The sequence below is a fragment of the Wandonia sp. genome (genome assembly GCF_984588085.1).
Map to the genome: position 1 here is coordinate 72,106 of NZ_CFIGVI010000009.1, position 40,857 is coordinate 112,962.

33 protein-coding genes (1 of these 33 only partly in view) are annotated in these 40,857 nt (G+C 39.0%); 13 read left to right on the forward strand and 20 right to left on the reverse strand.

The window, feature by feature from the left end:
- Positions 1-1,501, forward strand: the 3' portion of a protein-coding gene (locus AC4PL9_RS05495; protein WP_491603769.1) for a T9SS type A sorting domain-containing protein. Its footprint begins 35 nt before the window's first position; the window shows 1,501 of its 1,536 coding nt (coding positions 36-1,536); its start codon lies beyond the left edge, outside the window; the stop codon is at positions 1,499-1,501.
- A gap of 80 nt (positions 1,502-1,581) precedes the next feature.
- Here AC4PL9_RS05495 and AC4PL9_RS05500 read toward each other — a convergent pair whose 3' ends face one another.
- The 9 genes from AC4PL9_RS05500 to AC4PL9_RS05540 all read right to left on the reverse strand — a co-directional run bounded on the left by AC4PL9_RS05500 (position 1,582) and on the right by AC4PL9_RS05540 (position 16,522).
- Positions 1,582-1,911 (reverse strand): thioredoxin family protein, encoded by a 330-nt coding sequence (locus AC4PL9_RS05500; protein ID WP_491603770.1) that lies wholly within the window; start codon positions 1,909-1,911, stop codon positions 1,582-1,584.
- A gap of 25 nt (positions 1,912-1,936) precedes the next feature.
- The gene (locus tag AC4PL9_RS05505) at positions 1,937-2,365 is read right to left on the reverse strand and encodes a DUF983 domain-containing protein (protein ID WP_491603771.1); all 429 of its coding nucleotides are present in this window, start codon (positions 2,363-2,365) and stop codon (positions 1,937-1,939) included.
- Between the two features lie 67 nt (positions 2,366-2,432).
- A complete protein-coding gene (locus tag AC4PL9_RS05510) occupies positions 2,433-3,740 on the reverse strand; it encodes a M23 family metallopeptidase (RefSeq protein WP_491603772.1) in 1,308 nt (435 codons plus the stop codon).
- Positions 3,685-4,680, reverse strand: a complete 996-nt coding sequence (locus AC4PL9_RS05515; protein ID WP_491603773.1) for a tryptophan 2,3-dioxygenase family protein — start codon at positions 4,678-4,680, stop codon at positions 3,685-3,687. Before AC4PL9_RS05515 ends, AC4PL9_RS05510 begins: the two co-directional genes overlap by 56 nt.
- Before the next feature lie 104 nt (positions 4,681-4,784).
- Positions 4,785-5,678, reverse strand: a complete 894-nt coding sequence (locus tag AC4PL9_RS05520; protein ID WP_491603774.1) for a TIGR01777 family oxidoreductase — start codon at positions 5,676-5,678, stop codon at positions 4,785-4,787.
- Positions 5,679-5,723: 45 nt separating this feature from the next.
- The gene (locus AC4PL9_RS05525; protein WP_491603775.1) at positions 5,724-6,167 is read right to left on the reverse strand and encodes a GNAT family N-acetyltransferase; all 444 of its coding nucleotides are present in this window, start codon (positions 6,165-6,167) and stop codon (positions 5,724-5,726) included.
- Between the two features lies 1 nt (position 6,168).
- The gene (gene sov / locus AC4PL9_RS05530) at positions 6,169-13,668 is read right to left on the reverse strand and encodes a T9SS outer membrane translocon Sov/SprA (RefSeq protein ID WP_491603776.1); all 7,500 of its coding nucleotides are present in this window, start codon (positions 13,666-13,668) and stop codon (positions 6,169-6,171) included.
- Positions 13,669-13,674: 6 nt separating this feature from the next.
- Positions 13,675-14,253 carry a Holliday junction branch migration protein RuvA gene (gene ruvA, locus AC4PL9_RS05535; protein ID WP_491603777.1) on the reverse strand — a complete coding sequence of 193 codons (579 nt, stop codon included), beginning with the start codon at positions 14,251-14,253 and terminating at the stop codon, positions 13,675-13,677.
- Between the two features lie 4 nt (positions 14,254-14,257).
- Positions 14,258-16,522, reverse strand: a complete 2,265-nt coding sequence (locus AC4PL9_RS05540) for an NADP-dependent malic enzyme (protein WP_491603778.1) — start codon at positions 16,520-16,522, stop codon at positions 14,258-14,260.
- A gap of 140 nt (positions 16,523-16,662) precedes the next feature.
- On the opposite strand from AC4PL9_RS05540, the gene AC4PL9_RS05545 reads away from it, so the two are divergent.
- Positions 16,663-17,355: an SIR2 family NAD-dependent protein deacylase gene (locus AC4PL9_RS05545; RefSeq protein ID WP_491603779.1), complete on the forward strand. Its 693-nt coding sequence runs from the start codon at positions 16,663-16,665 to the stop codon at positions 17,353-17,355.
- 63 nt (positions 17,356-17,418) lie between these two features.
- On the opposite strand, the gene AC4PL9_RS05550 is transcribed toward AC4PL9_RS05545, so the two are convergent.
- Positions 17,419-18,135, reverse strand: coding sequence for a T9SS type A sorting domain-containing protein (locus AC4PL9_RS05550; protein WP_491603780.1), 717 nt, complete (start codon positions 18,133-18,135; stop codon positions 17,419-17,421).
- A gap of 180 nt (positions 18,136-18,315) precedes the next feature.
- Here AC4PL9_RS05550 and AC4PL9_RS05555 point away from each other — a divergent pair, with 180 nt between their 5' ends.
- The 8 genes from AC4PL9_RS05555 to AC4PL9_RS05590 all read left to right on the forward strand — a co-directional run bounded on the left by AC4PL9_RS05555 (position 18,316) and on the right by AC4PL9_RS05590 (position 25,467).
- Positions 18,316-19,932 (forward strand): choice-of-anchor J domain-containing protein, encoded by a 1,617-nt coding sequence (locus AC4PL9_RS05555; RefSeq protein WP_491603781.1) that lies wholly within the window; start codon positions 18,316-18,318, stop codon positions 19,930-19,932.
- 159 nt (positions 19,933-20,091) lie between these two features.
- The gene (locus AC4PL9_RS05560; protein WP_491603782.1) at positions 20,092-20,613 is read left to right on the forward strand and encodes a TlpA family protein disulfide reductase; all 522 of its coding nucleotides are present in this window, start codon (positions 20,092-20,094) and stop codon (positions 20,611-20,613) included.
- 24 nt (positions 20,614-20,637) lie between these two features.
- A complete protein-coding gene (locus tag AC4PL9_RS05565; protein WP_491603783.1) occupies positions 20,638-22,311 on the forward strand; it encodes a DUF6029 family protein in 1,674 nt (557 codons plus the stop codon).
- A gap of 10 nt (positions 22,312-22,321) precedes the next feature.
- A complete protein-coding gene (locus AC4PL9_RS05570) occupies positions 22,322-23,254 on the forward strand; it encodes an Omp28-related outer membrane protein (RefSeq protein WP_491603784.1) in 933 nt (310 codons plus the stop codon).
- A gap of 240 nt (positions 23,255-23,494) precedes the next feature.
- Positions 23,495-24,115, forward strand: a complete 621-nt coding sequence (locus tag AC4PL9_RS05575; RefSeq protein ID WP_491603785.1) for a peroxiredoxin — start codon at positions 23,495-23,497, stop codon at positions 24,113-24,115.
- A 12-nt stretch (positions 24,116-24,127) separates the two neighbouring features.
- Entirely contained in the window at positions 24,128-24,442 is a 315-nt protein-coding gene (locus tag AC4PL9_RS05580; protein ID WP_491603786.1) for a thioredoxin family protein, read from the forward strand.
- Positions 24,423-24,677: a DUF6952 family protein gene (locus AC4PL9_RS05585; RefSeq protein ID WP_343785298.1), complete on the forward strand. Its 255-nt coding sequence runs from the start codon at positions 24,423-24,425 to the stop codon at positions 24,675-24,677. Before AC4PL9_RS05580 ends, AC4PL9_RS05585 begins: the two co-directional genes overlap by 20 nt.
- 100 nt (positions 24,678-24,777) lie before the next feature.
- The gene (locus AC4PL9_RS05590; protein WP_491603787.1) at positions 24,778-25,467 is read left to right on the forward strand and encodes a hypothetical protein; all 690 of its coding nucleotides are present in this window, start codon (positions 24,778-24,780) and stop codon (positions 25,465-25,467) included.
- 60 nt (positions 25,468-25,527) lie between these two features.
- On the opposite strand, the gene AC4PL9_RS05595 is transcribed toward AC4PL9_RS05590, so the two are convergent.
- Positions 25,528-26,058, reverse strand: coding sequence for a hypothetical protein (locus AC4PL9_RS05595; RefSeq protein WP_343785296.1), 531 nt, complete (start codon positions 26,056-26,058; stop codon positions 25,528-25,530).
- A gap of 40 nt (positions 26,059-26,098) precedes the next feature.
- Positions 26,099-27,082, reverse strand: coding sequence for a LuxE/PaaK family acyltransferase (locus AC4PL9_RS05600; protein ID WP_491603788.1), 984 nt, complete (start codon positions 27,080-27,082; stop codon positions 26,099-26,101).
- A 42-nt stretch (positions 27,083-27,124) separates the two neighbouring features.
- Here AC4PL9_RS05600 and AC4PL9_RS05605 point away from each other — a divergent pair, with 42 nt between their 5' ends.
- The 3 genes from AC4PL9_RS05605 (at position 27,125) to AC4PL9_RS05615 (ending at position 29,828) form a co-directional block, all read left to right on the forward strand.
- Positions 27,125-27,628 (forward strand): hypothetical protein, encoded by a 504-nt coding sequence (locus AC4PL9_RS05605; protein ID WP_491603789.1) that lies wholly within the window; start codon positions 27,125-27,127, stop codon positions 27,626-27,628.
- Positions 27,629-28,005: 377 nt separating this feature from the next.
- Positions 28,006-29,097: a heparan-alpha-glucosaminide N-acetyltransferase domain-containing protein gene (locus AC4PL9_RS05610; RefSeq protein ID WP_491603790.1), complete on the forward strand. Its 1,092-nt coding sequence runs from the start codon at positions 28,006-28,008 to the stop codon at positions 29,095-29,097.
- A gap of 62 nt (positions 29,098-29,159) precedes the next feature.
- Positions 29,160-29,828 carry a response regulator transcription factor gene (locus AC4PL9_RS05615; protein ID WP_491603791.1) on the forward strand — a complete coding sequence of 223 codons (669 nt, stop codon included), beginning with the start codon at positions 29,160-29,162 and terminating at the stop codon, positions 29,826-29,828.
- 39 nt (positions 29,829-29,867) lie between these two features.
- Here AC4PL9_RS05615 and AC4PL9_RS05620 read toward each other — a convergent pair whose 3' ends face one another.
- From AC4PL9_RS05620 to AC4PL9_RS05655, 8 genes are all read right to left on the reverse strand, one after another.
- Positions 29,868-30,203, reverse strand: coding sequence for a hypothetical protein (locus tag AC4PL9_RS05620; protein ID WP_491603792.1), 336 nt, complete (start codon positions 30,201-30,203; stop codon positions 29,868-29,870).
- 1,913 nt (positions 30,204-32,116) lie between these two features.
- Entirely contained in the window at positions 32,117-32,914 is a 798-nt protein-coding gene (locus AC4PL9_RS05625; protein WP_491603793.1) for a hypothetical protein, read from the reverse strand.
- Between the two features lie 669 nt (positions 32,915-33,583).
- Entirely contained in the window at positions 33,584-34,048 is a 465-nt protein-coding gene (locus AC4PL9_RS05630) for a hypothetical protein (RefSeq protein ID WP_491603794.1), read from the reverse strand.
- Positions 34,038-35,252 (reverse strand): RHS repeat-associated core domain-containing protein, encoded by a 1,215-nt coding sequence (locus AC4PL9_RS05635; RefSeq protein WP_491603795.1) that lies wholly within the window; start codon positions 35,250-35,252, stop codon positions 34,038-34,040. The genes AC4PL9_RS05630 and AC4PL9_RS05635 overlap by 11 nt, the downstream gene beginning before the upstream one ends.
- Before the next feature lie 565 nt (positions 35,253-35,817).
- The gene (locus AC4PL9_RS05640; RefSeq protein WP_491603799.1) at positions 35,818-37,392 is read right to left on the reverse strand and encodes an RHS repeat domain-containing protein; all 1,575 of its coding nucleotides are present in this window, start codon (positions 37,390-37,392) and stop codon (positions 35,818-35,820) included.
- 105 nt (positions 37,393-37,497) lie between these two features.
- Positions 37,498-38,043, reverse strand: a complete 546-nt coding sequence (locus tag AC4PL9_RS05645; RefSeq protein WP_491603796.1) for a hypothetical protein — start codon at positions 38,041-38,043, stop codon at positions 37,498-37,500.
- A 10-nt stretch (positions 38,044-38,053) separates the two neighbouring features.
- Positions 38,054-38,782 carry a hypothetical protein gene (locus tag AC4PL9_RS05650; RefSeq protein WP_491603797.1) on the reverse strand — a complete coding sequence of 243 codons (729 nt, stop codon included), beginning with the start codon at positions 38,780-38,782 and terminating at the stop codon, positions 38,054-38,056.
- A gap of 492 nt (positions 38,783-39,274) precedes the next feature.
- The coding region (locus tag AC4PL9_RS05655) for an RHS repeat-associated core domain-containing protein (RefSeq protein WP_491603798.1) at positions 39,275-40,857 on the reverse strand (1,583 nt) is incomplete at its 5' end.

Genomic DNA, 40,857 nt, shown 5'->3' on the forward strand with positions numbered 1-40,857 from the left:
TTTCACAGGAAACATTGTGGCACAACAATTTCCTAATTCAGGATTTGAAACATGGGAGAATGTGGGGGATTCTGATGAAGAACCTACTACCTGGAACTCAAACAAAACAGGAAACGGTTTCGCATCACTTGGACCTCAGACAATATTTAGGGAGTCCTCAAACACCCACTCTGGGAGCTATAGTGTTCGAATAAGAACATCATCTTACTTTGGAACTACTGTGAATGGAGTTTTCACAAACGGTCAGGTAAATGCTCCTTCTACTGATCCTAGTGAAGGATACAATTCCACTATACGTTCAAACGCTTCCTTTAATACTCCTATGCCTTATTATCCCGACTCTATAGTTGTATGGGCAGATTATAGCTCCGGAAACGGAAGCGATCTTGCAAGAATTGCAACAAGTTTACATGGAGACTATGACCAGAAAGATCCTTACTCTAACGACAATAACGGCTCCTCAAATATTGCAGCTAATGCTACACGTGAGTTCACCTCTACAAATGGATGGCAAAGGATTTCAATCCCTTTTGATTATGCAACATATGCTGCTAATGGGGTAAGTCCAGCTTACATTCTTCTCAGTATGACGAGTAGTAATATACCAGGGTCCGGTTCCACAAACAGTACCCTGTATGTAGATGATGTAGAATTAATTTACAACCCAAATACAGTAACAATTACACCCGCAACAGATCAATACTTACTTGTTGATGAAGCAGGAACTCTACTAACTGCTACTGAAGTAGCCAATGCAGCTTCACAAGATGCAACCATCACCAGAGAATGGAAGTTTTCAACTACTTCCGGATCGGGATATACTTCGTTTGGTTCTCCTGAAACAGGAGCTACGTACACTCCCCAGTTCAATGCTACGGGAACTTACTATGTAGTTTGTGAGTCAACTTTTGGCGGGGAAACGGTTACTTCAGACGAAGTAGCGATTCACGTGAGTGAAACCATTCCCAATATAGCTACCGTTACTCCAAATACTGCTCAAAATCTGGATGTAAATGAGTCGGGAACTACACTTACTGTAGCTGAAACGCCAGCTGCGGCATCTTCAAGAGAGTGGAAGTATTCAACAACATCAGGATCAGGATATATGTCATTTCTATCCGATGAGTTCGCAACCAGCTACACACCTGTTTTCGCAACTGCAGGAACCTATTATGTGATTTGTGAATCTAACTTCGCCGGAGAAATTGTTACTTCGAATGAGGTGCAAATTAACGTTGCATCAACGAGTGGTATTTCTGAGTTTGAAGAATCAGACATCGTTGTTTACCAAAATAATGAAAAGCTTTACCTTGATCTTACAAATTCTTCGTTTAAAGGTGAGAAGGCATCTATTTACACTGTAGATGGACGTCAGGTAAAAGAAACAGCTGTTACTCCAAATGCTGTAACAACTATTAATATTGATTTCCCGAATGGAGTTTACCTTGTTGTTGTACAATCTGCTCATACAAGTGCACAACAGAAAATCTTCATCCGATAGTAAAATAAGCTTACAAAAGAAAAAGGGATGTTTTACAACATCCCTTTTTCTTTATCCCATTATCTGAATAATCAATTTCATCATCCATCGATTTCCTGTCTTTGTTTTTCCTCTAATAAAGCTTCTTCAATAGCTTGTTTTAATTCAAATCTGGACAGGACACCCTGCGTACGCCACAAAATCTGCCCCTCTTTAAACAATAAAAAAGATGGAACACCTATTACCTTATATTTTGCCGTAGCATCTTGATTTTTATCCGCATCTACTTTCAGAAATCGAACTGTATGCCCGTATTCCTGTTTCAACTCATCCAAATAAGACAACGTCTCTTCGCAAGGCGTATACCAATCCGCATAAAACTCAACTAGCACAGGAACTTCGCCTCTGATAATCTCCTTAAACTCACTCATAGTATCACTTATTTCTTCTGCAAAGTTAATTGGCTAGTTTCTCACTTCCTATTTCAGTCGTTTTTTCTTTAGCTTTTTTAGCTTCCGGATTATATTTTGAGAAAAAATTCATCCAGATCAAACGACTTCCCCGGAAAGTAACAGGTGCAAGGATAAAAACACCCAAAACAATGTTTATAATGTAATTGTAATAATCCGCATTCGGCCAGAACCAGTAGGTAAGAATAAAAATAGCTACAGAAAAAGCTACAGTCATAGCATAAGAAACGTACATAGCTCCGTAGAAAAAGCCATTTTCTATTTCATATTTATGACCACATACACTACAATGGTCATGCATTTTATCAAATTCTTTGAAGTTGTAAACTTTCTTAGATTGATACACATCTCCTTCATGACAAACGGGACATTTCCCCTTGAATACGCTGTAAAATAAGCTTTCTTTGTAACCCATGATATTCCGTTTTACTACACCTCAAAGGTACAAATTGTAGTACGATTAAAAAGTGACAAATATCACTTTACTTCTTCCGTCCCCAGGACAGGTTATCCATCTCTTCCTTAACCTCCTTAATACTTTCAAGATAGATCGGTAATACTTCTTTTTTTAACGGTTCTGACTTCGGTAGTTTTTGCGATCTGTGGTCGACTTGTTTACCATTTTTCCAGAAACGATAACAGACATGTGGTCCCGTTGCCAGTCCTGTACTCCCTACGTAGCCAATGGTCTGTCCCTGCTTCACCCTTACTCCCGGACGAATTCCGTCTTCAATACGACTCATATGCAGATATTGTGTCATATAAACATCATTGTGACGAACCTTTACATAAATTCCGTTAAACTGGCTTCTTGTAGCTTCAATAACAGTACCATCAGCCGTACTAAAAATGGGAGTTCCTGTGGGGGCAGCATAATCTGTACCCAAGTGTGCTTTGTATCTCTTTTGTACCGGGTGGAAACGTCGGGAGGTAAATCCCGAACTTATACGTGAAAACTTAACCGGAGCCATTAAGAATGGTCTCTTCATTTCTTTCCCCGTTTCATCATAATATCCTTCTACATGAACCGAGTCCAGTGCAAAATAGAACGCATAGTTCGGCGTTTTCCAGTGTTCAAAAACAACCGCCTCTACTCTTCCCATTCCAAAAGGAATTCCCTCCACACTTTTTTCTTCATAAATCACCTTAAACCGATCTCCTGCCTGTAGCTTAAAAAAGTCTATACTCCAGGCAAAAATTCCTGCAATTGACTCTGCCAATTCTCCTGTAAGTGCAATGTTCCCGGTCTGTTGATTAATCGTTTCTGTAAGATTCGAGTTCTTGACAATCTCTCCGATAATTGTTTTACGCTCGATATCTATCGGTTTTTCAAATCTTTTTACCGACAGGCTATCTGTAAAATCAAAGATGAAATAATCTGTGATGCTTGATTCGTAAACAATAAAATCTGCCTTTCCTAATGTATCCTCTTTCGGAATAAAAGCTGTAAAAGGTTTTCCCGCAACAATATACTTTAACCCGACCAGAGAATCCCGACCTGCTGCATCCGCCTTCATAATTGATGTATGATCAATACCGAATGGAGCTAACAGATGAGAAAGTGTCCATCCTTCTTCTACGACTCCTTCTTTCAGCGTATACCGATCAATATTGATCCCGAATTTTGTCTCAGGTTCACGAACAACCGTCTCTTCTGATTTTTTATCTGCATCCTCCGTTAGTACTTTTGCATCAGAAGTACATGCCGAAACCAGTATCAGTATAACAACTAAACTACTTTGCCAGTACTTCATCCACCCAACTTTTTCCCCAATTGTCTTTTTCTTCATCTGACCACAAATTTGGGTAAAAAATACGTTTCTGAAAGCGTGGAGGCAGGTATTTCTGCCAGTTTGTACCGCCTGTAGCAGGAGTATCATCTGAATTATCTTTTGTCAAATACCGAACCGCAGATTTATAGTGTACTAAAGGCCAGTTGATATTTACATTGACATCCAGTTGTCGCATTTCTTTTCGCAACGCATCTGTCACCTCTCCGGCAGACTCAATTTCCTGGTATTTTTGCCAGATGTTTCTTGTTTCAAATTCACGTGCCAACTTCAACAACTGGTCCGTATATTTTTGTTCAAAATGTTTTAAAGTAAGTGTTTTTGCGCCGGATTCGAGTTCTGTAGCTCCCTCTTTCCAGTAGATGTATTCAAACTTATCTTCGACTGTAGCTGATGCTAATTCTTCCCTTTTTGGCAAAGTAACAATATTGATCAGATCAGTAGAACAAATCTCAATCATTCTGTACTGCGCACTCTGAAAACCACTGGCAGGAAGTAACGCCATCCGGAATTTAAGGAACTGCTCCGGTTCCATTCCCTTTATCATGATATCAAAAGATTTGGTTAATGCTTCAAAGTAGGCATTAACTCTTCGCAATCGTTCGGTAAAGAATTGAACATCCAGCTTTTCATTCCACCCTTTATCCTGTCCCAGGTCAGATATCTTTTTACCATTGTATGCAATCTGCTTCAACTCGCTGAGAGACAGTTTAAAATACAGTTCTGTAATCTGGTGATACATGATAAAAATAAGCTCATCCGGAAAGTCAGTTCTGGGGTTTTGCAATGACAACAGAGTATCTGTCATAATATAATCCCAGTATCCTAATGGATTAGCATATAAAAGACCTTCGAGATAACTTTCCGTAGGTTGTCCTATGGAGGTATATTTCTCTTCAAGCAATTGGAGCTTTTTCTGTATTTCCGGTGTCATTTCCATGAGAAGTCGTTTGTACAAAAATAACCAAGTACTTGAAATATATCACTAATCAGTAATTGAGTTTTATGAATTCGGCAGAAACTGTTAAAGTTTTAACCAATATACTACGCAGGAATGAGATTATTCAATGCTTCTTCAATAGTTTCATATTTCATCCTGAATCCTGTTTCTCGCAATTTAGAGGTATCTACTTTAGGTCCTTTCAGTAATATTTCACTCATCTGCCCCAATACTAATTTCAGGACGAAACCGGGAACTCCAAAAGGCAATATCGGTTTGTGTAAACATTTTGCGAGAGCTCTGGAAAATTCTTTGTTTGTCACCTGTTCTCCACTCACATTGTAAACACCTCCCAACTCATGCTCCATCAGGTACACAAATGCCCGGATCAAATCATCCTGATGAACCCAACACATTGGTTGTTGTCCATTTCCAAGCGGAGAACCTACGTATAGCTTAAAAGGGGATGCCATTTTCTCCAATGCACCACCGGATTGTGTTAACACGGTACTAATACGAACCAATGTTACCGGACAATATTTTTCAAATGATTTAGCTGCCTGTTCCCATTCTCTCACAACATTCGAAAGGAAATCAGAGCCATAAGCATCCTTTTCAGAATGAGAATTTTCATCAATCGGATAACAGTTAATTCCGGATGCACTGATATACTGTTTCAAATCAGGCATTTTGTTGGCATATGATTCCAGAAAGAGAGCCGGTTTAACACGGGAGTCAATCAGTTCCCGTTTTCGTTCGGATGTCCATCGTTTATCAGCAATTCCTGCTCCGGCCAGATTAATAATTGTATCGACATCCGTCAAAGCATTTGTATCCAATTCTTTCGTATCCGGGTTCCAGAAAAAGAACTTTTGCTGATCACACTTCTTTTTATTTCTTGTCAGAATTCGAACCTTATGGGTATTCCTCTCCAGTTCTTTGACTAAACGTGTTCCAATCAAACCAGTTCCACCTGCTATCAAAATGATCCTGTTCATATCCAAGAAGCTTTTATTTGGAACAAAGTACAACGAAAAAAGTTCTTAGAAGAATAAACGTCCGTTTATCCACTCGTCGTCGAGCAAAGCTCCTTTTTTGTTGTAAAACTCAATGGCTGACGTATTCCATTCCAGTACCTGCCAGTCCATTCTCTTTGCTCCCTGCTTCTTTCCTTCTTCTACAACACGATCAAAAAGTTCACCTCCCACTCCGTCTTTTCGGTATTCCGGCTGAACATAGAGATCTTCAAGATAAATCGTTCTTCCTTTCCAGGTTGAATACCCAAAGTAATACAAGGCAAATCCTACTATTTTTCCGTGTTCATTTTCAGCAACAAAAGCAAAACATCTCTTTTCCTGAAACAAGTCAATCAATAATTGTTCCGGGGTAGTACTTACGGCATCCGGCTCTTTCTCGTATACTGCAAGTTCAATAATTAATTCGTGTATAGCTACAGAATCTTCAGGAACAGCAAGGCGAAATTTCATATTATAACCCTCCTAAATTAATTCTCAGGCGAATACCGCAGTTCATATTTCCTGTTGGATAAGAAGTCGCAATTTTAGGATTTGTGATCATCTGATCATAATAAATCTGTGCCGTAAGATTACGTCCTATATTATAATCCAGCGAGGAACGTATAGAGATCACATTCTGACCTGCTGTTGCCTGATTTGTGTTTTCAACTATTTTTCTGATTACAGTTACATTATCACGGATCGTCAGGTCAAAACGGAAGTTCAGGTCAGATACAATCGGTCGATTGTTCAACTTGAACCAGGGTAACTTAACATTTCCGAATTTATACCCGGTTCCGATTACCCATTCTGTTCCAAAAATTTCCGTTACCTGATTATTCGCCAGAGACAACCCTACAGAACGGTCTCTTTTGTACTCAAACTTCGTAATCAACCCATTTTTCTTAATCAACCAGGTTGCGTCAAACCCGATCAGAGGAGAGAAACGTTCCGATATACTAACGTTCTGTACCTGCATCGAGGAAATAAAGTTATTATTCAAATCCCGTTCGATCGCATTTCCACTTCCATCTTCACCGTAATTCAGGTTGGTTTGCATTCCTCCCATTGTAACCGTTGAACTATAGCTGTGCTTGATTACAAAGTTACGAACGACTTTACGCATAAATTTGAACTTGGATACTCCGTCATAGGTAATTGACCAGTTAGGAAGAGGAATGTTTTTCAACGGATTCTTCGACTTATTGTTCACCCCGGTTCCTGTATAAGCCGCCAGGAAAGCCCCGATAACAACATCCTGCTGATTCCCGCTATATCCCGAATAGAATCCGCTTCCATCAGGTGATGAATTAGGATTCTCCGATCCAAGTAGTTCTGATACATCCTGACGATATTCCCGCATCTGGTCAAATGTTCGCGACTGGTATCTACCGGACATTGCTGTAAATGCAGAACCAATAGAAATCGTTGAATACGTAAGATTGGACGTTGTGAAACGGCTTTGTGTTTCATGTATACTCAACGAGTCATTCCATCTGAAGAACTCAGACTGATTCTCCGAAAATGTTCTGTTGATCGTCAGGTCAATACGCAAATCTCTGATCGGCTCCAGCGTAGCTCTACCGGTAATCGTCTGGTTATGCGTCATAGCATGCTGTGTATTCAATCTGCTGTTCCTAACTAACCAATCATTATCAGCTGCTTCTTGCGCAAAATCTCTTCCATTATCTTGTCCCCAGATTGTTCTTTCCTGCTGTCCGAATACAAAACCTGCGGAAGGAGCTTTAAACGAATTATTAAACCCGAGCAAACTGGTCTGCTGATTGTAACCCGGCAACAAAGTTCCGTCATTTACGGAGTAGGTACCTGAAACATTCCTCAAGGTCATTAATAATCTTCCCGCAAAGCCAAGTACAGGATGAACCGGCTTATCTTTATTCTCTGCCTTTTGACGAGCCAATTCCTCTTTCTCTTTCAGCTTTTCTTCAAGTGTCTTAACCTTCTCTTCTCTTGAACTGATTGTCTCTTGCTTATCATCAATTGTCTCCTGACCCAATGAGTCAATTAAATCCTGAGATGGTGTTCTGAACGTTTCAAGGTCCTGAATTTTTCCTTGTTCTTTCTGAATCTTGCTCTTCAGCCTGTCAATCTTCCATCCGAGGAATCCACCTGTATCACCGGAAGAATTTCTTCCTCCCTGTCTTGCTCCACCTCTGTTTACTGCTGCGCTTCGTCGTTGTTGAATAGCTCCTGAACGACCACCTCCATTGTTGATTTTTTTGAAGAACCCAACCTTATTGTAAAGATTTACAAAGTTAAGTTGAGCTGTCATGTTCAGGTTTCTGTTATTCTGAATAATATTTCCAAAGTCAGATTGTCCCAGCGGTGCTCTTTGCCAGTCATACCCTGCCGAGTAGCGGATATTGGATGTAACCCAGTCCAAAGCAGGAATCTTATTGAAGGGAATATTATAAGAAATATTGTAGGAGTGATTGTAGTTCATTGTTGTACCTCCCGTACCCAACTGACGACGAATAGAATCTTTAAACAGCTGATAATTCTCTGGGTCTGCTTTTTTATCAATCTGACCATCCGGCTCTGTGAAGATGGAATTATTATTTGCAGCAAAGTCAAACTTCAGATTCTTTGTAATATCGTACTTCAATATGTAGTTTCGTGCCCAGGTGAAGTTTTTCACATACACCGGATCAAACTCAAACGAAGACAGGTTATTTCTAACCAAACGTTCATTGTATGTACGCAACAGTGCATTGTTTATCGTTACACTTTTAGGGCCGAGATAAATCCCTGCTTCTTTTATGAGTGCCAACCATTTGGATTTCTGTAGTGCCTTAACATTCTTAAAAGGTTCCCACAAGAACGGGTTCGCATTGAAATTATAATTAATACCTCCCCGCCATACCTTTGTTCTGTCATACTCAATATTGAAGTCTCTGTGCAGATCCTCATTATATCCGTATGTAAGTGAAATATTCTCAATATCCCAGAAACGTGCTTTCTTTCCTTGTTTTCTTTCCTTACGAACGTTGGTGAAATTATATGCTTTTCTTTCTGTAAAATCCTGACCTCTTTTGGCTCTTTCTCTTCTTTCATTAAGGTCATACTCCGACAGCTTTATATCCGGATTGTATGGATCAAATTCCGGGTTAATCACACCAACTGAATAAGAGAAAAAGAAAGGAACATTGATTCGGGCTTTTTTACCAAAGAATTGTCCCAGCTGCATATTGGTATTAAAATCAAATCCCATTCGGGTGTCCCGCTGTCTGTCCTGAACACGGCTGTCAATACTACCCCAGTTCAGTCCTGAGTAATTCCCCGACATCGATACATTTGCAAAATCCGCAAGTTGCAGTTGCAGACTTGCAACAGCTGCTCCACCACCTTCGCTAATGAAGTCTGTTAATCTCAGCTCATTTACCCATACCTCGGCACACTTTGGCAATCCATCATCCGGTTTCCATGGGTTATCTCCATTACTTTTCGGATTTCTTACACCAATCATTATCGTCCTCAGATCCTGTAGGTTAGGGCTACCCTTTACTCCTATTCGTTTTGTAGGATCACTTGGTACCGGCTCGTAATACATAACGTTCATGCTTACAGTAGGGTTAGCCGCTTCCATAAGCTCATTACGTCCTTTCTTCAGGTTTGTCAGATCTTCAAATACAATCTCTACATTATTTGCCTCCGGCCAGATCGCTTCTGCACTTGTTGCTCCCCATGGAGTTAGTTTCAGAGGTAGTTCGTATTCGTAATAATTATCCGTCAAATCCGTTCCCAAACGAATAAATACTGTTACATCATCATCCGAAAGAGGAGTTGAAGGATCAACCTCTTCTCCATGAACGAACATTTTCAGCTTCTTGTAGTTGTTCAGGTTAAAGGTTACGTTTCTGAAACCGGCACGAGCATCCCCATCCTGCAAATTACAAACCTGTAAGCTCATGGATTGTTCGTTCAACTGACGGGTTTGTACCTGTCCCGGATCAATCTCACGTTGGATTCCCGGAGGAACTTCGTATTTAATTGGTTCTCTCTGGTCATGCTCCTCCACATTCACAACATTAATATTGAATGTTGTCAGGTTTGGATCCACCTGAACCACATCTCCCGGTTCTACCAGACTTTGGTTATATCGTCTCCATTCTCCACGCACCAGTTCCAATCGTGCAAAACGCAAAACAACTTCTTCGTCCCATTCCTTCAGAAACATCCGCATAAAACGAATGGATCTGAAGTCTGAAATTCCATTGACTGCTTTGTCCGGAAGAGAAACCGGAACACGAAACTGATACCATTTTTCAACTTTTCCAGCTGGTGTAGTTACTTCCGAAACACTTGTTATATGGTTTTTACCAACTACCATATCGTTCGGGCGTAAACTGACCTTATACTGGAAATAGCTTTCGGATTCTGACAGGTTGTTATCCTGGTTTATGTCCTCAATATCCGGTGAGTTTGTAGCCAATGTCATATAACCATCAGCGTTCTGTTCAGCTGACATCTCAGACGTTGGTGAGTTTCCTTCATGACCATTGTATCGCTTATAACGTTCAAGTATGTTCAAACGTTCCTCATCGTATTGGTCATCTCTATAATAGTTAAAGTCATCTGAGGATGGATCCGCCAGCATTCTAGCTTTAGTTTCCGCACTCAGTACTCCGTTACTTTCCACCCAGTTGACATACCCCAGATAGAACTCTCTCTCATCTGTATTTCCCCATCCGTCAAGACCAACGTCCTGGTTCTCTCTTGCCGACAGATCATTGTCAAAAGCGTTAACTACTGTCTGGTCAGTTGACACTCGTCCCCAAACCGTCAGGTCTGTATTTCCCTGCGGGTCATCTGGTCCGGCTGGCAACCCGTTCTCAAAACTTTTACGTGAATCCGGCAAGATATCTTCGGACACATTCCCCAGGTTGAAATACAAATCTCCTCCTGAATGAGCACCTTGGTTTACCGCCTCCTGATCATCGTTAAACGGATCAAGCATCCAGAACTGGATAAATTCAATGTTTGCCTGTTCAAAGTTCGTGGTAGAAAGTGAACGCATTATTCCTCCCCATCTTGCCTGTGGATCAGAGAACAATCCATCAAGTGTCAGATTGGCGGTTGTATCGTAGTTGTACATCCCCCTTTCTTTCGGGTAATACGCAAGATCAAGTGTCGGAATGTTATTAAAGGTAAACTGCTGTAATTGAATATTCGGGAACAGTTCGGTCTGCATTACAATTCGCATCCGTGCATCATCCAACATCGAAGGATCTTCCTGAATGTGTGCAGGTGTTAACGAATTATTCTGATAGAAAAGCGGATCAATAGTATACCAGGCCAACAAAGATCGTTTATACCCGGCAGAAAGGTCATTTTTCAGGTTTCCTTCCGGGAACAGATCCGGCTGCCCCTGAGGTACAGACGCCAGTTTCCACATGCTTTGTGTACGAATGTCTATCGTACTCTGACTACCTTCAAAATCATCGACATAAGACACTCCTCCTTTACCTATTCCTCTCGGCGTTCCGGGAATAAGATACGCTCCTTCTCCCCTAAAAGTAATCGAAGATGGAGCGCTTGTAGAAATGATAGGCAGAAGATCTACTAACCTCGTCAGGAAAGGAGCATTTGTACGGTAATCAATATTTAACCCTATCATGTGATTACTATAGGGTTCATCCCCAATATTTACTTTTTGGGTTAAGGGTTTTTCCTTGGAGTGTACCCAGGTGGCACCTATATTAAAATCTTTATTAACCCGGTAGTTGAAGTGGGTTCCCATGAAATTCTTTTGCTGGAATCCAAAAATAGAATTACTCTCTATGGACACTTTTATAGGCGTATTCGATTCCAGAATGGAAGAATTCAGAATCTTTACTCTTCCCAGGTTATAATCAACGGTATAATCCGTCCCTTCTTGTAAGCGAATTCCTCCGGCAGTAACCGATACGGCACCCTCAGGTATATTCAACGCATTCAAAGGGATATCCGAACTCACTGAGGATTTATACTCTCCTTTAAAGCTAAATCTATTTTTACTCGGTAGCATTTGAGCCGCAATCAATGTCGAATCATAGAGTTCCGTATAGGCGATTCTGGAAGCCTGATTAGGGGCAATCCCTCCATCCACCAGTTTATCGTATAATGTTTTACCAAAAGGTTCTACTGTCGAAAAGTAAATTCGTCCATTCTTCGGGTTAATCGTACCCCCGTTTTCGAAACGGTTTCCATTTTGAGCTAATGCAGCAAAATCAAACACCCCATCCGGAAAAGGCTGGTTATTCTGATTCAGCTTATCCATTTCCAGTAACTGCACCAATAGTGTTTCATCTACACCCGAATAAGGCATAAAATTCACAGGCAAAGATGTTTCCGGATTATTGTACCACAAATCCATTCTGAAATCGGCTTGTGTCAACTGATAAGCTCCAATTGAGTAGACGTTTTTCATCATGAGATCCCAGATTTTCATTCTCGGACTCAAAATTGTCGATTTCAACATTTTCAGGTACAAAGCGTTTTGTCCCTCAATACCATCTGTAGAAAATTCTCCTACCTGATAAGTTCGACCTTGCACGGTATATTCGTAGGCAACAGCCAAAACCTCATCATTATTCAGTGGCATGTTTAGTGAGATATACCCCAATAAAGCATTGTATGTATATTCCTGCTCACTTAGTCTTCGAGCATTTTCTACTTTCTCGTAGTCAAAAGATTGTTGAAAAGGTCCGGGTGAAGCTGCCTGTGATGAAAGTGCTGTAACAGCATTCGAAAAGCTTCTTAGCAGAGCATTCCCTGTTGCCCAATCGTATAAATCGTTTGCAGCATTGTCCGGAAGTTCCGAAGAAGAAGTACTTGTTACATTTCCTTGAAAATTCTCCTGCTTTGCTTCTCCCAAATCGGAAAAGGCTATAATATTTCTCGTATTATCCGTATTGTTCTGGCGGTTGGTAACCCACACCTCCATACGTGTAATATTAACGGGCGTATTGACAATCGGAAGTTGTGCCATTGCCTCATCATAGTGATCATAGAAATAATGATTTATGAAAAAGTGACGGTTGGCTTCATAGTTATCCGCTTTTACATCAAATTTCTGTACCTGTGCTCCACCTGAAATATTTATTTCCTGTTTCTGCCCTCGTGATTGAGAAGCGATAGCGTCTACGGTTAATTTTCCGAATCGCAATTGTGTCTTTACCCCAAACAGTGCCTGTGCCCCCTGAATTAAAGAGGTATTTAAAGGCATACTCACATTACCCGCTTCAATTTTCTGGATAATCTGATCTTCATCTCCCGTGTACTCCAGCTTTGTGACATTTTCAAAATCAAACGCTGCCTCAGTATTGTACATTGTGGTCAGCTTCAACTTTGTTCCGACCTGTCCAACAAGATTTAACTGGATTCTCTGGTTAAAATCAAATCGTGACATTTTTCGTTGATTCTCCGGAAGAACCGGGTTGTCGTATCGCGAAGAATTCGCTCCGAAAGACAACTCCACAGAACCCTGCGGGCGGATATTGATCTCGTTACTCCCAAAAATATTGCGAAACGCCTCTCCCTTGATTTTCAGAGGCGGTATAAGAAATTGATTTTCTTCATTTTCCTGGGCTATTCTATCTTTCCAGTACTCTTCCATTTCCTTTTCCTGCTGGTACTGAAGGTATTCTTCAAGCGTCATCATGGAAGAAGGGCGAAGATTGATATTGTTTCCTACTTTTTCTTTAAATACATATTTCCCTGAAACAGGATCGTACTCTATAGTAGTAGTGACATTACTGGGCAATCCCAGATCAAAACTCTGGGAATTATTCTGTGTAGGATCCTGATGTTCCTCAATTGGAAACGGCAGATTAACTTCCGGTGAATCCAGATAAATTTTCGGGATAAACTCCTTCGCCCAAGAAGATCCCGAAATGACCAACATCACCAACAATACATACACGTATCGTAGGTTAAAGTAGTTTTCTATGAGGTTCTTAACAATGTACAATTTCTCCTACAGTATTTTTAATGCTTCCCGAATTAACACTTCGACGGTATCTTCCTCTGAAGCAGACACTTTATCCAGTGCTTTTTCCGCAATTTTCTTATCAAATCCCAAAGCAATTAATGCAGTTAACGCCTCAAATCGTTTTGTATTGTTCTGTGTGAAAATATTATTCGAAGTAAATTCCATTTTCACAACCTTATCACGTAGGTCAATAATAACACGCTCAGCTGTCTTGGCGCCAATACCTTTGATACTTTTGATTGTCTTCACATCTTCGGTTTGGATGGCATGAGCGATCTCTTCCGGAGAAAGTGCCGAAAGCATCAGAATAGCTGTGTTTGGTCCAATTCCCGAAACACTGATCAGATGGTTAAACATTTCCCGCTCTTCTGTCGAATGAAAACCGAACAAAATCTGAGCATCCTCTCTGAATATCTGATGCGTGTAAATAAAAATATTTTCATCAGAAGACAGGGTTGCATACGTGTTCAATGAAATCTTAACAGCATACCCCACACCGACACATTCTATTACCAAATGTGTCGGGTTTTTCTCGATTAATCTTCCTCTGAGATGCGTAATCATAGTGTTATTTACTTTGTGCGTCTACGACTGCAATTTTCACCATATTGACAATTTCCCGAACAGACGATCCCAATTGAAGTACGTGAATTGATTTTTTCAAACCAAGTAGTACCGGACCAATTGCTTCCGCTTCTGTCATCTCCTGCATCATTTTATAGGCAATATTTCCTGAAGAAAGGTTAGGAAAAATCAATGTATTCACCGATTTATTAGCCAATGTCGAGAAGCTAAATTTCTCCTGCATCAATTCATTGTTCAACGCAAAATTTGCCTGCACCTCACCATCCACACACAACGAGGGGTTACGTTCGTGCAGAATCTCTACAGCATCTCTCATCTTATTCGGGTCTTTCCCCGGAGCTGATCCGAAGTTCGAATAACCTAACAAAGCGATTTTCGGCGTTACTTTAAATCTTCTTACCGTTTTTGCTACTAACTCTGTAATTGTCGCAATGTCTTCCGCTGTCGGATCCACATTAACTGTTGTATCCGCCAGGAACATCGGACCTCTTTTGGTCATAAGGATATACATTCCGGCAACACGTCCTGCATCTTTTTCTACTCCCACAATCTGGAGAGCCGGGCGAATTACATCTTTATAGTTTCTTGTAATCCCCGAAATCATTGCATCTGCCTCTCCTTTTTCAACCATCATAGCACCGAAATGATTTCGGTCTCTCATAAGTTGGATCGCTTCGTATTCGGTAACCCCTTTTCGTTTTCTTTTCTCGAAAAATGCCTGGCCGAATTCATTTCTTTTCTCTTCCTGATCTTCTGACTTCGGGTCAACAATTAGCACATCCGGCATTTCAATATTGTTCTCCTCCATTGTAGCAAGGATACGCTCTCTTTTCCCTAGTAAAATAGGAGTCGCGATTCCCTCTTCATAAGCAGTAAGTGCCGCCTTTAAAATCTTATAGTTATCAGCCTCCGCAAATACAACACGTTTTGGGTTTCGGGTAGCTTTTTCGGTAATATTCCGAACAAATTTATTGTCCAACCCAAGCCTGTTCTTCAGTTCTGCTTCGTAAGCATCCCAATCTTTTATCGGAGAGCGCGCAACACCTGATTCCATTGCCGCTTTCGCTACTGCTGGTGCAACATAGTATATAAGACGGGGGTCAAGTGGTTTCGGAATAAACTGCTCTCTTCCAAAATAAATATTTTTATCTCCGTAGGCTTCGTTTACTTCTTCCGGAACTGTTTCTTTTGCCAAAGCAGCAATTGCGTGAACTGCTGCCAGCTTCATGTCTTCATTAATGCAAGTCGCCCGAACATCCAATGCTCCACGGAAGATAAACGGGAAGCCCAATACGTTGTTTACCTGATTAGGATGGTCAGAACGTCCTGTCGCCATAATCAAATCTTTTCGTGCCGACATTGCATCCCTGTAAGCAATTTCCGGATCAGGGTTGGCAAGAGCGAATACGATAGGATCTTTCGCCATTGATTTAATCATATCCTTAGACACAATATTCCCTTTCGAAAGACCCAGGAATACATCTGCTCCTTTTAATGCCTGATCAAGTGTAAGGTCTTTTGCGTGCGAGGCAAATAGTGACTTATGCTCATCTAATCCTTCGCGGTTTTTGGTTATTAACCCCTTACTGTCAAACATGAATATATTTTCGCGTTTTGCTCCCAACGCGACATATAGCTTTGCACAGGAAATTGCCGAAGCACCTGCACCACTCACTACAATTTTAACTCTCCCTATCTTTTTCTTTGCCAGCTCCAAAGCATTTAACAGAGCTGCAGAGGAAATAATTGCCGTTCCATGCTGATCGTCGTGCATCAACGGAATATCCAATTCTTCTTTTAGCCTTCTTTCTATTTCAAAAGCTTCCGGAGCTTTAATATCTTCCAGGTTGATTCCACCAAAAGTCGGTGCAATTGCTTTTACTGTCTGAATAAATTGTTCGGGATCCGAAGCGTCAACTTCAATATCAAACACGTCAATGTCTGCAAAGATCTTAAACAGAAGTCCTTTTCCTTCCATAACCGGCTTGGAAGCTTCCGGCCCTATATTTCCCAATCCTAAAACCGCTGTACCGTTGGAAATTACCGCAACTAAATTCCCCTTTGCCGTATATTTATATACATCTTCTTTATTGTCTGCTATTCTAAGACATGGTTCAGCCACTCCGGGTGAATATGCCAACGACAAATCACGCTGCGAGGAGTATGGTTTGGATGGAATAACTTCAATTTTTCCCGGTCTTCCGGTTGAGTGATAATCTAACGCCTCTTGCTTTCTAATTTTCGCCATAATAAAACTCCTTTTACGGATAATTCAAGAGGGTAAAATTATAAAAATTGCCTAACAATGGAGAGCTTAGTTCTTTTTTCGTGAAATAAAATTAAATATCTTTCGCTTTGATTGAATAAAACCAAAAGAACTCCTGTAGCATGAAAAAGAAACTCGTTGTACTATCCGGCTCCGGAATCAGCGCCGAAAGCGGACTGGGAACATTTCGTGACAATGGTGGTTTATGGGAAAATTATAAAATAGAGGACGTCGCAACGCCAGAAGCCTGGTCGAAAGACCCGGAATCAGTACTGGACTTTTACAATATCCGACGACGAATTAATAATACAGCAACCTTTAACATCGCCCATAAAGTAATTGCTGAACTCGAAAAGGATTTCTCCGTATCCGTTATCACTCAAAACATTGACAATCTTCATGAGCGCGCAGGAAGCACACATGTCATTCACCTCCATGGTGAAATTACCAAATCAAAAAGCAGCGGACCTAAACAGGAAACAGCCTATTATGAGATCGAAGGTGATGAACTTAACCCCGGTGATCTATGCCCCGAAGGTTATCAACTCCGACCACACGTCGTCTGGTTTGGAGAAGAAGTGCCTTTATTATCCCACGCCGCAGAAATAGTTTCTACTGCTGATGTGTTTCTTATTATCGGTACTTCATTACAGGTTTATCCTGCCGCGGGGCTGATCCATTTTTGTCAACCTGATTGCATCTGTTACGCAATTGACCCCAAAGCAATTCCTATTGATTCCAATTACATACATATCAAGGAAACTGCTACAAAAGGTATTGAGACATTCAGACACAACCTTTTGAAACACATATAAAAAGAAATAAAAAAGACCGACCCTAACAAGGTCGGTCTCAGCTTTACAATATTAACCCTAATATTACTGCTTTCTAATAATCAATTTTCTTGCAGGAAGCGTATTCCCTCTCTTATCTTTAATGACATAGAAGTATACTCCGTCCGGCAAATCAGATAAATTAACTTTTTGCGAAGCGGCACTTAAAGACGCTGTGTAAGCAACCTTACCTAACATATCAAGCACTTCAAAAGAAGCCCCTTCAGAAGCATTTTTAACTGTCACCATACCTGATGACGGATTTGGATATACTTCAACATTTTCCAACGCTTCCTCCCCTGACGAAAGCGTTGATGTAAACTCAACTGTAACCCAATCAATACGATCTTCATTCTCATCTAGAATATAGTATCTGAACCGGGCATAACCTCCTCCACCATTAAAAAACATTTTTGGCTGGAACAAAGTTGAATCCGTATCATCTAACTCATAGAAAAACGGTCGAATCCAGGGATCCCCATTACAGTCGAAGCAAATTTCATTATCACACAACTGATCTGTAAAAGCAGGGGACGACAGATCCAATTTTACCCGTTCCCACTTATATTGTTTTGTTGCTCCACTAATATTCTGGACATACAAATTTGCGTATACTAATTGTTCTGTCCCTGATATGGTAACTGTCTGACCATTGTAAGCAACATTTGGGTCACTTTCAAGGTGAATAAAAACTCCTGAACTCTGGGCTGAAGCAGCAAAGGAGAAAAGGAGTGTAAAAGCGTAAAGTAATGTATTCTTCATATCAACAAACTATCTGATTTATATTATACAAATATAACAAAAATTGAACCTCTTTTTAACATTCCACCCCTTCATCTGTCATTCATCATACTCTCATAGGATTTCAAGAGTGGTTTGTTATTTTTATGTTAATCTGATTAAAATAATGTTACATTTGGAACAGAACTAAAAAGAAAACTTATGAAAAAAATTCTATGCTTCATGTCAGCTTGCGCATTAGGTCTCAATGCTCAGGCTCAAACTTATTTCTCTGACGATTTCTCAAGCGGAAATCTTAACAACTGGACTCTTGTTGATTCTGACGATGATGGTAATGATTGGTACGTTGTTAATTTCAATGACGGAATTCAAAATGCTCACGCTACCTCTGCTTCATATGCAAGTTCAGCCTTAAATCCGGATAACTGGATGATTTCTCAAGCAATTGATTTAACCTCTGCAACAGGAACTGTGTTTTTAACCTGGAAAGTATATGGTCAGGATCAGTCTTGGCCTGCAGAAAACTACTCTGTATATGTAAATACGTCTTCTGATGTAAATACAATGACTACAGATGGGAATGCGTTTACAGAAGTAGTAACTACTTCAAACGGATACATGTTCCGTTCAATAGATATTTCTTCTCACATAGGGGAAACTGTATACATAGCTTTCAGACATCATAATGTTTCAGACCAATTCCGTATAAATCTGGATGACATTGAAGTGATGAGCGTTTCCGCAAACGACCTGAAAGTTAGCAATATTCTTATTGACGGTAATATTGAAGGAGACCGTACCTTCCAAATTATTGTAACGAATAATGGAACAGCCCCTGTTTCAGCATTCGATCTTGACTGGTCCTTCAATGGTGGAAGTACAACTACTGTTAGTCCTACAGGACTTAATCTGGAGTTTGGGGATTCATACACAATTGAGGTTCCTGTAAACGGAACAGTTGCTGCTAATAACGTTCCTTTCGCAGCAACAATAACGACATCTGATGATGATGACTCAAATAACTCACTTACTAAGAACTTTAACATCACTCTACCTATCAGACAATATATTGCAACTGATTCTCACGGAGAGGATTTCAACCTCTATAACAGCCTTTCAAGTGGGCAAGCTATCATCCTTGACTTTATGGCTTCATGGTGCGGACCTTGTCAAAGTTCCACTCCTGAAATTTCAGCCATGATTCAAAACAATGGATCCGGAGAAGGACGGGTACAGGCTTTAGCTATTTCAGTTGAAGAAACAGACAATAACAGCGTTCTTAACAATCTGGACTGGAACGGAGGTTTCTATAGCTACCCTAAGTTTGCTTATACAGCTGAAAACAATGCACAGTACTATCACTATGGAGTTGGTCATGATTTCAACTCAGGTGGTTCAATTCCATTTTTCGTGATGATTTGTCCTAACGTTACTGATCCGGGGAGAAGTGAAATTGTAAAAGTTGATGTTGGGTACGGAAACGGAATGTTTGTTGCCTACCAATCTGCACTTGATGCATGTCCTTCTGCAACTCTTTCCATTGATATCAATGAAGAGGAATTGGAAACAACTCTTTCCGTATACCCAAATCCGGCTAAAGAATCAGCGACTGTATCATTTAATGCAGATGCAGAAAACACTTCTGTTGAAGTTATCAACTCTCTTGGACAAACTGTTTATTCAGTTGAGCTAGGTTCTGTTATAGGACAAAACGAAGTTAACATTCCAACTTCAGAATTAGCTGAAGGGCTTTACTTTGTTAATGTAAAAAATTCAAACGGAAGTACTGCTACGGCTCGTCTTTCAGTTGTGAAATAATTCTACTTTTCATAAAGGGAAGCCATCTTCGGGTGGCTTTCCTGTTTTATAGAATTTAGGATTTCAATAATTTAAGCCATCTTCACTGTAGAAGAGCGCAAATAAAATCGTACTTTTAACACTGGAATACAATTTGCATGTTAACCCAAAAACAGAACTATGAAAAAGATATTCTTAACCAGTATGCTAATCGGTCTTTCATTTATAAGCTCTTACGCTCAGGAAGCAGAAGCCGATAATGGAAAGGGCAAAAAAGTTCCTTCTGTTCAACTTGTTGACGTAAACGGACAACGAATCAATACTGCTGAAATTAACAACGACGGTAAGCCTGTAATCATAAATTTTTGGGCAACATGGTGTTCTCCATGCAAACGTGAACTAAATGCAATCAATGAAGAATACATTGACTGGCAAGAGGAAACAGGGGTAAAATTAATTGCAGTTTCCGTTGATGACGAACGGACCAAAAACCGCGTTAAACCTTATGTGGATGCATCAGGGTGGGAATACGAAATCTGGATGGACCCCAATGGAGACTTCAAACGCGCGATGGGAGTCAATAATGTTCCGCATACTTTCCTTATTGATGGAAACGGAAATATCGTTTACACACACAACAATTACTCTCCCGGAGACGAGCACGAATTGTATGAACATGTTAAAAGTCTTGTAAAAGAATAGCGTCAAAGATCAAGTAATCGCCTTATGAAATATAGATACATAACAAGTGTGATCTTCTTTTGCTTCACATTTGGAACGGGTTCTTTTGCCCAAAAATTAGGTTCTGTAAGCGGTAATATCGAGAGTATCTACCAGTATCTGCTTACGGACTCTATTATCGGGGCTACCCAGCCTAAGGAAAAATCACTTATCAACACGTATGCTCTGGTAAACTATAATCTTGCAGGATTTAAAGCCGGAGCCCGCTTCGAGGTATACTACCCCCGTATTCTGGGATATCCGGATCGTTATGATGGTGCAGGACTGGGATATCGTTATGTAGGATACGAAAACAAGTTGCTTAGCGTAACTGTAGGAAATTTTTACGAACAATTCGGTTCGGGATTGATTTTCCGCTCTTATGAAGACCGCGCCTTAGGTGTTGACAATGCCATGGATGGCTTTCATGTACGACTCTCTCCTGTGAAGGGATTAACCATAAAAGGTGTTTACGGAAAACAACGTTTTTCATTTACTGACGGAAAGGTTGTGAAAAGCGCTGGAATTGTCAGAGGATTTGACGGAGAACTGGCCGTAGATCAGCTGATAACTAAATTGTCTGATAAACAAATCCGGCTAAAGATCGGTGGATCATTTGTCAGCAAGTATGAATCAGGGACGCATCCGGATTATAACATTCCGGCTAATGTAGGAGCCTATGGAGGACGTATTGACTTCGGATATAAAAACTTTTATCTCAACGGAGAATATGTTATCAAGGAAGCAGACCCTTCTGCTGACAACAACTATATTTTCAATTACGGTAAAGGTATGATTGTTAATATGGGGTATTCCCAAAAAGGAATCGGAGTTTTACTATCCGCTAAAAGTATTGATAACATGTCGTTCCGAAGCGAGCGGAATGCTGCCTTACAGGATCTGACAATCGGCTTTATTCCTCCGCTGACCAAAACACATACGTACAACCTTGTCACCACGTTATATCCCTATGTATCGCAACCATTGGGAGAAGTTGCGTATCAGGCCGATTTCTTCTATAAATTCAAAAGAGGAACAAAACTGGGCGGAAAATACGGGATGGATATTGCCCTGAACTTCTCAACGGCTTTTGCCCCGGAACAAACCCTTAACGGGATTGATCTGAACGATTCCTCACGTGTTGTTTATTCTTCACGATTGTTTCATTCATCCTATAAGAGAAGTGATCTCTACTGGCGTGACATAAATGTTGAAGTTAAACGAAAACTATCCAAAAAATGGAGTTTTATTGCATCGTATTATAATATTCACCTGAATAATGATGTTATTAAAATAACGGATGCCAAAGGGATTATCGAATCACATATCGGAGTAATTGATGTGTTGTATAAAATCAACACAAGGCATTCGATACGGGGAGAATTACAGGGACTCTGGACCAAAGGCAGAAAAGATCGCGGGCATTGGGCTACCCTCGTGCTGGAATACACGATCTCTCCGGACTGGTTCTTTAGTTTTGTAGGCCAATACAACTACGGACATCCTAATCCTGATCTCAGGGTTCTTTATCCGATCGGAGTAATTGGAAAAATATGGGGTTCAACGCGTTTACAGGTGGCCTATGGTCGTCAGAATGCAGGACTTTTCTGTGTGGGAGGTGTCTGTCGTTTCGTACCGGCTTCCAATGGATTGACCGTAACATTTACGCACAGTTTTTAAATAAAAGAGTATGAAAAATATTTGTTTTTTTATCCTTGCTCTACCACTTGTCTCAGGGCTTTTTTCCTGTGATAAAGTAGAAAATGCCTATCATCCGGCTATCGCAACAGACCTTGATCCTTCTTATTATCCCGGAGAGTGGTCTGATTATGAAGCTAACGAGTGGCCGGAGTTTACTCCGAACAGTAATACATTGCGCAATGTTCTGATAGAAGATTATACGGGTCATACCTGCAACAATTGTCCCAATGCTGCTACGACGGCCCATAATCTTGAAGCAGCAAATCCCAGCCGGGTTTTCTCCGTTGGCATTCATGCCGGACCGGGAGGAATGACGGCATTCCAGAATTTCACACCGGGAGCAAATAAGTATTATACAGATCATACCAATGCCGAAGGTCTCGCCTATGGTGTCACCTTCCAAAACGGGTTTAATTTCTTCGGTAATCCACAAGGAACAGTAAACAGAGCCATTTATGAAAATAAAATGTTTGACCTGCAAAGCTCCTGGAGTACCCGGACTTCTGAAATCTTGAATGATGCAGAGCTCAAGTTTAATATTCAATCTGTTTTTAATTATTACTCTTCCACGAATGGTGGTTACCTGCATATTGAGGTAGAAAAACTAACGGAAGAGAGTATTGAGACCAACCTTGTTGTATACGTTGTTAAAAACGAAGAAACAGACTGGCAAAAAATGCCGGATAATTCTGACAACCCCGATTACTTGCACGAAAACAAACATCTGGGAAGTATTGATGGTCAGGAATGGGGACGTCCTTTAAAAACTGCTGAATTGAGTGCCGGAGAAAAAGTTCTTGAAAATTATTCTTACGGTCTTCCCGAAGGGATAGCTTTTGATAATTTACATTTTCTGATTTATGTATACGATGTTAACACCTACGAAATTCTCCAGATTATCAAGCAGGAAATAACTGAATAATCCCCTGTTTATAGGACTAGTATGAATGCCCTGCACTTTGGTACAGGGCATTTTTCTTTTACTAAAACAATAGGATATAGCTTTTTTCAATTGATCTATAAATAAAATTGATAGAATCTATACCCCTTTCTCGTCTATCTTTGTTCCGAACAATTAAAAGAGCAGAGAATTTAGGCTGTTCATTTGATTGTAATGGTTAAATTAGCTGTAAATAAGTAACACGTAAATAAAAAGTAAATTATGAGTTTTGTAGGAAAAAAATTTCCATCAATTGAAGTAAATGCGATGGACGAAATGGGAGACACATTTAAAGTTGACGTTTTCAAACAAGCGGTTGACAACAAGAAAAAAGTGCTTCTTTTCTGGTATCCGAAAGACTTCACTTTCGTTTGTCCAACTGAGATTCATGCTTTCCAGGAAGCTGCAGCTGAGTTTGAGAAGCGTAACACAATGATCATCGGAGCTTCTTGCGATACTGCAGAAGTACACTTTGCATGGTTGAACACAGCAAAAGACAATGGAGGAATCGAAGGAGTTAAATTTCCTTTGTTAGCTGATTCTACTCGTCAATTGGCAATGGAGCTTGATATCCTTGACTTTGACTTGTTTGATGAGAACGGAAGCGGTGGTGATAACGTAACGTATCGTGCTACTTACCTTATTGATGAAGAAGGAACTGTATTCCACGAATCAATTAACCACATGCCGTTGGGAAGAAATGTAAACGAGTACCTTCGTTTGGTAGATGCATTCACACACGTTCAGAAAAACGGTGAAGTTTGTCCTGCTAACTGGGAAGAAGGAAAAGAAGCTATGAACGCAACCCGTGATGGTGTAGCTGATTATTTGAAAACACACTAAGACCTTAACATTATGTTTACCGAATTAACTGAAGATACGCTGGATCAAATACTTTCAAAAAACAAGAAAGTAATGGTACAGTACGGTGCCGGATGGTGTGGAAATTGTAAAATTACCAAGCCAAAATTCAAAAAGTTGGCCGAATCGCATCCGGATATTGAGTTTGTCTATGTTGACGCAGAAAAACTGCCCAACTCAAGAAAGTTTGCCGAGGTTTCGAATTTGCCAACATTTGCCGGTTTTATCGACGGTAATCTGGTAAAACAAAACCAGGGTAACAAAGTAGAAATCATTCAAGAAGTAGTCAATGAGGTTGCCAATAATTAAGCACATGGTTGAATTCATCGAACAGAATGATGAAGACTATGTAAATGAAACAATGGAAACACTGGAGTTTCTGATTGATGCACCCGGCATTAAAGACGAGGAACTGGATGTAATCGGAGAGTTGTTGTCCAACTTTTCGGGAGCAGTAGAAGTTCATCGTGAAATTGCCGCAGGAAAGCCGAAAAAAGAAGCTTTAAATGAGTTCATGAAACGTGTAGTTGGCTCTATCGACTAACTATTTCCTGAAAAGATAATGAAAGGCTGTCATGATATTGACGGCCTTTCTTATTTTGAAGTCGTTTTGTTTGTAATTTTGATCCAAAATAAAATACTGTATGCGAATTATCGGAATGTTTACGCTACTAACACTAGTGATTTCATGTACTCCTCAGAAAGAAGACCTTGAAGAGAGTTTCTTTTTCCCCTATTTCTATGCTGTGCAGGACGAACCACTCATCTACGTATATCAGGACAGTCTTAACCCAATGTTCGAGGTATTTGAACGGATTTTCACAACAGAAGACACGATTAACGGAAAAACAGTTTGGCTAGAACGTTATAATTCGGCATTCCGGTTACTGGAAACCTATCAGTTTAGTTATAATCGTGATCTAAAGGTAAATAATCATACCGTTAGCAACGGGAAACTCTACATCAGCTCGGAGATCCGGGATTCGATCTTCTTCCCTTTCTTTGGAGATACGGCTCACTTTTCCTCCACTTTCCCATCTATGACAGACAGTATTGTCTTTCACCTGGACAGCAAAAAATCACTTCAAAAAGAAAAAGGTAATTTTATCTGGGATGATAAACAGGTAGAAACGGTTCAGGTAATCGATTCGATTAAGTATTATGCGGTAGATCTGCGAAACCAAAAGGAGAAAGTTACAGAAACCATTGGTGTTACTACATACGCGAAAGGTATGGGAAAAGTCCATGTAAAGAGTACAAATGGTAAAGTGAACTTACGATTGACACGTATTCTTACAGAAGAAGAGTGGAAATTTATAATTACCAAAGAATAAAAAAGGGAGCTTTCCTTTCCGGTCTCACTCCCTTTTCTTTTTTACTCTGTTTTTATTGTCTTATTTCACTTTCACGCCTTTCACGATACGATCCTGTCGCTGTGTTTCGTGTAGTCGCTTCATCTGCACTAACAAGAATGCATTCCCGCTGGCTCCCGAAGCTGTATACAACTCATTGGCGTATTGTAGTTCTCCCTTTCCATCCTTCCAGGTAGCATTCAGGAAATATCTACCGCCCGATCCTTCCCGGTATTTGAATGATAAGTATCTACCTGACCCGGATTCAAACCGAACAAACAATTCATCGTTCGGACCAAACTTCTCTACCACACATTTCGTTCTGGGAGGAATGATGATCCGATCTTCCTTACTTCGACTACTTTCGACCAGTACCCCTCCTGTTTGCGTTCCTTTCGAACCCGAACTGGAACCTCTGTAAAGAATAATTTCACTGGATGTAAAAAACTGTACTTTTTTGATTGTCTTTTCATCGAGTTCGTATTCATTTTTTATTTTGTTCGTATACGGAACTTTTGTTGCGCAGGAAGCTGTCAACACTCCGACCATCATCAAAAACACTATTCTTTTCATCTGTTTCTCTTTTGGATTTCTTAAATACAAATATCGTACCTTAATTATTCACGAGCAAATTACACCCCCTAATATCACTATTGTCAAAACGTCCCATGATCCGGAAGCCTCCCTCAACAATTTTCCCTAAATCCTGTGTATGAATAAATGAACAGCTATATATGTTAGCAAGGTCGATTACTGAGATCCCTCCCGTTCGTCCCTGTTCCACCCAGGAGAGAGGGTCTTCTGTATCCCGGATCAGAATTTTCATCCAGGGAGGTAGCGAAAATACGCCATCTCTGAACGAATAAGCCTGTGACAGTAGTTCCGTCATACCATATTCAGAAGAGATTATCTCTACTCCTAATCCTTCACACAACACCCGGTGTAGTTCTTCTTTGATCATTTCCTTGCGGCGTCCTTTCATCCCACCGGTTTCTATAATCCGGACACCTTCCAGATTTATTTGCTTTTCGGCCAGATCCAATAAAGCATAGGATACACCAAACAAAATGACATCTTCTCCCGCTTTTTTTGCCTGTTCAATTACACGCAGCAGTTCCTCATGATTGTACAGAAAAAAGCCAGAACGCTCATTTTCAGAAGCCCGGATCAGGTAATCGACCATATATACCAATGAAGAGTTTCCCTGTTCCAGATAGTTGGGTAATAAAGCAAGAATCACTTTACCCTGAACTTTTCCGAAAAACTGCTCAAAACAATGCATAAAACTCTCTTCATACAAAGAAAGGTCGGTAACATAGTGATGTGACCGGATACTTCCCGTTGTACCGCTACTCTTAAAGATTAATTCTTCTTTCTTTCCGGAGGTAAGAATCTTTTGTGTCTTAAAAAACTCAATTGGTAAAAAAGGGATCTCTTCCAGCGTTTTCGGATTCGTTCTACCTAGCTGATCACAGAACTCTTTATACACAGGCACATGGTCATACTGAAAACGAAAGAGATCAAGCGCAATTCGACAAAATTCCTCTTCACTTCCAATCTCCCACAGGTTCTTCCGTATTTCCGAAATATCTTGCATACAATTCATAATGATTATGTAAATTTAGGTATTCGAACGTTTATGGTACAAAGATTCAAATATATTCTGCCTGTATTTCTTTTTCTTGTTTTAACCGCCTGCTTTAAAAAAGAGGAGTATCCGGTTGAGCCGGTTATTGTTTTTGACCGTTTTACTACAGCAGGAGATTCTGCACGTTTGAGTATCGAATTCACTGACGGAGATGGAAATATCGGTCTGAAGGATGATCAGGTTGCACCTCCGTACGACCCGGCTTCTTTTTATCATTACAATTTATACATCGAATATTGGGAAAAACAGGATGGAGCCGGGTGGCAGCCGGGAAGAACACCTCAGGGAGATACAATTGTATTCAAATACCGCATAAAACCTTTCACTACGTCAGAGAAAGATGACCCCATCAAAGGTATACTGGAAGTACTGATAGAACCGGTTTATTATAATCCTTTTTCAACGGACAATGATACCATTAAGTATAAGATCACACTTATTGACCGGGACTTACATATAAGTAACAAACTGGAAACACAGGAAATAATCAGATAACAAACTGCCTAAAAAGCGAACAAGAGCCTAGACGGGCGTCCAGAGCTCTTGTTCAAATCAACCTAACCTACTACTACTGTGACAAAGATAAGGGCTTTTAACGTTTCCTCCAAAGAAATTAACAATTTTTTAGCATTTATTTTTTATAAGAAAACAATTATATACGATTGTTTATCATTTATTTACAGTTTTAATAGACGATATATTTTATTCATCCACACTATTCATAAATCCATCGAAAACCGGCTTTTTAAAAGCCGCAAAAACCACTTTTTTTAGACTCCTATTTCAGCCATAATTCTTGTTCTTTTTTATTCCAAAAGCAGCTTCCTGATTTTCACTACATTTGTTCATACACTCCGGTAAAATAGAAAAACGTGCAAATTTCTTCTGGTATTGATGACACTAAGCGGTTCCTGTTCCTCGACCTATCCAGAGGGATTGCCTTGTTATTGATGCTTCAGGGGCATTTTATCTCTGCAACACTGGATGAAAACAGCGTATCAGAAATGGATTTTTTTCACTATTGGAAAGAGCTACGAGGGTATACAGCTCCACTCTTCTTTATTGTTTCCGGACTTGTCTTTAACTTTCTTCTTCTAAAAACACAAGCGCTTCCGCTGCTCGAAAATAAACGTTTACGAAAGGGACTGAAAAGAGTGTTCCTGTTATTAATTGCCGGGTATTTACTTCAGTTCAATTTTGCCAATATTTCCTATTATCTCAATGGCAATCCGGGTGAGCACATTTTTTCCTTTCATGTTTTACAAAATATCGGAGCGGGATTATTATTGCTCATCCTTCTTTTTGTTGTCTTTATAAAATTACTCCGTGTTCCGTGGTACATCATTTATCCCTCAGTACTCGTTTTCTGGCTCTACCTGAGTGGTGTCGTAAGCACCACAGAAGGCTATATTCCCGCAAACGTTCCGGAGCTTATACAGAATAGTATTAAAGGTCCGCATTCTGTTTTTCCGGTCTTCCCCTGGTCGGCTTATCTGCTTTACGGCGCTTTTTTGGGTGCTCTTTTCAGAGAACTCCATACGCGTGTTCGTTTTGTACTCATTCCTGTTGTACTGCTGCCAATAATGGGTATTTTCCTTTTTCTATCCGGAGAATTACTTCAGTATCTTCAGGCACTGACCGGTCTTCGGGAAATTGTCTATGAGTTATATGCCCTGAAAGTCATGTTCCAGCTTACAGTCGTTATTCTTTTCCTTTTGTACCTGGAAAAAGTTTTGGCATCTACCCAGACTTTACTACTTATCGGTAAGAACACGCTAACCATCTATATCCTTCATTCTTTGGTACTTTACGGTGCTATTACTGGAACCGGAATTATCACTTTTTACCGTAATGCTTTAACCGGATGGCAGGCAGTTTTTGGAGCCCTCGTATTTATTTCCTTTTTTGCGGTTTTAACTGTTTTACAGCATAAATCAGGGAAACCCTGGTTAAAACTCAGATAAGCAATATCTCTTACGCCTAATTTAACCGAATGTTGTATCTTTATTTCCAAAAGAAATATTGAATGAATAAGCCTAAGATCTTAATAGTAGACGACGAGCAGGATATCCGTGAGATAGTAAAATACAATCTGGAAAAAGAAGGTTTTGAAGTTGAGACAGCAGAAAACGGTGAAATTGGAATAGAAAAGACGAATTCGTTTCGCCCGGACATCATTTTACTGGATGTGATGATGCCAAATATGGATGGTATTGAGGTTTGTGAACGCATCCGAGCCATTCCTGAATTACAGGATATACTAATCTGTTTTCTGACAGCCCGGTCTGAAGATTATTCACAGATAGCAGGACTGGAAGCCGGGGCAGATGACTACATCGCCAAACCCCTCAAGCCCAAAGTACTGATCAGTAGGCTGCATGCCATTCTACGCAGAAAATCCTCCAATCAGGCTGAAGAAACACAAAACGGACTTGTCATTGACCGCGAACGATACCTTGTATTGCTGGACGGGGAGGAATTGCAGTTACCCAAAAAAGAATTTGAATTACTGGCATTGCTCCACTCCAAACCCGGAAAGGTTTTCGAACGGGACTTTATTCTTGAGTCGGTTTGGGGAACCGATATTGTTGTCGGTGACCGAACCATTGATGTTCACATCCGGAAACTTCGCGAAAAAATCGGTGATGAATATATCAAAACGGTTAAGGGAGTCGGTTATAAATTTGAAGAATAAAAAAGGGGCTTGTCCCCTTTTCTTCTTTTAAAGAAGCTGTTATTCTTCATAAGAAGCTTCAAATACCTTGAACTCCTTTTCCGAAAAAGAGTCAATCTCAAACGGTTCTATTGTACCCAACTCCATTTCTTGCAAATGGCGATTGATGGAGTCAAAAAATACCTCTATGCTTTGCTGACAACTGTCCAACCTCTTAATCGCCTGAGATACTTCCATGGCTCGCTCAAAAGACTTTATATAAGCTCCCTGCAACGAATCTGAATCAGGATTAGCACTCAGGTCATTCACCTTCTTATCAGAACAACCAATCAAAGCACAACAAAAAGACAACACTACTATATTTCTACCTCTCCCTTTTATTTGTGTACCCATCATTTTTATCCCCCTCTTTTTCTTTTTGTTAAAAAACTACTTCTCATCCGGTTATACCGCCTCTCATTCTCTTTCAAAGGGAAAATAACCTGGACAACCTGAACCGCGCAAACCAAGGTTAACAATATAAAAACAGAATCCATAGAAGTGCTTGTGATAAGCTGCTAAGATATTCTATTGTTTTTATCATCCTGACAAATGAAGAGGAAAAGATCTGATCGTTTAGGTAATTAGCTATTTAAACAAACTCCCGTTCCAGGGAAATTCTGCCCCTCGCAAACCCGTTAAAACCAATACATAATATAACAGACAGGCAAACATGAAGAGTAATATCCATTTTCTTTTCCGGGGAAAACTAAAAAACAAAATACTTAAAAGGGACATTACAAGTAATCCGACTACGACATAAAAGACATCACCTATTCCCACACCAAATGACAATCTGCCAAATACAACTCCAAGAATCAGGAGAATAAATATGACTTCAAAAAATACAAACGCTATTATTTTTTTATCCTTTATAATTATATTCAATTGATTTCAATTTTTGAGTATGCACACTAATCTGTAAGACTCACCTAATTAGAAGGATTCATAGCACAAATAAGCAAAAATCCATTTGGCAAGTTCATGGAATCCAAAAATTAAATTACATTAGCAAAGTAGCTTAACTCGAACTCCGGAAAAATTAGACAAGTCCAATATACGTCATGTCATATTTCAAAATAGGTAGTACTATAAATCTTCAATATAACGTAGAAAATAAAGAGTTATTGGATAAAATGACCCATCTTCTAAATAAGAAGAATTATAAAGCTTTACAAGGTTACAACACGTTACATTTTAGTAAAAAATTAAAATTTCAATCAAACGGATGGGAAACAATTACAAAAAAATCAAATGTTGCTAATCATGGACAAATAGTAATTCACGAAAATAGGCAAATCAGTTGCTATTTTTTGGTTACTGTTCAATTTTTCACCTTAATTGTATCTATGATTATTCTTTCTCTGTTTTTATGGAAAATTCTTCTTTATGATATTAAATTTTCACTTGTAAGCACCTTTATCTTTGGTCTATTATCTGAAATATTCGTATTTATCCGCTGCAAACTGCTATCAAAGAAATTACTTCTATCAATAGTAAAAAAACTCCATTAATCAAATACACTATAGATCTATTTCCTGAGTTAAAGACGCTCAAACTACTCAAAAAAATCGGGTGGAGGTTATCTCTCACCCGATTTAACTGTTTTTTCAAAATAAAAACAATGAAAATCAATGATTTAAACACTAAACAGTGCGTGACCAACTAATTGAGTATACTACCAACTCACTTTGTAACTCAATTTCTTCTGGAGTAAACTCATATTTAGACAATTGGTTCATGAAGTCATTAAGGTCTTGACGTTTTATGTACTTTGTTTCATCGTAGATATATTCTTCCATAATAAGCTATTTTCACAATGGTCTCAAAGTTAAAAAGACTGCCCATTTTCTGACAGTCTTTTATATATTTTTCATTCAGTTTTCTCAAAATTTAAACTGACCAATATTGGAACAGTTTTGTTGCGGAATTGCGTGGAGTGTGCAACACAGTACAGTTTATAAAAAAATTGGACCTTGTGGAAATTTCTCCTGTAAAAAAAGAATTGAACCAATTAGATAAATAACACTCATCACTGCAAGTTCAATCCATATTTTTCTATCCTTAACTTTTAATAAAATTAAAACTAGGATTAATACAATGAAACAAATATAAATCATAATACTTGTTTCATTGTATTTATTCCAAAACTTAAGAAACTTAAAAGACACAGGCTCTTCAAATTTAAAATAAAGGAAGAATACAATATTTCCAAAAAAAGGCAAAGTGAGAAAATATTTTAAAAAATTCATGTTTTAATTAATTTAGTTTTAAGTTCGATTTATATTTTCCCTTCCACTTTGATTCATTTCATTTTTAGGAGTTTCGATTTTACTATCTATATACGGTGTCTGCATAAAGTTAAATAAATTAAAGTTCCACTCATATACTTTTGGATTCAATTCATAAGTTGCATTTGGTGTTTCTATTTCTCTATAAAAATTATAGTAAGAATTATCTTCAAGGTCCCAAACTCCATCCTGTATCCACGCACCTCCATATAAAAGACTGTTATAATTAGAAGAGCCTCCCACTGTATTCCCTTGACTAATCCAAATTCGTTTATTTATACCCATCGTGGTACCTGTAATAACTTGTGTATGATTAGCGTCTCCATCATTATTAGCCCCATCATAATCAAGTAAAATAATATCACCTTTTTGACCTTTTTTAAACCCTTCGTTACCTTCTCCAATCAAGTTTGTAGTATTTTTCAAATCATTGGCTCCTGTAGAGTTAAAAGCTAATAATCGAAATATTCTTTTAGAGGGAAACTCTTCAGAACCCGCATTTAGTGTTCCAGTTCCATTGATAACTGTAACGGGTAGATTATTATTTGATGCAAACTCAATTAAAAGGTGTAAAGCGAAATCCTCACATGTAAAACGATTTTCTTCTTCTACCATTTTTGCAGTTTCTACTTCTATAAATGACCTATACTTACTTATATAATTTTCATCCCACCTATTTTTAATTGGCCAAGCCTCTAGTCCTTCTAATTCTATAGCATCAATAACTCTGTTCTCACTAAACGCATAGGGTGAGTTATGAGGATATTTAGATGCCAACGGGTCAACTTTAAAGAATCTTCCAACCCTTGGGTCGTGCATTCTATACTTGTAATTAATACTATTTCCTTTTTCCTTTCTGCTTGTGCTTTTAGGAGTTCAATTTTCTGCGTCCCGCAAAGCATTTTTTTTGACAAGTATTTTTCTCTGTTTTAACCCCTTCAAAATCCCCTGAAAAACAGACAGGAAGGGCTAAAATGGAAAAAGGAAGAAAAACGAGCGGAACGCCAAGAGCCACAAGGGTTTACGGGAAAAATACTGATTGTGGAAAACTTTTTTGGATTGCAGGGGCAGGAAGCAGGTTTTGAGAAGAAATAATGTCCTTACAGTGTGAGACTATGCAAAAAAGTTGCAACCGAAGATATTGCGATTCCGTGTAACGGCAGATTCATTAGTATAGGCAGGACTAAGTAAAATTGCTTCTTATTTTGTTTTTTATACTCCTTGAAGCATTGAACCAAGCCATAAATAGCAAAGGAACTTGCAAACAGATGGAATATCAACAACGGATAGCCGTAATGTATTATGCTTATTCTCAGGTAATCAAATACAATGGGATTGAATATATAATACAGTAACGCTAAGGCTAAAATCAGGTAGCCAATTCCAATTAACCTTATACCGCTCCAATAACGATTGCCTTTCTGCTCACTTTCTATTAGTTGCGTGTCAATCATTTTCCCACTCGATACTAAAAATCAAGTCGTTAAAATCTGTATCAGGGTATCCGTCATTGCAATGGTAAACACGTTTATTTTCTGCTGTTTGACTGATTTCCATAGCTGCCCCATTGTGCCAATGCTCCATACTACCATTTCCTTTATCCCATACGTTGTACACTATTAGTTCTCTATTTTTTGACTTCACTTGAACATCAAATTGTTTCGGTGCAGTATCTTCCCAAAATACAGGGCGATTAGGTACTTTACTACCATTGTCCATTATGAACTCTCCCTTCGTTTTCAGTACAATGCCTTGTTTCCATTTGCTATTTGTCTCTAAAAATTCAATCCGTATGTTTTGGCTTTTGGCAATGGGTATTCTATCAATAAGCACCAATTCTCTACCCTCATAAATTATCGGTTGCCCTTGTGATTGTTGAAATAGTTTCTCAAAAGACATATTATCCTCCATTTCCTGTATTTCTATATGGGTCTATTGCTTCGTGTTCAGCAGGCCATACTTCCTCAAAATCAAACAAACCGTCTTCCCTTTGTGGTGGTGTATGGTGTAACTCCATACTTTCCATTTTACCCGTTTCAGGGTTAAGTCTTTGCGGTGCTAATCCATTTTTCATCCTTGCAAGATTTTCAGTAGAAAAATCTCCTTCACCTGCGGCATTTGCTCTATTTTTCCAATAACGCTGTCTAACTGTACTCCATTGGGGTACATTGCCTTTAGAAGTCAAGTTATTAATAGGGTCGCCTACTTTCCAACCTTTAGTGCTGTTCGCTCTTGTTCTTGGTACTGTACCTCTTGAAGGAACACGGGTTCGCATCGCTCGACCTAACAAATAGGCTAAAGCTGCTTGTTTGACTATATCGCCCAAAATTTCTTGGTCGGTACTGTATTCTCCGCTATAAATCGCTCCTAATGGGTCTTCTTTAAACTTGTCGAAATCTCCAATATAATTTCCTGTACCACATCCCGGACAATCACCTGCAACTCCTGTAAATGTGTACGAGATATAGGAATTATTGGGACCCGGAACTTCAACTACAATGTAATCCGTCTCGATTGAGTTAGGAATTAACCAATAGTCAACCGTCTTATTAAATTTAAGTTTTGGCTTTTCGGAATTTAGATTGATTACATAATACTGACCTTCTAACCCTTCTATTTCTTTGAAAGCAATAGGTGAATTAGACGCAAATTGATAAGGTGTGAGTTCGGGATATTGTGGGCTTAATGGGTCAACAGCAAAAAAGCGGGCAATTCTCGGGTCGCACATTCTGTACTTGAAATTCAGCGAGTTACCATTCCCTTTTATCTCATCGTCCTTTTCTTGACCCATAAATGAGTAACGATAACTATCCGCATTATCACTTCCATTCCTGTTTGGCATCTGCATCCCAAACGGATAATAATCCGAATAACTCACCACATCCGGCTGATAATACGCAATAGCTCCTAAGCCATCATCCACTGGTAACTTCCGGTCAGAAACCACCGAAAGGACATTCCCCAGGTGATTACTTAATTCAAAGAACTTTTCTCCCCGCGTCTCTTTGGAAACACCATCCCACGAGTAGTACGTCATAGCCGGAGGCGCTCCTCCTCCCGGCCCCGAGGAGGTAGAATACGTTCGTCCCCCAATATGTCGGTAGTCTTTAATCATTCCCAGTCATCAGGTGATAGTTTGAGACACTACCCCCATTTATTAGAGTTTTGCATGGAGTTGCCCCTTATGGATTTACTTTTTTTAATCTATTGTAATTTTTTTTTCTTAATCGATATAAAACTATTAAAGCGGAAAATAATATGATAATGGATATAATTTGATTTAAATAATGTAAAGAACTAAAGTCAGACCAATATAACACAAATTGGACGTAATTTTCATGTGGGTTAAATCCCAATTTCATTGTAAAAAAAAGAGAAACTACAACCAGAAGCGAAATCGATAATTTGATTTTATCTTTAAAAAAAGAAAACAAATCGATAATCATAATCAGAAACAATACAAATATTGGGGTAAGATTTAAAGTTAATATTAAATGTAAATAATCTTCGGGGGTATTAATTTCGCCTTTCAAAAAAGTTAAAGCATCTCCTACATAGATTAATCCGAAAAGTGTTTTATTGAGGGTAAAAATAATAGATGAAAACAAAAGTAAACATAAAATCCCTATTGCGAATGTCATAAAATATAAAAACATTAATCTAAATACCATTTCATTAAATTATTTATTAGTAGAATTATCTATTACACGTTCTAATGCTTTAAATGACTGCTGAACACTTGCTGCCATTTTTTCAAAATAACCTGAATTAGATTTAATGTCGTTTAGAACACTTTCGGCAAACTCTTTTCCTGCAATGTCCTTGATTTTGGTTAAAGCATCTATTTGGTCTTCAAAATTCAATGATGCTACTTTAGGAGCCGTATTAGATTGGTCTGATGAAAAATCAGATTGTTTTGAAGACAAAGTATACTTACCATCATTTCCATCAACAATTTTTTGTTTCACGGTAGATACATTAACATGCGCTTCTGTTACATTAACAATTAAACCTTCATTTTCGCTAATTGGCTCTCCATACTGTACTGTTACAATTTGAGTCGTGATAGATGTAACTAAAAAATTTTCTCCATTAGATTCTTCAACTGTATAGTCAGTATTATAGACCGTAAACGTTCTTGACTTGACATAATTGTATACTTTTCCTGTACCTTGCCTCATTGCATTAAGATTGGTCAGAGAAACAGCCGTATTATTAAATTGCATGGTTTCTTTATTCGATATCTGTTGGCTATTTTGTACCTTAATCTTCACTTGCTGTCTTTTCACATATTCTGAACAAGTTGGATACCATTGCCCAGAAGCTAACCTAATTCCTTCAAGCCCTTCAAATTCAACCATTCCAATTGGACTATTACTGCTAAATTGATAAGGTGTCAACTCTGGGTAAATTGGAGTCAACGGGTCCACCGCAAAGAATCTCCCCACTCTAGGGTCATGCATTCTATACTTATAATTCACACTATTCCCTTCACCTTTTATCTCGTCATCCTTCTCCATGCCATTGAATCCATAACGATACTCCCCTGTACTTCCATTCCTGTTCGGCATCTGCATCCCAAACGGCATATAATCCGAGTAAGAAACAACATCCGGCTTGTAATACGCTAAACTCTCAGTTACATTATATTCAGGCAACTTACGATCTGATATGGTAGCCAGCACATTGCCCAGGTGATTACTCAACTCATACCGCTTATCTCCCACAACACGCTGTTGAGCCGTATTAATGGTTATACTACCTGAGCTTGTAGAAGCAATTACTTCGTTTACCTGCTCCACTCCCAAACGAGAAGATCCATACAAATTCCGTTCTGTTAGGTACAGATTGGTCTCACCATCTTCTGTTTTCAAGGTATAAACCGTCATTACATTTCCCTGTGCGTCACGTACATAATACGTTTTCGTAATTCCTTCAGTGTTTATAACCCCCGGCGCAGACTTTGGATACACCGTCTTGGTAATTCGTTGTCCCATTGGATCGTAATCAAACTCTAAATCAGGCTTTTCACTAAACGCATAACGTTCAATCTTTTTCACTTTACCTGTTACTGTCCATTCGATGTTTTCAATTTCTTCCGTTTTATCTTGCACAAGTTGCCCGATGGCATCGTAACGGTAGTTATGGGTGGTTTCATTTGTCGATAGGTGATAGTTTGAGACACTTACAACGAACTTTCGTTCATACAGGGTCTTATTTACACAAAAAAGAAGCGAGTGGATATAGATATCCACTCGCTTCAATACAAACTTATTTTTCTATCTATTATTTTTCAATAAGTTACATACACTTTCTACCGGCAGGTGATAATTTGATACACTACGTACCTGGTGATATATTTATTCTTTTGAAATTAGATAAAATTCGACTTTTTTCTCCACTTCATTTCTATAGTTATTAATGTAATCGAACAATCCAAAAGGATATTTACAATTATCTTCTAAAAAATCCCATTGAACACCCAGCACTTCGAAGTAAGACAATTTCTTTATCTTATTAATAAGTAGAAATGCTAAATCTCCTACCAATAAATTCCTATCTATACTACAAGCTTTAGCTTCTGATATAGTGGTGTCTGATATTAGAGCAATTATTCTTTTTTGTTTTTTGGAAAAAACAGCTACTACTGAACTAAACAATTCATCTTCCATAATACTATAAGATTGATTATTCCAGTTAATAGAAATATCTTCCACTAATTGCACTAAAACTATACTATCTTTACCGCTCTCCATCCCCTTTTGATTCATTGCATTTAAGTTTAATGAATCTTCTTTTAATCTTATTTCTCCATCTATATAATCGCTGTCCTTTGAAACTTTCAACTCTCTTGAAGAACAGTAGGAAAACAGAACGAGTGCACATGCAAAAATTAATCCTTTCATAACGCTTATTTTAAGGGCGCCCTAAATAAGAAGGGTCAACACGTGTGTTATCCTGATGCATAATATATGGCTTAAGTTCAATAGGTCCTTTTCGCCTGATATTCATTTGTAAGGTAATTGGAATCTGTACAAAGCTTGGAATAGAAGTTGCGGTGGATTTGCTTAAAACAACTCTTGAGCCGTGACTTCTACCATCTCGGTAAACATTCGTTATACCTTGTGCTCTTAGATATAAATTTGTCATTTGGATTGCATCTTCATGTCTGTAGGTAGACGTCCCTTTTGTCCGCCCCACTCCATGACCTAAAAGCTCATGAGCCAATAATTCTCCTGCTGAACTATTTCTCGAAGTATAACCATCTCCACTTCTATAATCCGGAATACTAGCCGTTGAGTTCATAACGACAATAGTATAACTCCCGCTCCCAAATGACCCATTAACACCGCCACCTGCTCCCCCATCAACTCCTGCTCCAGTAGTATATCCAGTTAAGCGAACTCCATTTGCGCTTAATGATTCACTCCTATTAACCATTTCGACTGTATGAACGTCAGAACTATTAATTGCACCATAATAACCATAAGCTAATTGCTGTTGCTCAGCACTCAAGTTAGCAACTGCACTAGTAAATGCTTCTTTACCTATGGACTGCATAGTTACACCATTCGAATCAAGTGAAAACAGATTTCGTAAATCTTCTTCATCGCTCACCTTAATAAGAAGTGTATCTGTATTCATCCTGCTGATATCTCTTGCACACAGCACATTGATAACGTTGAGTTTCTTTTATTTTCCCTTTTTTATACAATTTTTTGACAATAATTACAGTTCATCATTAGGTGATAGTTTGAGACACTACCCCCTACCCTACTTTATTCTATACTTCCATTTAACATACTGCAATGAAATGAGCAATAAAAAACATCCCACTAGAAGCAAATTTGATTCGAAAAAGTCATTAAAAGGTCTTTCTATGCTTGTTGAGAATAATATTAGTAAACAGCATATAAAACCAATCAATGGCATTATATTCCCCCTCTTTTCTCTCAATTCTGACTTTTTCAAATAAAATATAAGAATAACCAATTCAAATATTACAGTAAATATCCCTAAATATGATGAAAAAGTATTATCTGATATAAATGCTACGACAACAGTCAATAGTGTGCACAAAGAAATTGCCAATAACATTCCCATGTTTTTATTTTGCATAATATACAATTTGTGTAATCATTCATCTTCTTTTGGTGTACTTCGAACTTCATAAGGTGTAAACTCGACTTTTATTTTTGAAGGATCTTCTTCAGAATCAGGCCAAAAACTTACAGCAGCTCCAACACCGGTTACAACCCCTCCAATAACATTTAATATTACACCAGGAACCGCCCCAACGACACTAGCGTCCATTGATAAACCTAAATCAAAAATAGCAACTCCGGCAGCTGCTGTTGCTTGCCCGACCTTAGTCTTTGTATCATTAGAACTTTCATTTTCTGTCGCTTCTGTTTCGCTTGGACTTATCTTATTCTCTTGTATTTCCAACACAATTGTTCGTAATCTATCGGGAACACTTGCAGTTTTGATATCCTGATTACCTTCTAAGATACTTGCATTATTAATTGGTAAGGTTTCTTTCTCTCCAGTTATTACATTAGTTACAACTGTTCTTGTCCACTGATAAACACCCAAAACCTCCCCCGTTTGTACATCAACCTTTACGGTAACCGCGGTAGTCGTCTCTATTTTTATACCATCCTTGTAGTTGAACTCCCTAGTTTGGACCTCTTTTACGGCTGCTGTTCCACACTCCCTACACTTGTCATTCCATTCAAAAGAAGATGTTAACTTATCTACATACGTAACGTCGCTATAGGGATCTCCCTCCTCTAGTCCTTCAAGTTCAACCATGTGAATAACCTTATTACCTGAAAACTGATACGGTGTATACCAAGGATATTTATTAGTGAGAGGGTCAACCGCAAAAAACCTCCCAACCCTCGGGTCGTGCATTCGGTATTTGTAGTTTACACTATTTCCTTCACCCTTAATCTCGTCATCCTTCTCCTGTCCTTGGAAACCATAACGATACGCATTATCTCCTCCTGAACCAAGTAGTCCTCCTGTACAATTAAGAACATAAGTACTATCTACTGTATAAAGCTGGAAATTATCCAATTGTGCGGAACAATCCCCGCCTCCTGCTAAATAAAAACCAACTTTGGAGGAACCTGAACCTGATACAGTAAAACTACCACTGTAATGACCTGAAGAAGTAAGATGAGAAATATAATCAAATCCACTGCCCTCAAAAAAGATAACACTATCTGCTCCTGAACAAGATCCCACTAAATAGTCAAACTCATAGTAATACGTGATCCCATCCGTTTTTGTATACCCCACAGATATTTCGTTATCCTGCGGAGAACCTCCTGAAGAACATTTACTCAGACCCAACCGGGTATTCGTTACAACAGGAAAACCTATTATGTGAAATCCAAGAGCACAATTAAGGCTACTCCAGCCATTTACATTTCCTTCTTCAAAATCATCGTCCAGAATATAAGACTGATCAACAACTAATGAGTCCGAACAATCTGCAATCGACAATTCTCTCACATTTAAAGGCATTCCAAAAGGAAAATAATCACTATTCGAAATCACATCCGGCTTGTAATATGCTAAACTCTCAGTAGCATCAAACTCCGGCAACTTACGATCTGAAATGGTAGCCAACACATTCCCCAAATGATTCGATAACTCATACCGCTTATCCCCAACAACTCTTTGTTGAGCTGTATTGATGTCAATATTTG

Excerpts from the sequence above, each read along its gene's own strand:
- AC4PL9_RS05500 (WP_491603770.1), bottom strand. The coding sequence starts at position 1,911 with ATGAGTGAGTTTAAGGAGATTATCAGAGGCGAAGTTCCTGTGCTAGTT.
- AC4PL9_RS05505 (WP_491603771.1), bottom strand. The coding sequence starts at position 2,365 with ATGGGTTACAAAGAAAGCTTATTTTACAGCGTATTCAAGGGGAAATGT.
- AC4PL9_RS05510 (WP_491603772.1), bottom strand. The coding sequence starts at position 3,740 with ATGAAGAAAAAGACAATTGGGGAAAAAGTTGGGTGGATGAAGTACTGG.
- AC4PL9_RS05515 (WP_491603773.1), bottom strand. The coding sequence starts at position 4,680 with ATGGAAATGACACCGGAAATACAGAAAAAGCTCCAATTGCTTGAAGAG.
- AC4PL9_RS05520 (WP_491603774.1), bottom strand. The coding sequence starts at position 5,678 with ATGAACAGGATCATTTTGATAGCAGGTGGAACTGGTTTGATTGGAACA.
- AC4PL9_RS05525 (WP_491603775.1), bottom strand. The coding sequence starts at position 6,167 with ATGAAATTTCGCCTTGCTGTTCCTGAAGATTCTGTAGCTATACACGAA.
- ruvA (WP_491603777.1), bottom strand. The coding sequence starts at position 14,253 with ATGATTACGCATCTCAGAGGAAGATTAATCGAGAAAAACCCGACACAT.
- AC4PL9_RS05540 (WP_491603778.1), bottom strand. The coding sequence starts at position 16,522 with ATGGCGAAAATTAGAAAGCAAGAGGCGTTAGATTATCACTCAACCGGA.
- AC4PL9_RS05545 (WP_491603779.1), top strand. The coding sequence starts at position 16,663 with ATGAAAAAGAAACTCGTTGTACTATCCGGCTCCGGAATCAGCGCCGAA.
- AC4PL9_RS05550 (WP_491603780.1), bottom strand. The coding sequence starts at position 18,135 with ATGAAGAATACATTACTTTACGCTTTTACACTCCTTTTCTCCTTTGCT.
- AC4PL9_RS05555 (WP_491603781.1), top strand. The coding sequence starts at position 18,316 with ATGAAAAAAATTCTATGCTTCATGTCAGCTTGCGCATTAGGTCTCAAT.
- AC4PL9_RS05560 (WP_491603782.1), top strand. The coding sequence starts at position 20,092 with ATGAAAAAGATATTCTTAACCAGTATGCTAATCGGTCTTTCATTTATA.
- AC4PL9_RS05565 (WP_491603783.1), top strand. The coding sequence starts at position 20,638 with ATGAAATATAGATACATAACAAGTGTGATCTTCTTTTGCTTCACATTT.
- AC4PL9_RS05570 (WP_491603784.1), top strand. The coding sequence starts at position 22,322 with ATGAAAAATATTTGTTTTTTTATCCTTGCTCTACCACTTGTCTCAGGG.
- AC4PL9_RS05575 (WP_491603785.1), top strand. The coding sequence starts at position 23,495 with ATGAGTTTTGTAGGAAAAAAATTTCCATCAATTGAAGTAAATGCGATG.
- AC4PL9_RS05580 (WP_491603786.1), top strand. The coding sequence starts at position 24,128 with ATGTTTACCGAATTAACTGAAGATACGCTGGATCAAATACTTTCAAAA.
- AC4PL9_RS05585 (WP_343785298.1), top strand. The coding sequence starts at position 24,423 with ATGAGGTTGCCAATAATTAAGCACATGGTTGAATTCATCGAACAGAAT.
- AC4PL9_RS05590 (WP_491603787.1), top strand. The coding sequence starts at position 24,778 with ATGCGAATTATCGGAATGTTTACGCTACTAACACTAGTGATTTCATGT.
- AC4PL9_RS05595 (WP_343785296.1), bottom strand. The coding sequence starts at position 26,058 with ATGAAAAGAATAGTGTTTTTGATGATGGTCGGAGTGTTGACAGCTTCC.
- AC4PL9_RS05600 (WP_491603788.1), bottom strand. The coding sequence starts at position 27,082 with ATGCAAGATATTTCGGAAATACGGAAGAACCTGTGGGAGATTGGAAGT.
- AC4PL9_RS05605 (WP_491603789.1), top strand. The coding sequence starts at position 27,125 with ATGGTACAAAGATTCAAATATATTCTGCCTGTATTTCTTTTTCTTGTT.
- AC4PL9_RS05615 (WP_491603791.1), top strand. The coding sequence starts at position 29,160 with ATGAATAAGCCTAAGATCTTAATAGTAGACGACGAGCAGGATATCCGT.
- AC4PL9_RS05620 (WP_491603792.1), bottom strand. The coding sequence starts at position 30,203 with ATGATGGGTACACAAATAAAAGGGAGAGGTAGAAATATAGTAGTGTTG.
- AC4PL9_RS05630 (WP_491603794.1), bottom strand. The coding sequence starts at position 34,048 with ATGGAGGATAATATGTCTTTTGAGAAACTATTTCAACAATCACAAGGG.
- AC4PL9_RS05635 (WP_491603795.1), bottom strand. The coding sequence starts at position 35,252 with ATGATTAAAGACTACCGACATATTGGGGGACGAACGTATTCTACCTCC.
- AC4PL9_RS05645 (WP_491603796.1), bottom strand. The coding sequence starts at position 38,043 with ATGAAAGGATTAATTTTTGCATGTGCACTCGTTCTGTTTTCCTACTGT.
- AC4PL9_RS05650 (WP_491603797.1), bottom strand. The coding sequence starts at position 38,782 with ATGAATACAGATACACTTCTTATTAAGGTGAGCGATGAAGAAGATTTA.